This window comes from Novosphingobium sp. (assembly GCF_024642085.1).
In the GTDB taxonomy this organism is placed as follows: Bacteria; Pseudomonadota; Alphaproteobacteria; order Sphingomonadales; family Sphingomonadaceae; genus Novosphingobium.
Genome location: NZ_JAHEBV010000002.1, coordinates 111,132 through 166,329, shown reverse-complemented (window position 1 = coordinate 166,329; position 55,198 = coordinate 111,132). Strand labels below are relative to the sequence as shown.

Sequence of the window (55,198 nt, the reverse complement as noted above, 5' to 3'; positions counted from 1 at the left end):
TCTCCTTAGACGGTTGTCTGGGCGGCTCCTTAATCCGATTCCGCGATTTGGGAAAGGGTTTAGGCGGCTTTCCGCCAGACCGGGAACTGTACCAGCCGGCCCGAAGCAGCCAGCAGCGCATAGACCGACTTCGCCGGTTGCATGGCAGAGATGATCACAGGGTCTGATGCGTCCATCCCCCCGGTCAGTGTACCGAAAGCCGGCAGGATCAGTTTGCGCTCGCTGGATACCCAGCACGGCCGCGCAATCATCCGGCCCCGCGCCTTGACACGGAGACGAGGATGAAAATGGCCCGACATTTCGGCCCGATCCTCGCCTTGCTTCGCATGGTGCCGCAGCACGATTCCCGCAAGTTCCAGTTCGTCAACCGCCGTTCCCCAAGGTACCCGGCCCTGATCATGGTTGCCGGCTATCCACACCCAGTCAGTTGCGCGTGACAGCGCATCGAGCATTCCCGACGCGTGGGCCTCAAGCCGATCCGGGCCAGCGATATCGTGAAAATTATCACCTAGGCAATAGACCCGCCGCGCGCCCGTCCGCTTGATCGCTGCTGCCACCCGTTCCAGCGTTTCGCGGCTGTCATAGGGGGGCAGCATCTGGCCGTGGCGCGCAAAAAAGCTGGCCTTTTCAAGATGAAGGTCAGCTACCAGCAAGGCGCGTTCACGGGGCCAGAACAGCGCCCGTTCGCCGACCAGGGCAAATTCCTCACCTGCGAACGAAAAGAGAACCATGGGCTTTCCCTTGCCGCAGCCTCGTGCTTTTGGCAAGCGCCCGCTGATGACCGACTGGACCCCCGCCACCACCCGCGCCCGCGCCTGGTTCGAATCCTTGCGCGACCGTATCTGCGCTGCATTTGAAGAGATCGAAGCCGAAGCGGGCAGCGCCGCACGCTTCGACTATCTGACCTGGCACCGGGAAGAGGACGGCAACCCCAGCCCCGGTGGCGGCACCCGCGGGTTGATGAAAGGCAAGGTTTTTGAAAAGGTTGGTGTAAATGTCTCCACCGTCCACGGCACCTTCGCCCCCGGTTTTGCCGCCAGCATCAATGGCGCCTCTGACGAAGACCCCGGCTTCACCGCCACCGGGATCAGCCTGGTCGCGCACATGGCCAACCCGCACGCCCCTGCGGTGCACATGAACACGCGTTTCCTTACCACAACCAAGGCCTGGTTCGGCGGCGGCGGCGACCTGAACCCGCCGATCCCCTATGCTCAAGATACCGCCGAATTCCACGCAGCCTTTCAGGCCGCCTGCGACGCGCATGATCCGGCCTATTATCCCAGGTTCAAAGCCTGGGCCGACGACTACTTTTACATTCCCCACCGCCAGGTCCACCGCGGGGTCGGCGGGATTTTCTACGATCATCTGGAATGCTTGGACCAGCCGGCTTTCGAGGCCAACTTCTCATTCACCCGCGATGTGGGCGAGGCATTCCTGCATATCTTCCCCGAACTGGTCCGCCGCCGGATGCACACGGCGTTCACCCCAGACGACAAGCAGACCCAGCTGGAATGGCGCGGACGCTATGCCGAGTTCAACTTGGTCTATGACCGCGGCACGCTGTTCGGCCTCAAGACCGGAGGTAACGTCGACGCGATCTTGATGAGCCTGCCGCCCGAGGCTAGCTGGAACTAAAGTCCGTAGCGCCAGACCAGCAACGTCGACAACGTGGTGATCATTAGCAGGACCAACGGAACGCCGGTGCGGATATAGTCGCGGAACTGGTATTCGCCTTCGGCCATAATCATCATGTTGGTCTGGTAGGCAACAGGGGTGGCATAGCACAAGTTGCAACCGAACAGCACGGCCAACACCATCGGTTCGACCGGCAGACCTAGCTGCTGTGCCAGGGTAAAAGCGATCGGGGTTCCAACTGCCGCTGCCGTGGCGTTAGAGGCAAAGTTGGTCAGGATGGTCACAAAGATCATGATCGCGGCCAGAACGCCAGCGGCGGGCAGAAACTGTAGCCCCAGCGCAAGCAGCTGACCCAGCCAAAGCGCCGCACCACTTACCAGGACCAGCTTGCCCAGTGCCAAGCTGGCGGCAACCAGAACGATGACCTTGGCGGACAACGCACGGCCAACCCGTTCGAACTTGACGCAACCAGTCACGAACATCAGTACAGCCCCGGCTAGCGCCGAAACCGCAATCGGCACCAGACCGATCGAAGCAAGGCCCACCGAGCCGAACATTATTGCAAGCGCGAGCCGCGCCTTGCTGGTGCGCGGCAATTCCCTGCCGCCTTCGAGCATCAACAAACCGTCGCTGCGGGCAAACTCAGCTAGCCTGTCAAGGGTACCGATCACCAGCAGCACGTCGCCTTCCGCCAGGATTGCGGCAGATGGCTTGATCTCGGCCGATGCCCGCGCGCGGATCGGATCGCGCCCGATCACGGCGACATCGCTTAGCCCCGCGGTTGCAATGCTACGCCCGATCAAGCGCGAATCGGGAGCTATGACCAGTTCGGCAGCAGCGAGATCCTTGCTGGCGCGTGCGGCTTCGGTACGCAGCGGCAACAGGATGCTACGCGGCGCGGGGTCGGCATCAAGCGCCCGGGCCGCTTCTTCGATGGTGTCGTGAGCACCAAGAATACCGAGCCGCGACTGTTCGGTAATTGGACCAACCGGCATCGCTGTCACTTTGACCCCGTCCGGCAAACGCTCGCAAAGCTGCGCTGGCGACTTGCCATGTGCGGAACTTCCCGGTGCAAATCGGAGGACCGCCTCGAACCGGCGGGGAGGATGTCCGGCTGCCGGCGAATTGTCCGGCAAGATGCGCGGCATGACCAGCCAGATGTAAGGAAGCGCAACCAGTCCGGCGATCAGGACGGTATCGGTGAAATGAAACAGCCCGATTGGCGGCATGCCTAGATCGTTGGCGATCGAAATAACCAGCAAGTTCGTCGACGTGCCGATCGTCGTTGCCATTCCGCCAATCAGGATCGCGGCGTTTACCGGGATAAGGGTCTTGGATGCGGGCATGCCGCTAGTGGCCGCCAGCTGCGCCAGGATCGGCAAAAGCAGAACTAGCACCGGCGTATCGTTGATCAACATGCTGGTTACAGCGGCCAGCACCAGAGTGACGGCCAGCCCGAACCACCGGTTGAGCCGCCACAGCGCAGTTAACGATCGGGCAGCCGGATCAAGCGCGCCGGTTACGACCAGCCCGCGACCCAGCACCATCAGCGCGCAAATTGTAATCAGAGCATGGTGGCCAAACCCTTCAAATGCCAAGGCCAGCCCGTCCTTTGGCGCATTACCGGGCAAAGGAAAGGCATAAAGACCCAGCGCAATGAAACAGATTGTCAGCAGCGAGATAATTTCAACTGCCATCCGTCCCCGCGCGAATGCAGTGAACATGGCCGCTGCAAGCGCGATGGCGGCAACAGCATGGAGAGAGGGAAAGCCAATCATTGTCAGACAGTGGACATGACTGAAGTCCGAAGCAAGCGCTGTGCAACTCTGCGCTTGCGCTTTGCCACGCTGTCCCCCCATCTAGGGCGCAATGCTGCGCCAGTACGAACTAGTTGAGCGGGTGCTCGCCTATGAGCCGGAGGCCGATGAGGCCATGCTCAACCGCGCCTATGTCTATACCGTGCAGAAGCACGGCAGTCAGAAGCGGGCCAGCGGTGATCCCTATTTTAGCCACCCGGTCGAAGTGGCCGGTTTGATGACGGAGCTGAAGCTCGATCAGGAAACGATAGTCACGGCTCTGCTCCACGATACGGTCGAGGATACGCTGGCAACGCCGGCCGAAATTGAAAAGCTGTTCGGATCCGAAGTTGCCCGGCTGGTCGACGGGGTGACCAAGCTTTCCAAGATCGAGGCGATGGGCGAGACGGAGCGCGCGGCGGAAAACCTGCGCAAGTTCTTCCTGGCGATGAGCGAGGATATCCGCGTCCTGCTGGTCAAGCTGGCCGACCGGCTGCACAACATGCGCACGTTGCATTTCATCAAGAGCGAGGACAAGCGCCGCCGCATCGCCCGTGAAACGATGGATATCTACGCCCCGCTGGCCGAGCGGGTTGGCATGTACGAATATATGCGCGAAATGCAGCTGCTTGCTTTTGAACAGCTGGAACCGGAAGCCTATGCCACGATCACCGGCCGGTTGGCCCAGATCCGTTCCAGCGAAGGTGGGCAAGTTGATGCCATTGCCCTTTCGATCAAGCAGGCTCTGGCCGAAGCGGGCCTGCGGGTTGAAGTGTCGGGCCGCGAAAAGCACCCCTATTCGATCTGGAAAAAGATGGCCGAACGCCATGTCAGTTTTGAACAGATTACCGATATCATGGCCTTTCGTGTGCTGACCGACAACGACGAGGACTGCTACCGCGCGCTGGGCGTGTTGCACCGGACTTGGCAAATGATCCCCGGGCGGTTCAAGGACTATCTCTCGACCCCCAAATCGAACGGCTACCGCAGCCTCCACACCGCGCTGATATTTGAAAACTCGATGCGCATGGAAGTGCAGATCCGCACCCAGGAAATGCACCATACCAACGAGTTTGGGCTAGCCGCACACTGGGCCTACAAAAGCCATGAGCGGCCCGACGGTCAGGTTGGCTGGCTGCGCGACCTGATCGAAATCGTCGATGCCAGCCACGATGCCGAAGAACTGCTCGAACATACCAAGCTGGCAATTTATCAGGATCGCATCTTTGCCTTTACTCCCAAGGGCCAGCTGCACCAGCTGCCCAAGGGTTCGACCCCGGTCGACTTTGCTTATTCGGTCCATTCGGATCTGGGCAGCTTTGCTGTGGGGGCCAAAATCAACGGCCGTCACATGCCGCTGCGCACCGCGCTGGCCAATGGCGACGTGGTTGAAATCATCAAGAGCCGCAGCGCCAGCCCCCAGCTTTCGTGGCTTGGCTTTGTCGTCACTGGCAAGGCCCGCGCCGCAATTCGGCGTGCGGTGCGGCAAAAGGAAAAGCAGGAAGTGGCCGCCATCGGCCGCAAACTGTTCGACGAAATAGTTGAGCGACTGCCCAGCAAGATTGGAAAAAAGGCAATCAAGGACGCAATCGGCCGGCTGGGCTTCGTCTCTGAAGACGAATTGATGCAGGCGATCGGCACGGCCAAGCTCGACGACCGACAAGTCATGGAAGCGCTCGTCCCCGGCAGCGCCGAGGCTCTGCCCGATACCGAAAACTGGCCCAAGCAAGAACGGGCCATTTCGATCAAGGGTCTGACCCCCGGTGTGGCTTTTCAGCTCGGCGCTTGTTGCCACCCGGTACCCGGCGACCGTATCGTCGGTATTCGCCATCCCGGACAAGGGGTGGAAGTCCATGCGATCGATTGCCTCAAATTGGCCAGCGGGGTCGATGCCGATTGGGTCGACCTTTCATGGGGTGAACGCACCACCGGTGCAATCGGACGGGTGCGCGTTGTGCTCTACAATCGCCCCGGCACCTTGGCCGAAGCTACCGGCATCTTCGCCGGCAACCGCGCCAACATCATCCACCTGGAAAACACCAGCCGCGACGAACTGTTCGGGACCTATGACATCGATCTGGAGGTCTCGGACCTAGCCCACCTGACCCGGATCGTCTCGGCACTGCGGGCCAGCGACGCGGTGGCCCAGGCGGACCGCATCTGATGCCGCGCGTGGTCGCCATCGATCATGTCCAGCTTGCCATGCCTGCGGGCGGGGAAGACATTGCGCGCGGGTATTACGGCACCCTGCTCGGCCTTGACGAAGTGCCCAAGCCCTCACCGCTGGCCGCGCGCGGCGGGTGTTGGTTCGAGGCCCAGGGCGTGAAAATCCATCTGGGCGTGGAGGCCGATTTCCGCGCGGCCAGAAAGGCCCATCCGGCACTGCTGGTCGATGACCTCATGGCGCTGGCTGCGCTGATCGAACAGACGGGCGGCGAGCTGCGCTGGGACACCGAATTGCCCGAAGTGCTGCGCTGTCATGTCGCTGACCCGTTCGGCAACCGGATCGAGCTGATCCAAGCCTAAAACTTCAGCACCACCTCGACCACGTCGCCCTCACCCAGCCCCTCGGCCTTGCGCACGGCGGCCTTGACCGGCAGCATCCAACCTTGGTCCTTGCTGGGAAAGACCGACGTAGCGAAGGTGCTGTCGCCGATCTGTGCCATGACCTTCATCGAGCCGAACCCGCGCAGGGTCTTCTCCATCCGCCGCATCAGCGCGGTGCCGGACAGCGCCTCACCCGCCGCGCCATCGACAGTCAGGAAATGCCAGGTTCCGGTGGCGGTCGAGCTGGTCCAGCGCCACAGCGGCCCGGTGTGGGCGATCCGCTCCACCTATCGCGCCCGGCGGACCGGCACCGGCACGTTGCACACGTCGACCCCGCCCGCCGGCCGGATGTAGAACGGATCGCGGCGGTTGGCCCGCGCATCGGCATACTTGGCAAAGCTGGCCTTCTCGGTGTCGAGGTATTCGTAAGCCGGCAGGTCCGGCACCTCCGCCGCCCGCCGCACTGCCATGATCGGCACCCGCTCGTCGCCTTTGGCCAGGTCATAGAACCCCAGATCGCCATGCCCGCGCGGCAGCGAGGACATGTGCTCCATCCCTTCGATAATCCGACCCACGAGTGCGATATTTCGATCGAGCTGGCGCGGGGCATGGCCGATCACGGTATAGAGCTCGGCCCCGCTCCCGGTATTGGGCGGCATGTCGCGCCCGACCCCGACCATGCCGTAGCAGTGAACGGGTGCTAGCGTTTGTTTGACAGGGACGTCTAGAAGCGGACTCCGGATCGTGTACGGCCAACCAAATAGAAAAAGGCTCTTGCCGTAAGGGTCCGAGAATATCCGAGTTAGATCGATCTTCTTCGGTTGCGGCGATTGCTTGACCAACTCCAATTCATACCGATCCAGGCGGGTCTCGTACTCGCTCTGCGGCACCTCGACCAACCCCTTGGGCAACGCCCGCGCCTTCGCATTGTCCTCGCCATCGGGATCGCCCCACTGGGTGACATAGTTGTCCTGCACCCGCACCACCGCCAGCCCGTCCCACCAGTGCGCCGCGGCAAGCTTGCGGATATTGCCGATCCAGCCTTGGCTGAACGGCGGCGGCAGCAGCTGGATCACCACGCGGCGAGGCTTGCCTTTCGCATCTGGCGCGAGGTCCATCACCAGCAGATCGTTCCGGTCAATCGCGTGCCAGTCCGCCTTGGGCGCCGCGGCCACGATCTCGGCAGGCGAGGGTATGTCGCCGGGCTTGGGCGGCGGCAACTGGGCCGCCAGCGGGGTTGCGGCAAGCAGGGCGGCAGCGATCAGCAGGGGTTTGCGCATCGGCGGACTGTGCCAGCCCCGGCGCGCCAGGTCCAGCGATCTGCCGTGTGGCTCCGGCGCTTGCCTATCGCCGCGGGTAAAGCTAGGGCGCGCACTTCCAGTGCATGCGGAGCGGTGGCCGAGTGGTCGAAGGCGCTCGCCTGGAAAGTGAGTATACGTCAAAAGCGTATCGAGGGTTCGAATCCCTCCCGCTCCGCCATCTCCGGGGGGTTTGACCCTTCAAAGCCGCGCAGAAGAACGATACTCCTTGTGTTTAAGCCGTCAAACCTGACCGTCACCAGCCTTGCTCATCCACCTTTTCCCACCTATGCTGGTAATAAAATAATTGGTAAGTCAAAAAAGGGCCTCGATTGCGGGTCAATTCACAACCAACGAAATTAAAAGAAAAACAACGCAGTGCAGTGACGTCGATGATCTCTTAGTCAAAGTGGCCGGCGAAGGCTCAAAAAATTGGAATTTGTGTATTCAGGTTCAAAGCCGTCTGTGCGACATCATACTCGGCTAACCCTAAAAGCTTACCAATACTGAAGCCTGACGCAACCCCAGAGAGTATGTTGGCCAAAATGGTCCATCTCGGTACGCCGAGTGGGGTCTTGGTCAATCAGTGAACAACTGGAGCACGGGTCGGATAATCTCAAGCGAATGCATTAGTCGGCTAATAAGGGCTCGCAGGCGGTAGCCTGCTGCCGGTTTGACGGACACCGAGGTAGGCTCATTCATGCTACACCGGCCTCGCGTTCGAAGTCGAGGGGGCTTTTGTAACCGATCGTCGAGTGGCGCCGCGTGGTGTTGTAGAAGCGCTCGACATTATCGAACACAGCGGCCCTTGCTTCGTCCCTTGATCGGTAGACCTTCCTGCCCACCCGCTCGGTCTTGAGGGAGAAGAAGAAGCTTTCCATGGTGGCGTTGTCCCAGCAGTTGCCCGACCGGCTTATTGCGCAGCTGATCCCGTTGTCGGTCATCAGCCGCTGGAACTGCTCGCTGGTATATTGGCTGCCCTGATCCAAGTGGTGCAGCAAGGCATCGGGCTTGCCGCGCCGCCAGATCGGCATGACCAGCGCGTCGGTGACGAGCTGTGCGATCATCTCGGCCTGCATCGACCACCCCATGACCCTGCGCGAGAACAGATCGATCACGGCCGCAACGTAGAGCCAGTCTTCGGCCGTCCATATGTAGGTGAAGTCGGCCACCCACTTGCGGTTGGGGGCATCCGCCATGAACTGCCGGTCCAGCACATTGCCGGCGATGATCGAACGTTCGCCCTTGTCATTTGGTAGACCCCGGCGGCGTGCCCGCGCCCGCAGGCCCTGCTGGCGCATCAGCCGCTCGATCCGGTGCACGCCGCACGCAATGCCCTCGGCCAGCATGTCGTGCCAAACGCGCCTGGCCCCATAGGTTAGGTAACTCGCGAAGTGGCTCGCCCGGACCCTGACGCTGATCACTTCGTCGCTGCGGGCGCGCCGCGATGGCGCTCGGGTGAGCCAGGCATGGAAGCCACTACGCGAGACACTGAGAGCCCCACACATCCATGATATCGGCCAAATCTCCCGGTGCTTTGCGATATTGCAAACTTAACAGGGAGTCCTTCGGAAAATACGCCGCGGCTTTTTTAGAATTTCGCAATCCACCTTGAGCTTGGCCATATCGCGACGCAATCGCGCGATCTCGAGCTGCTCCGGCTTCATCTGGCCGTGGCCCGGAAAGGCCGTCACCGGATCACTGCCAACATCCTTGACCCAATCACGCAGCACCGTCTAGTGCACTTTAAAATCACGCGATGCCTGCGCAACGCTGAAACCGCGCTCCTTGATGAGCCTGACTGCCTCAAGCTGGACTCGCGGCTGTACTTCCTTCGCTCCATTGTAATCCTTCAGTTCGATAAAACACCTTATCTCGGTGTCCATCAAACCGGCAGCAGGCTACGGTACACCGGCTTCGTTTGGCAAAAAAGGTGCAGTGCCTGCCAACCTAATATTCGTCTCATTCTTTCGCGACTTAATGAAAGTCGTCATGGATGCGCCGTTCCAACGCCTGATTGAAGCCTCTATCGGATTGGCTTGAACATGCGCGGACATCCGCAAGATAATCGGAGGTTAGACTAAGTTTCCGAGCGCAATTTAGCAACTCGGAACAAGCCTGATCGCTGGACCTTAAGCGTGAGCGTAAGGGTTAAACGGGAATAAATAATAAATTATAAATGTCTCGTTTCAGCTATAAGACGACTTAAGCTTTGTTCGACATTGTACTTTTGGACCCACCCAATTTCATTTCGAAGTCGCACATTATTCCCTATGATAGTCGATGTATCATCTGCCGAATTACATCGTTCTGTGAATTTTATGCCTTTAATAGATTTGTTTAAAATGCTGGCGATCGTGTAAACAATTTTACCAATGCTCGTTCCACTTCCGCTACAAACATTGAATACTCTAAATGAATGGTCAGAAGCAGTTAGAATTTTAAAATATGCCCCGACAATATCTTCGACGTCGAGAAAGTCACGAGTGCTATCTAGGCCGGCCATTTCGATAATTGCCCCGTCGTTTGCGTCTCTCAATCGCCTCACAATTGATGGTAACGCGAGATCGGGTCGCATTCCTGGGCCTATATGGTTGAACGGACGAGCCACAAGCCCATCAATGTTAGTCGCGTTCAGCAATATAGATTCGCACATGGCTTTAGCCATACCGTAGTGACCACGCGGAGATAATTGATGGTCTTCAGTAATTATATCTAAGCTGGATCCATATACCAGGCACGAGCTTGCAAATAGAACTCGACCCGATTTCAAATGCCTACAAAGGTTTAATGTCATCTCTACGGAATTAATCAGCGGACCATAATCGACGAACTGCGAAGGTACTGTCTCGCTCGCCAGATGGAGGACAAAAGGCATGTTTGCCGGAAGTCGGCCAACCGACATTCTGTCGAGCAAATCGACTGGACACCATGTAACGTCGGATGGTAGCCAATTTGGCCGCTCTCCCCGACCGGCGGCCACCACGTCGAAACTTAACCTACCCAAAGCTACCGCGCTATGTCCAACAAAACCTGAAGCGCCAGTAATAAGAAGGCCCGGCCTAACGGACAATTTGAGCCTCGAGTTCATCAAAATTGCGATGATGATGCTCCCGTTTGGCTAACTTCAAATCGCTATCGACCATCATTTTCGCCAGCGAGGAGACATCATGGGTAGGTGACCATCCCAAATCGCGGTGAATCTTACTGTAATCTCCAAGTAGATAATCTACCTCTGCCGGACGATAAAACCGCTCGTCAATTTCAACAAAATCCCGCCAATCCAAGTTGATATGCTCAAACGTCAGCGCTAGAAATTCTCGAATCGAGATCGCCTGATTTGTGGCAACGACGAAATCATCAGGGCGATCATGTTGCAGCATCCGCCACATCGCCTCGACATAGTCGCCAGCAAATCCCCAATCACGTTTGGCATCAAGATTGCCTAGGAATAGCTTTTTCTGAAGACCAAGCTTAATTCTCGCAGCTGCTAAAGTAATTTTACGCGTTACGAACGCTTCTCCTCGGCGCGGACTTTCATGGTTGAAAAGGATGCCATTGCTGGCAAACATCCCATAACTCTCGCGGTAATTGACGGTTTGGTAATGCGCGTAAACTTTCGCGCAAGCATAAGGACTACGCGGCTCGAACCTTGTAAATTCACCTTGTGGCGGTTTAGCAGATCCGAACATCTCGCTTGAGCCGGCTTGGTAAAAACGCACCGCTTTTAGTGAATATTGTGTCGAAGCGCGAATTGCTTCAAGCAGGCGCAGCACGCCAGTCCCTGTCGCGTCTGTCGTGTATTCCGGTTGATCGAAGCTAACGCGAACATGGCTTTGCGCAGCTAAGTTGTAAATTTCTTCAGGTTGAGTAAGGTCGATCAAGCGCCGAAGTGAGTTCGCATCTGAAAGATCGCCATAGTGTAACGAAAAACTTTTACTTTGACCTTCCTCCAGCAGGTGGTCAATGCGCCATGTTGTGACCGTACTAGACCGCCTAATCATGCCATGGACTTCGTAACCCTTGCTCAACAGAAGTTCAGCAAGATAGCTGCCATCCTGTCCTGTTACGCCCGTTATAAGGGCAACTTTAGCCATATTTCACTCCAATCGCCTTAATAAAAGCATCACGTAGCATGCATATTTTGCATATGCTTTTCGTATGCATCGTCAAATTTAGTATATAAACTCATATCGCCATTATGCAATACAGCAAATTTATTACAATGATTTCGGACGTATTCTGCATCATGGGATATTATAAGCATTGCGCGATCAGCACGCTTTTGAAAAAGCTCCATAGCGCATCTTTCGTGGAAGCGCGCGTCACCTACGGCGATTACTTCGTCAATCAAATAGCAATCGAACTCGATAATCATTGAAATCGCAAAGGCCAACCGCGCACGCATACCTTGAGAATATGATCGCACGGGTTCGCGAAGGTAAATTCCAAGTTCAGTAAAGTCTTGTACAAAATCAATGTTTTGTGAATAGTCCTGTTGGTAAATACGACTTATGAAGCGAACATTATCGAACCCAGTCAAAGCTCCTTGAAATGCACCGCCAAACGCAATTGGCCATGACACTGACATGCTTCTGGTTATTGTACCTGAGGTTGGCTGCTCTGCGCCGCTAACTAATCTAACTAGCGTCGATTTTCCAGCGCCGTTGCGACCAATAACACCCAGTTTCTCGCCGCGAGCAAGGATAAAAGAGATATCGTTTAGGATGGCCCGATCACCTTGGCGCGTCGGGTAGACCTTGTGGACATGATCAACTACTATCATTCCGGAGTTATTTCCCTGCTCACTGTCGCTACTCGTGCCAATGCCAATAGCGTGAAAAGAATGCAGCAGCCCAAAAGGTAAGAAAGGTCATAGTGTGCCCTAAAAGCCTGGCCGAAATATCCTTCACGTATAAGTTCAACTCCACTCACCATCGGGACATAGAGCGCGAGCTTCTGAACTGAAGTAGGTAACGCATCGACCATGAACGCGGCCCCAGACAGAGGGAATACAATATAAGAGAACGGGTGCCAAAGGCGCTCCACTAGTTCACTTTTTTCCGCCAAGGCGCCCAAGAACATGGCAGCGCTCGCACCGAACCAGGCCATTAGCAACCAGCCTTCAACGACTGTAAGAACATCGTTTGGCGGGTCCAGCCAGCCAATGTTAATGTAGAAGAGAGTTAGCGTCACGAAAGATATCGTCGCCCCGCCTGCTTCCAGCAGAAGCCGCGCCAGAAAAATATCAATGGCCTTTACGTTGCGATGATACATTAGCGCCAAGTTAGGTTCGATGGCACCTATGCAGCGCGCTGGCATGTTTCGCCAGAGCAATACGCTGGAATAACCCGTTAACGCAAACGCGACAATTGGTAATGATGATCCGTGGACCGACTTGGATAGTGTCCATAGAATAGTCACACCAGTTGTGAACAGCATTGGTTCTACGAACAACCATAGAAAACCAATGTTGTGCCGTCCGTATCGAGTAAGGATCTCCCGCATTAGGAGAGCATAAATTACTCGGGCTTGAATCGCCCCGGCTCGACGTACAGCGGTAAATTGCATCAAATGAGACACGTGATTCTCAGTCTTTATGTTCCAACATGCCAGCAATTAGCATGCTTATTATGGCCCACGCAGCCAAGCCCAGAATTAAAGTGGACAAAATGCCACGTAAGCGCCTTGGCTCCAACGGCTCATCGGGGATATTCGGTTGCACAATTCGCTCTACGTAAGCCTGTTTCCGGTTTGCTTCGTTTCTCGCTTCGTCCAGCGATATCATCGCGCTAGCGAGCTGCTTCTCCGCAAATTGATTTTCAAGCAAGACTCGCTGATATTGGGCTGCGCGTGACGAAAGCGACTTACTGCTGCCAGCCACCAAGCCCAATTGATTGTCGATTTCATCGCTGAGACTTTTCGCCCTTGCCCTGAGAACTTCGATCTGCGGATTTTTTGGGGATACAGTTCGTGTTTCGGCTAGCTGCGTGCGCGTGGCTATCAACTGATCTTGAAGCTTGGAAATCATCTGTATCTGAACAGAAGCCTGCTTTTCAGGATCTACGATGCCGATCGAATTGCGATATGCTGATAGAGCTAACGCTGCGGTCTGCGACTTCAACTTGGCATCATCGACTTCTCGCTGTGCAAACCGAACAAGATCCTGCCTTCCGCGCTCGTTTAGCTTATTTACTGTCGCCTCAGCCATTGCCAAGAGCTGTTCGTTGAACTTTCCCGCATCCTGTGGGGTGTACGCGCGCACAGTCAGAGTCACAATAGAAGACGATGACTCGTATCTTAAATCAACCTTCTTCTTATAATATCGATATAACTCTTCGAAAGATTCACTCGAATATATTCCGGCGAAACGGTCAAAAATTGAAATAGAAGATGACGAATATGCGTGGGTAAACGCACTATTTTGATTGAGAGCCTTTAGCGCATCTCGCGAAGTAACATAATCCTGCGCTGCGTACACCTCATCACCAGCGTTAGCAAATCCAGAACTTTTTATCAAAGCGCCCAGTCCTGTTGGCGTCGACTTGGCCGGGCTGCGCACAGTGAAACGCGATTCCGAGACGTAAACGTCTGATGCCACGAAGCCGAAGTATATGGTCGCGAGCAACGTCGGCACTACAACCGTAAAGAAAAAAAGCGGCCTAAAATCTCTAAATCTCTTTCCAATCGTACTGGGTGTAATTGGTGCGTTTTTGGCATGCACGCCCAGGCCACCAGCGGATGCAGGCAGTTTAGGACTTTCGCCTTGATCAGTATCCATAAATCGAAGCAACTCTGAAACAAACAGGTAACGCATTCGCTGCGCATGCGAGCAGGCGTTAGCCGCCACGACTTCAACCGTCCAGACTATGCTGCAAAGAAACAGCGATCGGCTACGCAGGTCCCGCAACGTAGCGGTTTTGGCGCGCTTTTTCCACGCACGTCGAAAAATAGGAGATATAGTCTTCTGCTATGCGTGTTGATCAGCCCTTTCTGTTCAGCCATAAGACAGTTTGGTTCGCCGATGAGCGGCTCTCATTTCTGATAATTGGACTTGGCTGCACCCTAGATGAATAGAAGATTGATTTACGCGCGGATAATCGGGCTTACTGCCTTGGCAACGGCGGTTTCTGGTTGTGCTGTTTTGCCTTCTTCTGGCCCTTCATCGCGGGGTATCACAGCCAAAAGCGACCGATTTCTTGGCGACGCAAGGATAAAGGTTATCGACGTAACCGATTCAGTCGCACGAAGTTTGGTAGCCAAGAGCGTACCGTCATCTTTTTCTGAGAGTTTGGGTGAAGGGACGTCTGTCGGCACGGTTGTCGGAAAGGGCGACGTCCTTGATGTGGCGATTTGGGAAGCGCCGCCGGCGACCTTATTTGGCACTACAGGCACCGACGTGCGGCTCACCTCGGCGAGCTCGACCTCGTTAGCGCGCGGCGCTTCTTTGCCTGATCAAATGGTCGACAACGACGGCCAGATCACGATTCCGTTTATTGGCACTATAAGCGTGGCGGGGCGCACCACACAGGAGATCGCGCGCACTATAACTTCGCGGCTTACCGGAATGGCACATCGACCGCAGGCAATCGTGCGGCTTGCTCGCAATGCTGCGGCAAATGTTACTGTCGTGGGCGAAGTAACGAATAGTTCTAGAGTTCCTCTGACTTCAAGAGGCGAGCGGGTACTTGATATACTGGCTAGCGCTGGCGGCGTGCGACAACCGGTCGGCAAAATGACTGTGCAAATTACGCGTGGCATGCAAACCACGTCGTTACCACTCGAAACAGTTATTCGCGATCCTCGTCAGAACGTCCGGCTCGCTCCAGATGACATCTTGACCATGTTGTATCAACCTTACAGTTTCACTGCGTTAGGCGCGACAGGCAGGAATGATGAATTGCCGTTTGAGGCGACAGGTCTGACACTGGCCCAAGCTCTTGGACGCGTCGCGGGGCTTCAGGATTCTCGTGCCGACGTTAAGGGAGTGTTTGTATTCCGATTTGAAGATCCTGACGCGCTAGGCCCAGCTATTAGCTCAGATACCCCCTTGACGCCAGAAGGCAAGATCCCTGTTATCTACCGTATCAATATGAAAGATCCGTCGGGTTTCTTCGTAGCGCAAAGCTTTCCAATCAAAAATAAGGACGTATTATACGTATCAAATGCGCCGCTTGCAGACATTCAGAAGTTTGTCAGCGTAATTTACTCGACATTCCTCCCCGTAGCGACGACCGCGACAGCATTTTGAATGAGTTCGATAGTTTGATTGGTAAATTAAGTCTATCATGAAGTCTTCCTGGGAAATTTTGCTACAGCGATTAGAAGAAGCCGTAATGTTGCCCGTTTTCCGAAAATTTCGTGTCGGCAACTTGCGCGCAAAGCATGCTCCTGAAGTAACGATAACGACTGGAAGTGCTAGGCGGCTGTTTATAGATTTGGCTGTAGTCAGTCGGCATGATGCCGGGACCGGCATTCAACGTGTAGTGCGCTCACTTGCGCTAGCCTTGGTTGAACAAGGCGGAGTCGAGTGGGATATCCGCTTCGTGTCGGCTGATCGTCGAAGCTCTTATCATACCATAGCTTGGCCTGACGTTGCGAGGATTGTTTCTCGTGAGCAAATGAAAGCCCGCCCAGGCGATGTCTTTCTTGGCTTGGATTTTTCCCTAGATACCATCCGCCGCTATCGGCGACAATTGGCGCAGTTTCGCAAGACCGGTGGACAATTGTGGTTTCTTATCTGTGATGTCCTGCCAATTGACTTTCCTGAGTGGTTCTCACCCAATAATGTGGTGCGTTACAAAAGTTGGCTTAATACCATAGCAGGCTTGGCCGACGGGTTTCTGTGTATTTCCCATCAGACGGAAAATGACCTCGTACGTGTTTTGGAGACGCGTTACGGCATTTCTAAGGGATACCAGACCTGTATCTTAGAGATGGGCCACGATCTTCGTAAATCGTTAGTCGATACTGACGCGACTGATATGCAAGATAACACCACGCGGTTCGATTTGAAGGTTCCATTCTCGCTGATGGTAGGAACATTGGAGCCGCGTAAGGGACACGCCGACATCATTTCAGCATTTAGCGATCTCTGGGGAAGGGGTTCGAACCATCGTTTGGTGCTCGTCGGTAGGTCGGGTTGGAAAGTAGAATGGCTGTGTCAACTGATACGAAGCCATCCTGAGCATTTGGACAAATTGTTATGGTTTGATGACGTTGATGATTCGGAATTGGAGAACATGTACAAGGCATGCAAGGGCGTTATCATAGCGTCGCATGCCGAAGGGTTTGGGTTGCCGCTGATTGAGGCCTTAGGGCATGGCAAGCCAGTGCTGGCACGAGATATTGCGATTTTTCGGATTCATGAGGAGTTAGGCGTCCGCTATTTTCCAGAAAAGGCCGCCCGACAGGAATTAGCAAGTCGCATAGACGCTTGGATACAAGAGGTAGCGTCCAACCAAATACACGTTCGCCGGCCGGGTGGAAGCTGGGCCTCGTCGGCGCGAACCTGCCTTGCGACATTCAGCATCTCCAGCGATTTAAACCCAGTCCTACGGTTTCAAGGTGCTGCAAGTTAGCATCACTTTGACAGCCTTTGAATAATGCTGAGTCTGTCGACCGCCGTTCACTAAGAGAAGAGCAAAACCCAACTTGAAGTCATTTCGCAAATTCACTTATAGAAAATATAAGTGCCTCAAAATACGAGTCTATTGCCAAATGGGAGGCAAAATAGATTCTGTAATTATTATCTACGCTAAAGAATAAATTACTAACGCCTTTCGCAAATAGGTTCGTCGAGCCCGCCTTTGCGAGTCCGAAGTGTTATACGTCTTGATCAAGAAGCGATGCGCACTCAGTGTCTTGGGGTCGCTTTGTCTGGATTTTGCGGCTCTGTTGCTTGTCAAACCACCACGCCACGGCAAACGTGGCGACGACAGGCAACGCGACATCGGCAAGCTGGTCAGTTGTCTGCCAAACCCGAGCATCGAAGACAGCCCAATACGGCATATTCGCTCGTTTGCCGTGAGCAAATTGCTCGATCCAGCGATACTCGGCCTGAGCGAACTCTCGGCCGACGAAGTAAGCGCATGCAATTCCAGCACCGGCCCACCAGCGCCCCGTAGACAAGCCGATCAAGGCTTGTACCGCCACTGCAACCGCGGCATGCTCTAATAAGCCCATGTAAGACATTTTTGGTACAATTCGAAAAGGAGCACCGGCTTGAACGCGGCGGCCCGGAAATTATGCCATCGAAGCCACCGTTTATTCCGGAAGGATCGCCCTGCCTTCAAGCCGAGCGACGGCATGACGAAGCACCTTAGCCAATGCTTCATCAGAGTAGAAGCCACCAGGAATAAGGCAGCGATCAACCATGACCTTGTAAAATGCCTCAAACGTTTGCGCGTCGGGAGGTTGAGGATTTGTCCAGAACCGGTCTAGCCCGCCCTTGTGGGTAATATCCACAATATCATAGACTGCCTGGCCGAGAACAACAACAGGCAGGCCTTCAGCCAACGCAAAAGTACCGCTAGTACTGTTAATCGTCACGATCCCACGAGATCCACGAGTTATTGGGACAATGTCGCCAGTTGCCAAATAATCGACACGGCCTTGCGCTCCAAACAAGTTTGCCATGTCAAAGGTCACTTGACGCCAATCACGCACACCATTGTCAAGCGGATGTTCTTTCACCACCAACCGAATATGCTGCGGCGCATGGCCGGCGAAGGACTCGATCACTAACCGCAAGGCATCAGCGACGCCCGCAAAGGGCGAATGCAGGCGTATCTGGTAATCCGAATCCAACTGAAGTGGGAAAACAAAATATTCGGTCTTACTTTCTGCCAGTTGCGCCATGAGTCTGCTTGAGCTTTCTTCGCGCTCCTTGCTGCGCCACAGCTTGCGCCACCAACCCATCCCCTCGACCACCGGGTGCCATGGGCGGTGGTTACTCCAGTTAGGGAATTGCCAACGAGTCAATAAGTCGGCGGCATTATAAAGCAGACCTTCAATAGCCCTGCGTCGAAAAGACGATGGAACCTGCGCATGCACGGGTACCGGAGGCAATGTTGACGCTGTGCGCCTATACCAGGCTGGATCGCGCGGAAGCGAAGAATTGCCATTCACTCCGCCCAATTCAAGAGTGACCCAGTCAGGGCGGATGTACCCTTCCTCAAACACGTGAATCTTGACGCCACGGTCTCGGCAGATTTGTATAGCAGGTAGATGGTAGTCTCTGCAGTCGCCGAATAACACGACATCGGACACTCCCGTTTCCGTGAGAATAAGGTCAAAAGCTTTCGGCCAGTCAGACAATTTGCCTTGGTAGTTGAACGAATTTGGCAATCGCCAAAACGCCCGATCGCCGCCATTAAAATTAACCTTGAATACGGTATGACCTGCTGCAATTAAGTCTTGTCCCAAGCGCCGAAACAACGGCCCCATAAGTCCTTGGAGTAGTAAGATGCGCATGGGGAGGGACACCGACTGAGCCATCTCGGACGCCATTACCTCATTTAGCGACGACACTGTTGATATTGAGGAATTACCATGCATCTTGAAAGACTTGCTCCGCATTGAAGCGCAGCGAGCAGGCTGCGCCCGAATCCTGCTGCGCTGACAACAAGAGGCCTGAGTTTGGCACCTCGCCCCTATAAGCGTTTGACACCTTAAGCTACAAGCATGACTATTCGCAGCCGCAGCAAAAAATTTGCCCGTACTGGATGACAGGAATAGAGGCGCACGATATAACTGCCGCAATCCGCAATGAGCTGGCGTGCGGGGCTTGCAGGATACTAGTCGACTGGGCGCTCGTTCCACATGTTGCTGATAAGCCTTTACTGGTTGGTGACGATAATGGTTTGCGCCGGGATCGATACTCAGGCGTTCCCACGCGCGCGCAGACTGATAAGGTCCTACTGCGGCTTGACAATTAACGCCGCAATCGCAACCGGAATTTTTGGGGCAGTAATCGTTATATGCGGAAACCCTGTTTTGGCCGTTGTGGTGGTCGTGGCATTGCAGGCTCTTTTCATAGGAGTGTCCAACGCCAAATTTGTGATGCTGGGCGAACCCCTGCTGTTTACTGACCTGGCTCTCATTGGCGCACTATTTAAGCATCCCCAATTTTACATGTCGGCCATCAAGCCTCGGCAAGGATTGCTGGCGATCACGGCTTTCATTGCGGTTGGTGGCATGCTTGTTTGGTTTTCACCAAGCGGTTGGGAAAAGCGCATTCCCGGCCTCGCCTTCGCCGTTCTAGCGACCGCAGTTCTGACGGTGTTCCAGTTAGGCCGGATTGCAAATATTCTCGCGCCGGTACCAGCGGCGCTCTCAGACACCTCTAGACTTGGGCTTTGGCCTGTAATGGCGCTTTATTCGGTTCGGTGGCGGAGTGCTCGTGACGCGATCCCATGCACGACCGCGCCGGTTCGCTGGCGTTTTGGCTGCCCCGATCTCATATTTATTGTTCAATGCGAGAGTTATGCAGATCCCTGCGATTTAGGTCTTAACCAGCCCGAAATACCGGCCACTAGTCTGCCAGGCCTGGCCGCAGCAAAAGCGGCGGCAATCGATCACGGCAAACTACTCGTTAGTGGCTTCGGTGCCTATACAATGCGCACGGAATATGGCGTCTTGTTCGGCCGGGACGAGTCCGCATTAGGATTTCGCTGCTACGACCCTTTCCTCACTGCAATCCGCGATAAATCCTATGCAATGCCACATCGCATAGAAGGGTGGACGACGCATTTCGTTCATCCTCATGATATGAATTTTTATAGCCGAAAACGCATAATGGCCGCGGCCGGTTTTACAGAGCTTTCAGGGGAGGAAATGTTTTCCACAGCCCAAACCAAGGACGAGCGTTATGTATCCGACAAAGCTATCGCAGATTTCTTGATTGAGCGGGCGCGGACACTCAGCGAGCCAGGATTGTTTTACGCGGTTACCATCGCGAACCATGGTCCGTGGACCTCAACCGACAGTTGCTCAAACGAAAAAGTGTATTTAGACAAGCTTGGCCGCAGCGATGCGATGCTTATCCAATTAATGGCGGGCATAGCCGGTTTGAAACGGCCTGCGTTGCTAGTATTCTTCGGTGATCACCGGCCAAGCATACCTGGAATTGTGAAGCCCGGCAAGGATTTGCACACCCCATATGTTATGTTGCGCACAGACAGCAATGGGCGGTTCATTGATTGTATTGCTCCGTCGGTTGATCGCACTCCAGCCGACTTGCACCACCAGATACTAGCTGAAATGGAACGTCGTATTGCGCTTCGCGAAGCCTAAGTTACTCAAGGCATCGGCACGCAACTGTGACAAAATGGAGACACTGGCGATCGTTTGTCTCCGAAATACAATCCGGCGATACCAAAAATATGTTTTAGGCCACCGCGAACAAGGCGAGCGTCTTTTTTTGCAAGGTGATCTCTGCTAAGGATTTAGTGTCATTATGTCCGGTTCAATCCATAATTCACAGCGAGTGCGTCTATTTAAGAGCGATGCCCTTGAACGCACCACATTGCTTTCCCCGCAAACATTTGCGGCGGCTTGGTCAGTATTGGCTGCAACACTGATCTGGACGGCTTGGGGTACCGCGTCAATTGTGCGCGTCCTGGTATTGGTTGCATCCGGGATGTTCGTATGGACATTGTTCGAATATGCTCTGCACCGATTCGTTTTCCATTTCGATAATGGCGGCCCGCGGATAAAACGCACGCTTTACTTGATGCACGGAAACCATCATGATGATCCAAGCGATCCGCTTCGCGGTTTGATGCCTCTCCCGATTAGCGTGTCCGTAACAGCAATTTCTTGGACAACGATCGTCTTGGCTTTTGGCTTAGAAGCAAGTTGGTCAGTCATCGGCGCGTTGTGCGGTTATCTGCTTTATGACACTCTACATTATGCCTGCCATCACGCCCCGATGCGTGGACGGCTGGGCAGTGCGTTGAAGCGTCATCACATGCGTCACCACTATGTTGATCATCGGGGCAACTACGCAATATCCGCTATTGGTTGGGATCGTGTATTAGGCTCACGCATTGGATCAGTGAAGCGACCTTCAGCGAAACCTTAGTCAGTACTTTAGGTCAATTATGGCGCGGTCAATGACCGCCATGTGTTCCTCCCATGTGGGATTATGCCAATCTGACAAACGGACTGATTGGGCACGCGCCATTGGTCCATTACGAGCATGATCGAGCACTGCGGCTTTCCACGCCGCGCCATCTAACGGATCGATATAGTCAGGCACAGCACCGCCTACTTCGTTCAGAGCTGCAAGATTGCTGCAGACCACCGGTGTGCCCATTGACAGCGCTTCAGCGACGGGCATGCCGAAACCTTCCGCAAAGGATGGCATGAGCAACGCGCGTGCGGCTCTCAACAAGCCGGCAAGGCTGCGATCCGGATAACCGCCCAACTCGATCACATGCCCTCGCAGTGCAGAGCACCGGTCCAGTAGGTCGATTACCTGCTCGTTTTCCCAGCCTCGACGTCCGACAATGTAAAGCCGTGGGATCTCATCTGGCGAGAGCGTTTCGGCAAAATGCCTCCACAAATGCAGCAAGAGCAGATGGTTTTTGCGCGGCTCGATGGTCCCGAGACACACGAAATATGGCACCGGACCGCGCTCTTGTTCGTCGAAGCCCGACTTGGCAAGATCTACCGTGCCCAGCAGCGCAACGTGAATTGGAGTGTTTGGCTTCAGCCACCGGCGCAACGATCTGCCGGTGGCAGTTGAATTAACGATGGCTGCGCCGCGCGTTTCAGTAAGGGCCGTGGCGACGGTTTCGATACGTTTGCGATGCTGAGCTGCGCCGTTGGGCCGAGCATATTCCGGAAACTCTATCGGGATTAAATCATGGACCATGCATAGAAACCTAGCGCGTTCTACCGCAAGGATTCTGCGAACCCTTGAGGCATCGGCCAGATGGTGTGGCGATACTTGGATATAGACATCCGCGCTGCCAATACCTCCACTTATCGGAAGCATTGCGATCAGTTGCGGAATGATTGTAGCAAACGAAATTCGCGGCGGTGCATTTTCTTGGCTTTCCCAGTTCCGCTCAAGACGATCAAGATAGGCATACGCCGCATAAGTCGGGATGCGTCCATAAAGTCCGCAAGGGTGAACTGCTGAAAAGGCGAGCCGCGTACCGTGGCGGGCAGCCAATCCACGGGCGTAGGCCATTTCGACCCTATCAACTCCCGACGGGGTCGAATGCCGAATGCGCGAGATCAGCCGGGAGATATCTAAAACTACATCCATCATCGCAAGATAGTCGTCATTTTGCCTTGCCATCGCCGCAAAGGCTCTATCCAGTCCAAACGGTTACCAGCGCTTGAGCCTGCCATGCGGCTCACGAGAACTTCTGGTGGGCAAGGCAACCCGGTCAGCGGATCCAAGTAGCGCGGATACCGGATCAAGGCCCCGGCAACCAGCGCATCAAGGGTCAATTTGCGTGACCGCCGCAGCGGTATCGCAGCAAAGTCTGTGGTCAGGCCCCAACCAGCGAAAAACGGTGTGCCATGACAGGCAACCTCACGCTTGCGTAGCAATGCTTCAAAACCGGTAAGAGATGTAAGTACGTGAACGCAATCTACAGTATCCAGCAAGGCTGCCATACTACCGCCGCGAACAATTCGATCAGCGTAAACCAATAGATCGGAATCACTGACCGATCCTTTACGATGCCCTGAATCCACATCAGGATGCGGTCGGTACCACAACTCACTGTCAGGCTCTAATGCTCGCACGCGCCGCAGAAGTTCGAGATTGGATTGAAGTCCGCCGCCACCAGTCAAAACAGACATGTCGTCTTCGACTTGGCCGGCGACCAGCACCAGTCGCCTCTCCGATCTCGCCAGAGGCGACAACCCTGGGATGTCTGCGGAATATTTGCTTATTCCCGCCCTAACGATCGCCTTGCGCAAGCTGCGTGCGCGTTCAATAAGCCGTCCGGGCACGGCGTCATAGTTAAGGATGGTCTCTAAGTCATTGGGCTGACTTGGATCGTAGTGAATCCCAGTCCGGTCTACGATGATGGACGAAGGCGGGACAAGGTTAACGCCAAGGCCTGTCGACCGTATGAACCCGTCTTCCACCCGAATCAGCGAAACCTTCTGCTGCTTCGCATCACTTAGTAGCTTGGGAGATACACGCGAAGGCCAGATCGCAACCCCCCCTTGCGCCTTGATCGCCTGCGCAAGTGCCGTCTTCGCACGCCGTACAAATTTCAGTGGTCGTCGCGGATGCCAGAGAAGCCGGCGGATTTCATCCCGTTTCCACCAAGCCATGCCGCAAGCTACCGAAATGGTCGCGCTTCCTTCAAGCCAATCCCGCCAATCGGCAAGATAGGAGATGACGTCCTCAATTGTTGCTGGATCGTTAGTGTAGGGATTGCGCCACGCCATTTCTGCAAATGCTTGCACCGCCTTGCGGTCAAGCGCGGCGTCGTTATCGTGGGGCGTGCCGAACCTTCCAACAGACAGCACATGCACGGGAACGCGCGCCGCCCGGGCCAAGGCCACCCATTCATCGTCTCCATGTGCAATCATTTGCGACGCGGTAGGCAACACCGACCAAGGATCCCACACGTCTTGTCGCGGATCGATAAATATTCTTTTTGTTTCTCCCATAGTCAGAACCGCCTTTGCTAAGGCCGGATCGACGGTGGCACGTAACACTGTTGCCTTGGCAACGCTACCTGGCCAAGCCTCCGCCCAGAAGGATCCGCCCACTCGAGCGTTGCGTATACGCTCAAACAAGAGTTCACCTTGGGTAGTTTCGACCCGTCCAGGCGGATGCGAAAACGAAGGTTGTGCATTGCCAAACGGATAAGGAGGCGCGCGAAGCAGAGGCAGCCTATCGGATGCCCAATGCATCATGGCAGTCGGTTCCAACATTCCAAACGCATTGCGGAGTCGGCTTCCTTGTAAAGCTCGCCATAAGCACCGGTGCTCAATTTCAGCTCAGCATTAGCGTCAACTACATTTGCAGCCAGCAAGGCGAAGCGTGCGGCTCCGTTACTCGTCACCACAAGGGTTGGCCGGGTTTCAACTGAGAACAGTTCTGTCCACGCACTAATGCGGCTTTTTGAGTTAACTTGCCAACCAATCGGCTCGACCGCCCGCTGGTCCCAAGCGATCAGAGCATCACGTCCAATCCGAGCGACAACTTCGTGCTCGGTGACGTTTTCATCAGGGCCATGGTCGATCTCAAGCAGGAAATCTGCAGGTTCTGGTATGACCGATCCAGGTAAATGCGCTAAGATCAAGCGGGCTGTTTCGCGAGTGCGCAAAAGCGGCGACACGAACGCTCGGTCGAATTGCAAACCACGTTCAGCAAAATGGCGCCCTAGACGATCGGCTTGGATTTTGCCGCCTTCGGTCAATGACAGGTCGGTACGCGCACCTATCCGGCGAGGTGTTTCCCCTGGAGCGAAAGTATTGCCATGGCGGACGATTACGAACATGAAGCTCGAGCTTATCAGGCCGAGAATGGATCGCCTAGTCGTGCAATAGCTTCTTCAGCCAAGGCAAGATCTTCTGCGGTGTCGATCCCGGACAGTGCGTGAGTCGGTGGGTCGACTTGAACCGTGGAGATGGCCCGCCCGGCTTCTAGAAAGCGCAGCTGCTCAAGGCCCTCCAGCTTCTCGTATTGACTTTGCGGTGTAGTCGCAAACCATGCCAGCGCATCGTATCTATAGCCATACAAACCGATATGTTGCCAGACTGGTGAAAGGTCCGAAGCGGCGCGCAGGTTCTGTTCGTCACGGATAGATGGAATAATGGTCTTAGAAAACCACAAAGCATCGCCATTTTCACCGCGAAGGCACGTCGTCCCGCTGAATGGCGTCGTCTGTTTGTGGGCGCGCAATCGGTCAAGTCGCTTCCAGTCAAGTCGGTACACGGCAGTTGCAACATCAGCCTTGCCTTGGCGCAAATTTTCGATCAACCCGGCGACCGTGGTGGGCTCTACGAAGAGCGCATCTCCTTGTAGATTAACAATGATTTGGGGAATCTTATGTTGCGCCAGCACTGCTGCCCAAGCTCGTGAAGAGCCGGAATCAATATTTAAGCTTGTCATTATTGCGGCATGGCCCAGTTTACGAACATGATCTGCAATACGGTCATCATCTGTAGCCACGACAACTGCGCAGTTGCCAGCCACGTCGGCGGCCATGCGAGCATTTTTAGCCACTCTTTCAAGGAGCGTCCGCCCTGCAATGGGAATGAGGGGTTTGCCTAGTAGTCGGGTTGACCCATAGCGCGCGGGAACAACAATTAGCGCTTCATCAGTCATGGCTCATGGCCCTATTCGTGCACAATAGAAGGTACCTATCTGAATAGGACCATTTTCTAGGCCACGCCATTTCTTAAGATATCGTGCATGTGAACGATACCGGTCAGCTTGCCAAAACTTTCTACGAACAGGACTGATACGGCGTTTTCATTCATTATTTTAAGTGCGTCAGTCGCGAGAGTGTCTGGACCTATGCTGAGCGGATGAGGCGACATATGAAGATTGATTTTGTCAGTCAAATCATGCACCGCGATGCAGCGGCGCAAATCCCCATCAGTAAATGCACCTACCAATCTTTCGTTTTGATCAACAATTGCGGTGCAACCATAACGCTTGCGGCTCATCTCGATTGTCGCCGCCATCAAAGTGGAGTCGGAATAGATTCGCGGGATGCTGTCATCTACGCCCATTATCTCCTCTATGGTCACGAGTTGCGAGCCAAGCTTGCCGCCCGGATGAAAAACATGAAAGTCAGAAGACGTGAATCCCCGTGCTTCGATCAGTGCGACCGCCAATGCATCACCGATTGCCAATTGGACAGTAGTCGACGATGTTGGTGCAAGCTCATTTGGACAAGCTTCTGAAACATGTGGCAGCAAAAGACAAATATCAGCAGCCCGCCCTATCGTACTATTGCAATGTGCTGTCGCTACGATTAACTGCACTTTGTAGCGGCGGCAGAAATAAATGATATCTGTCAGCTCAGCTGTTTCACCCGACCAAGTAATGGCCAAAACGATGTCGTCCTTGGTAATTAACCCCAAATCACCGTGGCTCGCTTCACCAGGATGAAGGTAGAGGGCTGGCGTGCCAGTTGACCGCATAGTCGCAGCGATCTTACGGGCAATATGCCCGCTCTTGCCCATTCCAGTCACAACAACCCGCCCTCTGCTGGCTGCTAACGCCACAATTGCTTTGTCCAAAGCATTGGCAAGGTCGAACTGTTCCATCGCATTTCGAAGCGATTCAAGGGCCTTCATCTCGATTGTTACGGTGCGTATAGCTGAAGCGAGGCTTCTGCTTTGGGTGAGCGAGTTCGCCATAAGTAGGTCAATCTACGCAAAAGTTCGTTGCAGGCAACAAGTTTGCCTCACGTCATTACCGATTGTAAATAACTGACTTTATAAATCAATCGCGAACGATTAGGTTCCCGCATGGAAAATGCCCGGGATACAATGCAATTTCCGAAGACAGACAGACCTACTGAGAGAATCGCGTCATGAGGCTGTGTGGCCAAGATATCACTGCGAAAAGCCGATTGTTTGCAATAGCTGGCCCTTGCGTAATTGAAAGTGAGCAGCTGACTTTAGCGGTAGCCGAAGCACTTGCCGGTATAGCCGATCGGCTTGGGCTATTTCTCATCTTCAAAAGCTCATTTGACAAAGCCAATCGCACTTCCGACAAATCGTTTCGTGGGCCTGGTTTAGACAGCGGCTTACGGATACTCGAAAAGGTGCGCGCCGAAACGGGCTTACCCGTCCTTACTGATGTCCACGAATCTGAGCAGATCACGGCTGTAGCCGGGGTAGCGGACGTGTTGCAAACGCCTGCCTTTCTTGCCCGACAAACTGATTTCATCACAAAAGTTGCTAAAAGTGGGCGCCCCGTGAACATTAAGAAAGCCCAGTTCATGGCGCCTGCAGACATGCATCAGGTCGTGGTCAAAGCTCGCAATGCAGCCGTGGCAGATGGCCTTGACCCCGACTCGTTCTTGGTTTGCGAACGCGGCACGTCGTTTGGTTACAATACGTTGGTGTCAGATATGCGCGGTTTGCAAATTATGGCGCAGACAGGCTGCCCGGTGGTCTTTGATGCAACGCATTCGGTCCAGCAGCCCGGCAGCCTCGGCGAACGATCAGGAGGTCAGAGCGAGTTTGTTCCCTTACTTGCACGAGCGGCCGCTGCCGCCGGTGTGGCAGGTATTTTCATGGAAACGCACCCCGAACCTGAGACCGCTTTGTCAGACGGACCCAATGCCCTCCCATTGGGTCTTTTTGAAGAGACCTGGGCCCGGTTACTGGCAATCGATTCTATCACAAAAGCAATTTGACTGAGCGACCAACTCACGCCGCGTTGGTCGCCGCCGACCAAGCCCGCTCCGCTAAGTTAACAAGCGGCTAAGGCATGCCGGGAAAAAAGCTAAAAGGGTTTTGTTCAGTTTTTCACGACTCCAAAGTTTGCAGATTTTGTGTTAATTCATTCGCAAAACGGTGTTCTCAAGCCGACCAATGAAACTAATCAAGGCGTTGCAGAGAAGCTGGTGCACCCGACAGGATTCGAACCTGTGGCCTCTGCCTTCGGAGGGCAGCGCTCTATCCAGCTGAGCTACGGGTGCTTTGCTGGCGCCGGTTAGCAGCGGCACAGACCTTGCGCCAGTCCTTTTGCTTTGCTTACGACAAATGTGCAAACCTCGGATGAGTGGTTAGCGATTTGGCAAGAGTGCCCGGCTACTAATCGTGTCATGAACGCCTACTCAAACTTTGCGCCCTCCGTCACTCCTCCGCCGGGCATCTTGCCGAGTGCCGGCCGAGCAGAGTTTGGCCAGGCTTCGGCCAGCGCATTCAGCATGAAATGGTCGGCGCTTCACGATGCCGCCAGTCTCGTGGCTACACTTGCCGGCCTAGCGCCGGAACCCATGCGCCCCGACGTCCGTAATTTTCCTGCCGTCATGCGCGACGCCGGAGGCTGGCGTCGCGATTTGAGCGAGCAGGGGATCGACGATCTTGCCGCAATCATGGAGCCAGGACTGGCTGCATTGTTATCTATCCACGCCCGCGGCGTGGATACAGCTGCTGCCGCATTGGCGCTGTGGCAAGAGTTTCATTCCTCGCGCGCTGCATTGTTGGCGCTAGTGCCACCTGAAGGTAAGCCCTCGGTTCGCCGCTTTACCTGAACCAACGCTTGTCTTGTTCCTGATATGTTCATAGAATGTAGGTCATGGCTTCAACCGCTTCTGCTTACGGACTTGCGAGTGACAGCGCCGGCGATCTGAAGACCGCACGCGCGGTCGCGCGCGGTATTTGCCGGCTGTTTGCGCGAAATGACGTTTGGTGCATGACAGAAATGCCGCTGCGATCGAACCGTCGTGCCGATCTGATGGGTATCGATACCAAAGGTCGGCTGATCATTGTCGAGATAAAAGTGAGCAAGTCCGATCTGCTTGGCGATACAAAGTGGACCGACTACCTGGACCATTGTGACCGGTTCTATTGGGGGCTGGCCCCACATCTTGACCGGTCCTGCATGGAAACCGACGCGTTCCTGCCTGACCGCTGCGGCCTGATCGTGGCGGACGGATATGATGCCGAGATAGTGCGGCCCGCGGCCACATTTCCGCTTACCTCCGCACGCCGGAAAGCGGAGGTGGAGCGACTTGCCCGCGCAGCCCTGCGCCGCCAGCTCGGATTGGTCGATCCGCATCTCTCCACCTGGGAAGGCTGACTGCCTAAACCTGTCGCCATGGCTAGACTTGCTTCACGCAACTTAACGGTAAGTTTACCACGTTGCGTCAGAACGGCGGAATAAGGGACTTGGTGGGGAATCCACATGGATACGTATCGCGGTACTTTCATCGATCGCACAGACAGCAGCGGTGACTGGCCGGACCATGAATATGGCGAAGATGAGGCTGTGCACGAAGTTCCGCCCAGCCCGGTCGGGCAGGACGAACGGCGTATGCAGGTTCGCGCCTACAACCATTGGGCGAGCTTGCTAGACAACCGAAATTTCCCGTCAATAGAAGATCTTGAGCCGGAAAATCTGCCCGACTTTGGTCCATACAGCGTACTTCTTGATTTTACCCAAGGTATTGATGATCCCTCGATCCGCTATTTAGGTGACAAGCTGGCGGCCGAATGTGGCAGCGGCGATGGAATTGAGACGCTCGGCGATGTACCCAGCCGGTCGCTGCTTTCACGAATCACCGATCATTACATGCAGATCCTGGCTAACCAGGCTCCGATCGGATTTGAGGCTGAGTTCGTCAACCAACGCGAACAATCAATTTTATACCGCGGTATCCTGCTGCCGTTTTCCAGCGACGATGACACCATCGATTTTATCTATGGCGTGATCAACTGGAAGGAACTTGCCGACCAGAGGACCACCGACGCCCTGCTGAGCGAGATCGACGAGGCGCTTGAAGTCCCGACCGCGACCGGCGCGCGTCGCGTAGAAAACATGGTCGACTGGGCCGATGGTCCAGTCGAAAGTCTAGACGAAAATGGCGCGGCCAGCCTATCGGATCATGGCGGGGGCGCAGAACACCTAAGCAATTTAATTTCCGGCGCGCTTGATGGTGACACCGAAAGTGACGATATTCTCGACCTCAGTAATTTTGCTGAACCGGGCGAAGTCGACGACGACGGTCTGCCCAAACCGGCATTCACCGTTGGCGGCTGGGCAAGCATCGTCGCCGCTGAGAACCCAGACGATGACAGCAATGAGGATTTCGTCACCGATCCCCGCCCGATCGATTTCGGCGACGGTGCGTCTGATGCCTTTGCACCGCCGTCTGTTTTCGATTCTGAACACGACGAAACTGACATGGGACTGGCTGATTGGCTTGCCTCTGCCCGCGAACTGGCCGAACTGGCCAATGGATCGGAAGACCGCACCCGCAGCGCGCTTTATGCCGCGATTGGGCGGGCCTACGATTTCTCGCTCGCCGCCGTCGAAGCACCCGACGAATTTGCCGAACTGGTCGCTGATTCGGGCCTGACTGTGCAGGATCGCGCGCAGATGACCCCGGTGGTCAAACTGGTCTTCGGTGCCGATTACGACAAGACCCGCCTCGCCGAATATGCCTCGGCGCTGAGCCACGGGCATCGTCTCAACGTTGCCAGGGGCGCGCTGGGTCAATTCCTGGCCGATGCACAGGGCGGCCTTAAGGGCGTGGTTGGCGAAGAGCGCCGTTTGAAACGCGAAGAAAGTGGCAAGGGCGAAGTGCGGCGAGAAAGCCCGGGCGACACGCTTGCCAAAAAGCTGCGCGACATCAATTATGTCCCGCTTGACGCGGTATCGGCCGAGGGCACCGAATTCGCTCTGCTAGTCGCACGCCGATTGCCGACGGGTGAAGTAGTCCTGCTGGGGGAAGTCGTCAACGATGTACGGCTGCTGGAACGCGCTGCACGCAAATTGCTGGACTAACCAGCACCGACAATAGAACAGCGAGGGGAGTCGGGCGTTGCTTCGCAAGGGGCAACGCCCTTTGTCATTACTACCAAGTCGGGCTAGAAATCCTCAATGAGCGAAATAGTGGGGCGCAGAACAATGAGCAAACTTGGCTGGCTTATGCTGACCACGGTTCTGGTGTTTGTGGGACTATTCGCAGCCTATCGTTATGCTTTGGCGACAAACGGCGTGGCCCTGCTTGATCGGGTCGATCGGTTGATCGGCGGCACCGCTGGAACACGGCTAGTGCTTCAGGATGGGCGCTTCGGGCCTCTCCCGGCGCAGCGGGTCGATGTGGTAGTGCCGGACGGCGTCGTGGCTGGTTTGCGACCGGTCGTGATCTTTATCCATGGCGGCGGCTGGCGCAGCGGTTCGCCGGCTGACTATCATTTTATGGGTCGAACGCTGGCCCGCGCGGGATATGTTGCGGTGCTTCCGGGTTACCGGCTGACCCCGAAAGGCGTGTTTCCTCACATGTTGGAAGACAGTGCCAAGGCGGTTGCCTGGACCCGCAAAAATGCTGCTCGATTCGGAGGCGATGCCGATCGGATAGTTCTGATGGGCCAGTCAGCGGGTGCATACAACGTGGCAATGCTAGGGCTGGAACGGCAATGGCTAGGCCGCGAAGGCATTCCCGAAACCGCGATCAAGGGTGTGGTCGGCCTTTCGGGCCCTTATGATTTTCTGCCCTTTGACAGCGAATCGGCAATGCTGGCCTTCGGTCACGTCAAACCAGCCGAAATCACCCAACCGATCCGCTATGTTCGCAGCGATGCCCCGCCGATGTTGCTGCTGACCGGCGATGCAGACACAACAGTCAAACCCCGCAACACCCGCATCATGGCAGCCGCGTTGACCAAGGCGGGATCATTGGTCCAGTCGGTAATCGTACCGGGTGCAAGCCACGAGGATACGGTAATGAAGCTGGCCGTGCCGTTTTCGCGCGATCGCCGGGTGATCGATCCAGTATTGGCCTTTTTGGCAACCCGCACCAGGCCTTCAGCGCCGGTTCAGACGGCGCGTCGCTAAAGGCAGGGCGATGCGCGCCCTCATATCCCGCTGCACTGCCGCACTTGCTGCGCTGGCATTTGTCGCACAGCCTGCGTTCGCCCAGTCGATTCTGCGCGATGCCGAAACCGAAGCCCTGCTGAAAGACATTTCACGCCCATTGATTGTGGCTGCCGGTCTCGATCCCAGGAATGTTGATATCGTCTTGGTCAACGATTCGTCGGTCAACGCCTTCGTTGCTGGCGGGCAGGCGGTTTACATTCACTCCGGGCTTATCAACGAGGCGAGCAGCGCCGAGGAGGTACAGGGCGTGATCGCGCACGAATTGGGTCACATCACCGGCGGTCATGTCATTTCAGATGGCGGCAGCAAGGCCGCTACCGGGGTCTCGATCCTCTCGCTGCTGCTGGGTGCGGCGGCGGCGGCGGCCGGTGCCGGCGAAGCGGCGATGGGCGTGGTAATGGCCGGACAGCAGGTCGCGCTGGGCAAGTACCTGTCGTTTACCCGCGGACAGGAAGAGGCTGCCGATGCAGCGGGCGCCCAATACCTGTCGAAGGCCGGCCTTTCAGGACGCGGGTCGATCGCCTTCTTTCAGAAATTGCGCGGCATGGAAACGCGTCACGGCTTCACGCGTACGGCGGAAAGCGAGTTCTATTCGACCCATCCTATGACCGGCGATCGCATCGCTACACTGACTGACACGTATCAGCGCGATCCGGCTTGGTCGAAGCCCTCCGATCCTGAGATTGAGGCGCGGTTCCTGCGTACCAAGGCGAAGCTCTTCGGCTATCTGGCCGAACCCAAATCGGCGCTGCAAGTCTATCCTGAAAGCGACAACAGTGTAGCAGCCCATTATGCGCGCGCTTACGCGTTTCACAAGCAAGCTTTCCTCGACAAGGCCATGGCCGAAACCGATGCGTTGCTCTCTAAAGCGCCGTCTGATCCCTATTTTTTGGAACTCAAAGGCCAGATCCTGCTCGAAGCTGGCAAGCCAGCTGATGCCTTGGCTCCACTGCGCCGCGCCACTGAACTATCGGGCAACCAGCCGCTCATCGCGACGACATTCGGCCACGCCCTGGTCGCCAGCGAAATGCCTGCCAACCTGCCGGAGGCTGAGACGGTACTGAAAAATGCTGTTAGCCGCGATCGGGAAAATCCCTTCGCCTGGTATCAACTGGGCGTGGTCTATGGGCAACGAGGCGACATGGCCCGGGCGCGGTTGGCCAGCGCTGAACAGCAGGTCATGCAATTGCAATATGCTGCGGCTGAGCAAAGCGCTGTTTCGGCTGAGGCTGCGTTGCCTGCCGGATCGCCTGACTGGCTCCGCGCGCAGGATATTGCGATGCAGGCACGCGCCGCGATTGAACGCCAGCGCAAACGCCGGTAAGCCTCGCCGAATGACCGATCCCCGACCATCTTCGCATCAAAAGCTGCTGTTTACCCTTGGCGCCGTCGGTTTAACCCTGCTGGGCGGTGTGGGTGGTTGGGCGTTTGAGCGTCAGCGTAGCGACCTGGGGCCGGGCGAAAAGAAGGCGGTTGAAAAAATCGTCCGCACTTACCTGCTCGAAAATCCCGAAATTCTTCCCGAAGTGGTGGAGAAGCTGCGCCTAAAAGACAGTCAAAAGCAGCTTGCCGGAATCGCAGCCAAGCTCGCAACGCCGTTTCCCGGTGCAGTCCTAGGCAACCCTCAGGGAACTGTCACCGTGGTCGAGTTTTCCGATTTCGCGTGTGGCTATTGCCGGCAAAGTGAGCCGGTACTTAAAGAACTGATTGCGCAAAACCCCGACCTCAAGGTTGTTATCCGCCACTTGCCGGTAATTGCGCCGACCAGTCCGGCGGCAGCCGCGATGGGCCTAGCCGCCGCTGAGCAGGGCAAATACACCGTCTTCCATGACGCATTGTTTGCCACCGGCCGCACCGATCCTGTCTCGGTCGATGCCGCCGCGCGTGCCGCCGGACTTGATATAGATCGGGCGCAGACGGCATCGCGCCAGCCTCAAGTACAGGCCGAGCTCGAAGCCAACATGGCCTATGCACGGCAGCTGGGCTTTGACGGCACGCCAGGCTGGGTAATCGGCGATCAGGTGCTGGTCGGTGCGGTGGGCAAGGAAGCCTTGGCCAAGGCCATCGCGGCAGCGCGCAAATCGTAAGGCGTTCGCCAATCGCGGCACATCTGCTAGGATGGCGGGGTATGGCCGTCCTGCCCTTTCGCCCAATCCCTTTTTTCGCGAATAAGAACCGCGCGTTCTGGCGCTTGCAGGCGGCAGGATGGGGCGGGGCCATGCTCGTCCGCGCGATGTCAGGCCTGGCTAACGGCTTAGCCTTGTCATTCCTGGTGCTGGTCCTGATTTCGACAATCACTGGGTTTTCGATCACGTTGATTCTGTCGGTTGTCTATCGCCAACTTATCAATCGGCGACCGATTGTAACTTGGGGTGTTACCGCCATCAGCCTGGCGGCGGCGGTTTTCCTATATGCCTTCGTTGATGCTTGGGTGAACGGGCTCTATTACGGAGATACCGGATCGGGCTTTGCCCAGCGCTTCATCGGCCTGTTCTATATTGACATGACCCTGCTGGGAGCGTGGACCGCGCTCTACTACATGGTCAATTTCTTCCTTCAGATTGAGGAACAGAACGACCAACTTCTGCGACTGGAAAACCAGGCGACCCAAGCTCAGCTTGCAATGTTGCGGTATCAGCTTAACCCGCACTTCCTGTTCAACACGCTTAATTCGATTTCCACCTTGGTACTGCTCAAGCAGACCGAGCCTGCTAATGCCATGCTCAGCCGTCTGTCATCGTTTCTGCGCTACACCTTGGTGAACGAGCCGACCGGGCGCGTCACCGTGGCACAGGAAGTCGACACGCTTAAACTCTACCTTGAAATTGAGCGGATGCGGTTCGAAGAGCGGCTGCGGACTAATTTCCGAATCGATCCGGTGACCGAGGACGCGCTGCTGCCGTCTCTGCTGCTTCAACCACTGGTCGAAAACGCGATAAAGTATGCAGTCGGTCCGCAGGAATCGGGGGCAGAGATTACCATCGCAGCGCAACTCGTCGGCCAGAACCTTCGTATCACCGTCTCCGACACCGGCCCGGGATTGCAATCGAGCGCTGCCAGCAACAGGTTCGCCGGAGTGACTTTCGACGGAGGCGAACCCGTTTCCACCGGTGTCGGCTTGGCCAATATTCGTGACCGGCTGGCCCAAGCCTATGGCGAAGACCATCGCTTTGAAACGATGGAGCCCGCTGAAGGTGGTTTTGCCGTCCTGATAGAGATCCCGTTTGAACGCCGCGAAGTCGTCGCCGCCCCGGCGATACCGAAACGTCCGGCCCTTGCCAATTAGACGCGAGGCCGGCTGAACCAGGATAGTCCCATGTCGATCCGCACGATCCTCGTCGATGACGAAAAGCTTGCCATCCAGGGTCTGACCCTTCGTCTCGAGAAGTTTCCCGATGTCGAGATCATCGACACTTGCTCCAACGGACGCGAGGCGATCCGCAAAATAAAGACGGAAAAACCGGACTTGGTTTTCTTAGACATACAGATGCCCGGCTTTGACGGATTCTCGGTCGTCAAGGGAGTGATGGAGCTTGAGCCGCCGCTCATAGTCTTTGTAACCGCATACCAGGAACACGCTGTCCGGGCGTTCGAGGCAAATGCCGTCAACTATCTCATGAAGCCGGTAGATGAAGACCGCTTGGCCGATACGATGGAGCGTGTGCGCACACGACTGCAGGAGAAGCACGCCGCTGAAGAGGCGGAAAAGCTCAAGCATGTGTTGGCTGAGGTCGCTCCTGACGCGATGGAAGCGATGCCGGAAGAAAGTGAAGCTGCGGGCCGTTATGAAAAGCTAATCAACATCAAGGACCGAGGTCAGATCTTCCGGGTCGACGTTGATTCGATCGAACATATCGAAGCTGCCGGCGATTATATGTGTATCTACACGGGCGACAATTCGCTCATCTTGCGCGAAACGATGAAGGACTTGGAACGCCGGCTTGACCCACGTGTGTTTCAACGTGTCCACCGCTCGACCATCGTCAATCTCAACCAGGTTCGCCAGGTTAAGCCGCACACCAATGGCGAATGCTTCCTGGTGCTCGATTCGGGTGCGCAGGTGAAAGTCAGCCGTTCCTATCGTGACGTGGTAGCGCGCTTCGTCCATTGATGTCGTCCCGCGCTTGACCACCGCTCGCTGTCCGTTAGTCCAATGCAATGAGCAGCTTCACCCTTCCTGGCTTTGATCTTGCCAACTTTGTAAAATCTACGCTGGACGAAGACCTTGGCCTTGGCTTGCCCGGCGGGGGGCATGACGTGACCAGCGAGAGCGTAATTCCGGCAAATGCACGCTTCACCGGTGTCATGGATACTCGCGACGCGATCACCGTGGCAGGTTTGCCGATAGCCGAGGCGTTCTTCCGAGCGCTTGATCCAGCAATGGATATCACAGTGCTTGCGGACGAGGGCGCCCACGTTGCAGCGGGAACCGATCTTATGGTCCTTTCGGGCAATGCCCGGGCGATGCTGACAGCAGAGCGAAGTGCGCTCAATACCGTCCAACACCTGTCCGGCATCGCCACAATGACCCACTATTATGTCGATGGGATGGCGGGCAAGGCGATCTTGCTCGATACGCGCAAGACTATCCCCGGCCTGCGCCATCTGGAAAAGTACGCAACTCGCATGGGGGGGGCTCAAAACCATCGAATGGGTCTTTGGGACGCCGCGATGATCAAGGACAACCACGTGCTTGTGGCCGGCGGTGTCGGCGAAGCCGTCCGTCGCGCTCGCGCAGCTGGCGTAACCAGCATCATTTGCGAGGTTGATGAAGTTCGCCAAATAGAGTCGGCAATAGTCGCCGGCGCCAGCCACATCCTGCTCGACAACATGAGCCTTGAGGAATTGCGCGAGTCGGTTGCCCTAATTGCTGGGCGGGTTCCCTGCGAAGCATCTGGCGGGGTTCGGTTGGATACCATCGGCGCCATCGCTGCTACGGGAGTGAACTTTATCTCGGTAGGCCGTCTGACTCAGAGTTCGCCAGCTGCCGACATCGGGCTGGATTTCACACCCCTATGATGCGTACACTTCTTGGCAGCGCGCTGATCCTGGTTCCGGTTCCTGCCTCCGCGCAAGCCTATCAGTGCCGTTTGCCGCCGACGGTAGTTCAACCCCGCCCGGCACTACCCGATGGCCCTAGACTGCGAACATCGATTGGCGGGTATACTCTAGCTATCAGCTGGTCTCCCGAGTTCTGCCGGGGAAAAAGCGCCAGCGATCCCGGCAATTATCAATGCAACGGTAAGATTGGCCGCTTTGGCTTCATATTGCATGGTTTGTGGCCCGAAGCGCAAGGCGGAGGCAAGCCGCCCCAGTGGTGCGCGATCACACCGCGTCCCTCGACCGATGACTTTCGCCGCAATCTGTGCATGACTCCGGTGCCTTGGCTAATCGAGCACGAATGGGCCAAGCATGGCAGCTGCATGGCGCGAGAGCCCCAAGACTATTTCAAGGTATCGGCGATCCTGTGGAACTCGCTCCGTCTGCCCGAAGCTGATCGATTATCTAGGAAAGAAGGGTTAACTGCTGGCGATCTACGCAGCGCCTTCGTTTCCGCCAACGGCGCATTCCCCAAATCGTCGGTTGGCATCGTGGTCAGCAACGGCGGCTGGCTTCGCGAATTGTACCTTTGCTACGGCAAGGACTTCCTTCCCCGGACGTGCAGCGCGCGAAGCTTTGGCCCAAAGGATACTTTGCCGCTGAAAATCTGGCGCGGTCTTTAACGCCGAGCTTTGAAAAAGTCGCGTAGCAAATCGCCCGCTTCCTGTTCGCCCATTCCCGAATAAACTTCGGGCGCATGCAAACATTGCTGATGCTCGAACACCCGCGCACCATGATCGATTGCCCCGCCCTTCGGATCGGCAGCTGCATAATACAGCCGCGCGATCCGCGCATGGCTGATCGCCCCGGCACACATCGCACATGGTTCAAGCGTCACCCACATTTCGCACCCGTCGAGGCGCTCGCGGCCCAGCGCCTTGGCAGCCGCGCGAATCGCCAGAACTTCAGCATGCGCGGTCGGATCCGATTGACCGCGCGGGGCGTTGTGCGCTGCGGCAATCACTGCGCCGTCCTTGACCAACACCGCTCCGATCGGCACTTCGCCTACGGATTCAGCAATGCGCGCCTGTTCCAGCGCTATCTTCATCGGTTTAGGTAGCGGCCAACGGCTCATTTCTGCGGGATTGGCCGCAATACCTTGACCGGGCAAGAGTGAATCGGTATGGGCGCGCCTTCCCCATCTTGGGTGCAACAGTTTTCAAGCGAGTTTTGCCATGTCCCGTATCTGCGAACTGACCGGCAAGGGCCGCCAGGTCGGCCACAACGTCAGCCACGCCAATAACAAGACCAAGCGCGTTTTCCTGCCCAACTTGCAGAACGTAACGCTGATGTCTGAAGGGCTTGATCGCAGCTTCAAGTTCCGCGTGTCGACCAATGGATTGCGTTCGGTCGAGCACGTCGGAGGCCTGGACAACTGGCTGCTGAAAACTTCGGATGACAAGCTGTCAACCACAGCGCTTAAGGTGAAGCGCGAATTGGTTAAAAAGCAGGCAGCCTGATACCTGCTGACCGTTCTGGTCTCCAATATTGATATTCCCCTTAGGCGTACGGAGCAATCCGTGCGCCTTTTTGCTGATGAGCTTACGGCCACGGCAGGCGCGCCGGATCGATCCGCAGGCGAAGTAGTAGCGTACGCTGGAATGCGGCGCCGTTGTCGTCCGAGATGAGCCAGCCGGTTACCGTGCCATTTGTTTCGGGTACCAGCGCCAACCCTTCGAAATTATCGATCGGCACCGGCGCCTTGATCTCCCCTAGATCGAGCGCATGCCAATCTTCTCCCGGACGTATCTGGCGTGGGTCGGCGATCATAAGGCGGACGCCCAGACGGATTGGAAAGGGCCAGCGCAATTGCCTCATGACAATCAAAACGCGGCCATCGGGCAAAGCCGCCATGTCGGTCGGACGGTAACCTGAATGACCAGCAAACAAGAACGACTCAGCTTGGGATCCTGCGGTTGGATCGCCCTGAAATAACAATGCCGGATGGCGCCGCCACTCCAGTCTGCCAGCAAATCCTTCGCCCAGCACGATGAAGCGGCCATCGGCCAGGCGGGCCATTGCTTCGGGTCCCTTATTGCTAGGCCAGTCTCGGATCGCCGGATTGATAATCTTACGCTCTGCTGTGAGCCGATCGGACAGCCTGACTATTACGCCCTGTCCTTCGATTCCAATCCAGATGCGGCCGGTCAGCGGGTCGCGCGTTGCGCTTTCGACATCGCGCTTATGCTTCTCGACGGAAGCGCCCAAAGGCATCTGCCCAATGCGTACAGCAGATGCGGGTTGGTCTGGTGATGCGAAGTCCATGAACTGCCCGGCATCGCTCAGCGCCAGTAATCGTCCGGCTGCTGGCGAAATCAAGGCGGAGTAGCCATAGGCGTAGCTATTACGGCTCGTGATCCGCCATGCCCCGGTTACGGCTATGTTGCCAACTGAACAGCAGTTTTTAGGGAAGGGCAACGCCGAAAAAGTTGCGCTTTGGTCGTGCCTGATGGCGGCCGTAGGAGAGCGCCACCAAAGTCCGGGAACGGCGGCAAACGTCAGCAAGAGGGCGGCGAGGCGGCGGCGCATTGGATCTTCTTTGTGGGGCGTAGCGGATCAAATCAAGTGGATGGACCGCACAAACGAAAAGGGCGGGTCCGTGGACCCGCCCTTCCGTTAAGTCATCAAGTTTGACCTAGTAGGTCATCTTGAAGCCGGCCTTCAGATAGCGGCCAAGGATGCCGTTACCACCCTGGACCGGGTTGTAGAGGTGAGCGCCGTAGGTGACCACGTCGATCGGGGGCATCTTGTCAGCTACGTTCAGCATCGTCAGGCTGAACGTGAACTGGTCGTTGACCTTGACGGCTGCCTGCAGATCGAAAGTGATGTACCGCGGAATACCGCAACCAGTCGGGCTGGTGCCATCGTCCAGACCGCAATCCTTGTACCCGGTACCCTGATCCTGCGCTGACAGGTCGTAACCACCATAGTAGTTGACGGTGCCGTTGAGCGTGAACTTGTCACCGAAGGTGAGCGAGTTCAGCCAGTAGCCCTTCCACTTGGGTGTACCAGATCCGGCAGTCAGGTTGAAGTTGCCCAAGGTGCCATCGTAACGCTCGATGGTACCATCCGGAAACTCGGTTTCCAGCTTCAGGATGTATCCAGCTTCAAGATGGCTGGCCCAGGTGATGTTTTCGCTCAGGCGGACCTTCCCGTCGATAGCGAAATCAAGACCCGACACCTTCTGCGTGTTGGCGTTGACCAGCTGAGACTGGACGAAAGCAACGCGCGGACGTGCATTCGGGAAGCTGACATCGGGCGCATCCGGAACAACGGTGTAACCAGCCGGGATGGCGTTATTGCCATAATAAGCGGCCAATGCCGGAGCGTTTGAAGGCTGGGTGATCACCCCTGTCTTCTTGATGTTGTAGTAGTCAACCGAGAACGACAGGTTGCGGATCGGCTCGAAGAAGATGCCAGCGGTGAAGCTGCGCGACTTTTCGGGCTGCAGGTTCGGCGACGCGAGCGTCGTCTGACCGTAAGATCCTGAACGGATGTAAACAGGGCACGTCGAGAACGTAGCCTTGGTGCAACCATACTGCGACAGGAAGGCGTCAGTGAAGACTGCCGAAGTGTTGCTTACGAACCCGGTGGTCGGAAGAGCGTTTGCTTCCCCGAACGACGGGATACGGAAACCACGCGAATACGTTCCGCGGATCAGCAGGCTGTCGATCGGACGAAGCTTGACACCGGCCTTCGGCGAAAATGCGCTCTGACCACTCGAGTAGTGGTCATAACGGCCCGAGAGGTTGATATCGACCTGAGGCAGGATCGGCGCATCAAGTTCGGCAAAGGCTGACTGGATCCAGCGGCTGCCCGAAGTACCGAACGCGTTAAGCGTGAAGTACCGCTGGGTCGGGCCGTTGATGTCCGAGTTGGCGCTTGGGGCATCGACCGCTTCGTAACGGATAGATCCACCAACACCGATCTGCAGCGGTCCACCTGGCAGTTCGGCCAGCTTGCTGCCCAGAACTGCCTGGAACTGCACCTGGTCCGACGTAGCCGGGGTGATATTGTCAGGACGGACATAGTCGTTCTGTGCTTCGGTGTTTGCCAGCGGGTTGACCAGGTTAAAGGTTCCCCGCGCAATCGCAGTCAGGATGTTGTTGATGTAGAAGTAGCCGCTCTGCGTACGCTGCAGATCAACATGCATTGCCGTTGCGCCGACATCGAACGTGATGTCGTCGTTAATGTTACCCTTGACGCCCAGAGCGCCGCGATAAGCACGCGTGCGGGTCTGGTTGAATGTTGGCTGATCCTGAATACGACCGATGAGGCGGGCAACCTGGCCCTGTGCCGCAAACGGGTTGTTCGGGTTTAGCGTTCCATTCGCTGCAGTACAGCCGGTGTTCAAACCGCTGGGATCAGGCTGACCATTCGGGCAGACGTAGATCGGCAGGGTAAGAACAAAGGAACCGGGAGCAACTGCACCGGCGCTGGTCGAGGTCGAAAACTGCGGGAAATAGATGCCGGTATTGGCGGTACCGCGAATTGTCGCGGGGAAGCCATTGTACGACACCTTGCTCTGCAAGAAATTGACTTCGGCGTAGGCTTCGATCGCATCGCCAAGCTTGGCAGTTACACGGCCCGACAGGCCGTAACGTTCAATTGCAGGTGAAATCGTACCGTAGCGGTTGGTGAAGTCCGTTACGCAGACTTGGGCCGGCGCAGCCGTATTGGCTGCCAGGTTAGCCGCAGTCAGGTTATAAGCCTCAAGACCAAGCTGGCTGCAATTACCGCCAAGATTCTGGTAGCGACCTTGTGCAGCGGTATTCGTTGCGTTGTAGGGGCGAACCAGCAGGTTGGCTGCAGTCGACGGGAAAATGCCTCCCGAAGGGGCGTTGAGACGGTTGTCGCCGGCGCAGGTCCCATCCGGGCCACAAACCTGGCGCAGATCGTCCGTGTTGAACGGATAAGGACGATCGCGGTTCATCAACTTGTTCGACTTGTAGTAGAACCCCGACAGATAGGCGTTATAGCCGTCATCATCGAGGTCGCCCTTGCCGACGGTGGCCGACAAGCGATACTGCCCAGCATCGCCGCGCGACGAAATGCCCGCATCGCCGCGAACGAAAAGTCCCTTTACTTCACGCTTGGTGATGATGTTGACAACGCCGGCAATGGCGTCGGCACCATAGGACGACGACGCGCCATCACGCAGAACTTCGATGCGGTCAACGATATCGTCGGGTACGGTGTTCAGATCGACGAAGTTACGCGAACCGTCGTCGGCCAGCGGGTAGTAAGCGGCACGCATGCCGTCGAACAGAACCAGTGTCGAGTTGGTCGAAAGACCGCGCAGCGAAACCGCCGATGCGCCAGCTGCAAACGCGCCGTTGGCGGAGAAGCTGTTGGTCAGCGCAGGGCCGTTGTTGGCGGCGAGCTGCTGCAGGCCGTCCTGAACGGTGCTGAGGCCGCGCTGATCAAGATTTTCTGCCGTCACGTTGGTAACCGGCGAAACGGTCTGGTTGTTGACCTGACGAAGGATTGAGCCGGTGACTACGATTGCCGGTTCATCGGCGCACGCGACGTCATTTGGGTTGGCAGCGCAATCAACTTTCGCGTCCTGTGCGGATGCGGCGCTGCTGAGGAAGGCCATGCCCAGCACGAGCGGAGCCGCGCTAACCTTCAAAGCAGTAAGAGTGGTTTTCTTCACGTTCCAGTCCCTTTGTTCACGGGAACGCCCTTGGATAAGGACGGCCCTAGGGCTTCTTGCATGCAGCCGCGCACGATATCATGGTGCCCCTCGACCCCAAGTGGAGCACACGTCAGCCGCAAAAAGCGATGCTTCCAATGGCCGAACGACGCTTATGCGGCAAAGCCAATTGCGCGAGTTTCGTGTCAATAATGCCCACCTGTAGCAAAATTGCCACATAAATTGGTCACGCAAATCAGCCGCGCTGTGTGCAATCCCACGCAATTCGGCAACATAATTTCAAAGGAGAGCGAATTCGTTGAAGATTACATCCACCGATACGTTTTCACACGCACAAAACCGGCATTGGTGTATTAGTGTCACATGTCGGCATAGCAGCCAGCTGCACTTTGCAGCGATTAAGGCATCGGTCCGGTAAATAGCAGCGGGTCGAGACGCGCGTCGCGCCATTTAATCGACCAATGCAGGTGCGGGCCAGTGGCCCGTCCGGTCATGCCGATGTTGCCAATGTACTGGCCTTGGCGCACCACATCGCCAACTTTCACCACCAGCCTGGACGCATGGAGAAATGCGGAATTGAGTCCCATCCCGTGATCGATCATTAGCAGCCGACCCTCCAGCGTGAAAGGACTGTCCGCCGCCAGGATCACCACCCCGTCTGCCGGTGCAACGAACGGCGTGCCGCTGGCTCCGGTAGCAATATCCATCCCCGAATGATAACTGCCCGGCGTGCCGTTATAGATCCGCTGAGATCCAAACCGGCCCGATAAGCGGCCATAGACTGGCCAGATAAACTTTTGCCGCCAGCCTTGCATATCATGGTCTACCGCGCGAGCTGCATTGATCTGCGCTAATTCACCACTGCGGCGAATGGCAAAAGCCTCATTTGGCGCAGCTCCCGGGCGTGGGCCGATAGGAATATATTCCAGCTTCCAGGCGCGGGGCTTAACGGTTAACGGGCGGACACTGGAACGGCCATCGTTCAGTCGCAAGGCTAGCTGTGCCACAGAACTGGCATCGCGGTCGAAGGCGATCAGAAAGTTGCCGTCCGGAGCAATCTGAACGGCCTTCCCATTGAGGCTGAGCGCCGCGGTCCCGCGCGGAGCGACCCCGCGAGCCCAGCCGCCTTGGGTCATTTCTCCCGAAAGGGAAAGGTCCGGAATGCCGGACAGTCCAAGTGCTTCACTGGCGCTGGCAGCAAGGCCGCTCGATATGGAAAAACCGCAAGCAATGAAGCTGGTTACGGCGATAAGCAGCGTGCGGCGCATCAGCGTTGCTCCAGCAGCCGCCCCGTAGCCAATTCCGCGCTGGCATAGGCCTCCTGCCGATCGACGCTCCAGTATCGGAGAGATTCGAGTTGGACCGCTTCGCCGCTGATAGCGCAGACAACGTGATTACCGGGATTGATTACGCGGAAGCCGTTGGGCTGGTAGAACAGGGTCGCGGGGCGATCAGTAGCAGACATTAACATTTCTGCAGCATAGCCCAATCAACCTTTCAGAGCAATTTCCCCTGAAGCGAAGAAGAGTTATGCGGTAAGGCTTTGGTGCGGGGCGTGGATCGGGCGGCGGTTGTGGCGGGCGAAGCGTTTCCAGTCATCACCGCCAGCACCCCATCGCGAAAATGAAGGCTGAGGGCCTCTTCAACCGCTGCTACGTCCCGGGTCATCAGCGTGCGCCCATCTTGCGCTGTGACCCGGACATAGCCGCGTTGCAGCACCCGATCGGGATCGAGCGAATAGAGAAAACGCGTAGCCGCATCCAGCCGGTCTCGTGCGCGGTCAAGCCGCGCGGCGAGTAATGGCAAAGACAGGTGCGCACCAACGCGATGCAGGTCGCTACGCGAAAGCTGCGTGCGATCGGCCAAGCTGCGACGCAACCGCTCACTTAGATCGTCAATCTTTTGGGCTTGCGGGCTGAGCAGGCTTGCCAGCCGGGGTAGCCGATCGGCCCGCGCCGCCAGCCGTTCGCGGCCAAGCTGCAGGGGACGGATCACCGCGCGGCGTTTTCTGAGGGCCAGCTCGGCTAATTGCTCAATCAGATCCTCGCGCACCGGCACAGCCATTTCGGCGGCAGCAGTCGGTGTCGGCGCCCGCCGATCAGCAACGAAATCGGCCAACGTGGTGTCGGTTTCGTGGCCAACGGCGCTGATTACCGGGATTTGCGATTCGGCAATCGCGCGCACCACCGCTTCCTCGTTGAAGGCCCACAAATCCTCGATCGACCCGCCGCCGCGCGCAATGATCACCAGATCGGGGCGCGGGATCACCCCTTGATGGGGCAGAGCCGAAAAACCACGGACCGCTGCAGCCACCTGCGCTGCTGCACCCTGGCCCTGGACCAACACCGGCCAAACCAGAACATGGCTTGCAAAGCGGTCAGCCAGGCGGTGCAGAATATCGCGGATCACAGCGCCCGTGGGCGATGTCACTACGCCAATAACGTTGGGCAGATATGGCAGCGCCTGTTTGCGAGCCGCCGCAAACAGGCCTTCCGCGTCAAGCCGGTCCTTGGTCTTGGCCAGCAGGGCCAGCAGCGCACCCTCGCCAGCTACTTCCATTTGGTCGATCACCATCTGGTAGTTTGAACGACCAGGATAGGTGGTGAGCTTGCCGGTTGCGACGACTTCCAGGCCGTCCTCCGGTTGGAAGCCCAGGCGCTGCGCGGTGCCGCGCCACATCACTCCATCAAGTCGTGCATTCTCATCCTTTAACGCCAGGTAGACATGGCCCGAAGCGGCGCGCTTGACGCCGGAAAGCTCGCCCCGCACCCGGACAAAGCCGAACCGGTCTTCCACTGTGCGCTTCAGCATCGCGGAAATCTCGCTGACAGATTGCGCGGCGGCGTTGTCCCCGGCCACGTCCTTCGCTACCAGCCTGCCGGGTTCTTCTGCTTCGGGAAATGGCTGCGTCATGAATATCCTGCTGATCGGTTCGGGCGGCCGTGAACATGCGCTTGCGTGGAAGCTGGCGCAATCCCGCAGGACGACGAAACTGTTCGCGGCGCCCGGCAATCCGGGAATTGCTCAGCATGCCGAACTGGTCGGGCTTGACGCCGCGGACCACGGCGCTGTTTTGACCTTTTGCGATGCGCAGCGCATCGGCTTGGTGGTGATCGGGCCCGAAGCGCCGCTTGTTGACGGGCTTGCCGACACCTTGCGCGGCGCGGGTGTGCCGGTGTTTGGCCCGTCCAAAGCCGCAGCGCAGCTTGAGGGTAGCAAGGGTTTCACCAAGGACCTGTGCGCACGCGCAGGTATACCCACCGGCGGTTACGAGCGGGTGACCAACGCGGGCGATGCGCTTGCCGCGTTGGCCCGGTTCGGCACGCCCGTAGTGATTAAGGCTGATGGCCTTGCAGCCGGGAAGGGTGTGACCGTCGCCATGACCTTGGCCGAGGCCGAGCAGGCGGTCCGCGACATATTTGACGGACGCTTTGGCGCGGCCGGAGCCGAAGCGGTCATCGAGGAGTTTCTGGAAGGCGAGGAAGCCAGCTTCTTTGCCCTGACCGATGGCCATACAGTGGTACCTTTTGCTTCGGCCCAGGATCACAAGCGCGTCGGCGATGGCGATAACGGACCCAATACCGGAGGCATGGGCGCCTACAGCCCGGCACGCGTCCTCACTCCGGCATTGCAGGCCGAGGCGCTGAGCCGGATCATAGTGCCAACCGTTCAGACTCTCGCCAGCGAAGGAATGCCCTATTCAGGCGTGCTGTTCCTGGGACTGATGCTCACCGCGACCGGGCCGCAGCTGATCGAATACAATTGCCGGTTCGGCGACCCCGAATGCCAGGTCATCCTGATGCGACTGGAATCCGACCTGGTCGAATTGCTGCTGGCGTGTGCCGAGAACCGTCTTGGTGCAATTGCGCCGCCACGCTTTTCCGACGAGGTCGCCTTGACTGTGGTAATGGCCGCCGTCGGCTATCCTGATACGCCAGCCAAGGGCGGCGCAATCGGCGACTTGGCTCAAGCCGAAGCGAACGGGATCAAGGTATTTCACGCTGGTACCGCGCTAGTTGGTGGGCAGCTGGTCGCCAACGGTGGGCGGGTCCTGAACGTCACCGCGACTGGCATGACTGTCGCCCAGGCACAGACCCGCGCCTATGCCGCGGTAGCGAAGATCGATTTTGCCGAAGGGTTCTGCCGCAAGGATATTGGCTGGCGCGAAGTGGCGCGCGAGCAGGCCTAATCGATGACCCGGATGATGCGCTTCCACGGGAAGCTGGCGTTCAAAGCGCAGCCGGGTGCGGTGACAACCACATCGACTACGCCCCCATCGATCCGTTCGCCCGCTTGGCCCCAGCGGAATGGCAGGTAATAGCGGACCGCCCGTCCGTCGTTAGTGACGCGCACATTCCAGTCGATTGGTCTCATATCACCGCTGGCGATCTGATAGCGGCCGGTTTGCTCTGGCTTCAGGCCGGTTGCGGCAATCAGGAAAATCTTGCCGTTGCCGGTGATCTGCAGCGCGCAATCGCCATCGCGCACTGACGCGATAACGGGCCAGTCGGATCCAATCGGTGCAGCCTGAGCGGCAGATGCAACGGTAATTGGCAGGATCATGCAGGCTGCCTGGAGCTTGTTCATCTAAACTTATCCTACCAGCCACACCGATAGCCATGATCATAGCAGCGCGTAAGGCGCCGTGCACGCTGCCATCCTATGCCGCACCAAAGCGGCACACGCCTGCATTGCTCACTGTTGTGCGCCGCTGGAGCACAACTTTGTATTACCCGGCCGGCGTCAAGCGACAGGCGCGGTCAATTCCTTGAGATTTGCTTCAGGCCGCGCGCCATAGTGGGAAATGATTTCTGCTGCGCAGATCGCCCCGAGTTTCAGGCAATCGTGCAAACCGCGACCACGTACATGACCAAACAGGAACCCGGCGGCGAAAAGATCGCCAGCACCGGTCGTGTCCACCACCCGCTCGATCGGCTCGGCGGGTACTTCGACCCATTCCCCGCCTGAGACCGCAACCGCACCGTCAGCACTGCGGGTTACCACCAACAAGGGGACGGAGTCGCGCAATGCGGCGATTCCATCGTGGAAATCGTCATATCCCGTCAGTGCCGCCAACTCGATGTGATTGGCAAACAGAATGTCGATCTCCCCAGCCGCGATCATCTGGCGAAAATCGTCCCCGTGGCGCGCTATTACGAATGCGTCTGATAGGGTGAAAGCCACCTTGCGCCCGGCATTGCGGGATGCCGCAATGGCGCGACGCATTGCGGCGCGAGGTTCCTCGGGATCCCAAAGATAGCCCTCAAGATAGAGCACCTTTGCCGCAGCAATCGTTGCTTCGTCGAGCGCATCGGCGGGCAGGAACTGCGACGCACCAAGAAATGTGTTCATGGTGCGCTGGCCATCAGGGGTAACGAAGATCAAACAGCGTGCAGTGGGCGGATTGCCTGTGCGGGCCGCAGTGGCAAAAGCAATGCCGCTGGCGCGGATGTCGTGGGCGAAAACCTCACCCAGCTGGTCATCGGCGACCTGCCCGATAAACGCGCAGTTTGCGCCCAGCGCTGCAAGGCCAGCGAGCGTGTTTGCTGCCGACCCGCCCGAAATCTCGCGCGCCGGGCCCATCACTTCATACAGTTCATGCGCCCGGTCGGTATCGACAAGGGTCATGCCGCCGCGCACCAGTCCCATGCGTTCGATCAGCGCGTCTTCGCAAGGGGCCATGACATCGACGATAGCGTTGCCAATGGCTATGACATCAAGATCGGGATGTGACATCTAAGGGTTCCTGAAAGTCCAAGGGAAATCGCGCCGCGCCTAGCCTTCCCCTGGCCGCAGGGCAAGCGCCGCAACGTTGACAGCAGGACAGCGGCGCGCGAAATGCGGCCCTGATGCTCAGCGCCTTTGCTCTTGCCCTTGGACAAATGACGGAGCCTCGAGTGCTGAGGATCTGGCTGAAAAGCCTGGTTGCAGCTTTGGCGGCGTTTGTGATGCTGGGCGCAGCGGGCTGGTGGCTGCTTGATCAAGCGCTGGCCTGGGCGGGATTGACTGAGGCAAATCTGGCCGCACCCGAAGGTGTTCGCGGACTGCTCGCGGCTTTGGGCGTGTTACTGGGCGGAGTCGTGCTGTGGCGGATTGTTGCCCTAGCAGTGCTCCAGCTATTTGCCGATGAAGTGGTCGCTGCTGTAGAGGCGCAACATTATCCTTCCGCTGCAGCCAGCGCCCGTGCGCTGGGCTGGCACGAAGAATTGGGCGCAAGCCTGCGCGGGGCGGGGCGGGCACTTGTGTTCAACGCGCTGGCCGCCCCGCTTGTGCTGGTGCTGCTGTTCACGGGTGTAGGTCCAGCGGTAGTATTCACGCTCGTCAACGCCCTTTTATTGGGACGTGAACTTCAAGACATGGTTTGGCTGCGTCACCGCCCTACCCCGCAATCCATTGAGCCCCTTTCCAAGCTTGAGCGCTTTGGCCTGGGTTTGATCGTGGCATTGTTGCTGCTGGTCCCTGTCATCAATTTTATCGCCCCATTCCTAGGTGCAGCGGCCGCCGCGCATCTGATACACCGCAAGGAAGCAAACCCCCATGTCCTCTAGAATAGCCGCTGCGCTGACGCTGATCCTCTTGCTAGCCGCTTGTGGGAGTGGCGGGGGCGCTAATTCCGTCAAGTCCGCCGGATCATTAGCTGCGCCTGCCAAAACCGTAGTCCGCACGCCGTTACGCCACCCGGTTGGCACGCCGCGACTACAGGTCATCCCTGGGCTCGAAGGGTTAATCGGAGCGACTTCCGCCCAGCTGGTACGGCAGTTCGGTGCCGCTAGGCTTGATGTGATTGAGGGCGATGCGCGTAAGCTGCAGTTCACTGGAAGCGCCTGTGTTCTTGATGTGTATCTTTATCCTGCCGCGCCGGGCGCAGAACCGACTGCTACCTATGTCGACGCGCGGCGCGCCAGTGACGGCCAAGACGTGGACCGCGCCGCCTGTGTCGGAGCCATGTTGCACTCTCGCGCAGGTCCGCCGCCGCCGGTCAAACAGGGGTAACGGGGCCTTAAGGATAATCCGGCATAAGCCTGACCAACAGAAATTGGGGGCTTGTCTTTGCCATGACCATGCAATTCCGTGATCTTGCCGCACAAGCGGCAGCTGACGGCACGATCGATGCAAACGAAATCCTGGCGCTGCGCGGCGCTGGCTGGGCCGATGGCAAGCTTGATCCTGAAGAAGCTGAGAGCCTTTTTCTTGCCAATGAGCAGTTGCGCGACGCCAATGGCGAATGGGTCCGCTTCTTTGTCGAAGCTCTCAGCGCCTTCGTGGTCAACACCGTTGAACCTTATGGCTATGTTGATCAGACCATGGGCGACGAACTGATTAGCCGGATCGATCGCGATGGCAAGGTCGACACTTTTGCCGAGCTCGAGCTATTGGTTCGCGTGATTGAAATCGCCGCCAATGTGCCCGACAATCTTAAAGCATATACCTTGCGTCAGATTGAGGATGCCGTGCTTACCGGCGAAGGCCCGACCCGTTCTGGAATGCTCGATCCCAAGGCAATCAACGAAACCGAGTGCGACCTGCTGCGCCGGGTGATTTTTGCGTCGGGCGGTGATCGTCCAGCTGCGGTCAGCCGGACCGAGGCAGAAATGCTATTCCGCATCAAGGATGCTGCGTTACATGAGGTCAACGCTCCAGAGTGGCAGACGCTGTTCGTGCAAGGTGTTGCCAATTACTTGCTGGGTTTTGGCGGGCACGAGGCGCTGAGCCTCGATCGCGCCAGCGAACTTGACCGGTTCATGAAGAAGGAAGGCGCAGGCGTCGGCGGTTTTCTGGCCCGCATGCTGACCAGTAAGCCCGACTTTACCGGTTTTGGAAGTTTGCTTGGCAGCGAAGACGATGCCGAATACCTCGCAGACTTCAGCGATGAAGCCGAAGTGGCTGCGGTGTTTTCAGCCGACGAAAAATCCTGGCTACGCGACCGTCTCGACGCCGATGAAGAACTGGACGACCTTGAAAAGTCACTGATCGCCTTTATCGACGCCGAAACCGGGGAAAGCTTCGTTCCGCGGCCCGCGAAGGCCTAGATTGTAAAGCTTTCGCCGCAGCCGCAGCTGCCTTTGGCATTGGGGTTTTTGAAAACGAACCCCGCAGTGAAGTCGTCTTCGGCCCAGTCCATCGTACTGCCGATCAGGTAAAGCACTGATGCGCCGTCTATAAAGAACGTCCCGCCCGGTGTCTCGATCCGTTCATCCATGCTGGCTGCTTGGGTGATGTAGTCGACCGAATAGGCAAGGCCCGAACAACCCCGGCGCGGGGTAGACAACTTGACGCCGATCGCGCCTTCCGGCGCCTGCGCCATCAACGCAGCGATCCGCGCTTCGGCAGCGGGCGTCAGGATGACGGCGGCAGGGCGTTGGCGAAGTTTGCTTGTCGTCATCACAGCATTCCCAGTTCAAGGCGGGCTTCATCGCTCATCTTGGCAGGATCCCACGGCGGATCCCACACCAGATTGACTTCGCAGTCTCTCACGCCGGACACCGCGCCGACCCGCAGCTCGACCTCGCCTGGCATCGATTCGGCAACCGGGCAGTGCGGCGTGGTCAGCGTCATCGCTACCGCCACCGCGCCGTCAGCGTCGACGTCGACCCCGTAAATTAGTCCCAAATCATAGATGTTGACCGGAATTTCCGGGTCGAAAATGTCTTTTAGCGCGGCAATCACGGCTTCGTATAAGTCGCCGCCAGGTTCGCCGTCGGACACATTGTTAGGCTTTTCAGCAAGGAAGCCTTCCAGATAGTCGCGCTTGCGCTCCAGCTTGTCGGCCGGGCTTTCGGCATCGTCGACCCGCGCGCGCGGCGGCGGCGCAACGCTTTCAACGCTTTCGATGCTGAACTTGCTTTCCTCGTTCACCCGAAAATCCTCCTGGTGCGGTCGATCCCGCGCAGCAGCGCGGTCACATCGCCTTCATCATTGTACAGGCCGAAGCTGGCCCGCGCTGTCGCCGGCACACCAAGGTGTTCCATCAGCGGCTGCGCGCAGTGGTGTCCGGCCCGGATCGCCACACCTTCTTCGTCCAATATGGTGCCGAGGTCGTGCGGATGCACCCCCTGCAGCGCAAAACTGACAATTCCCGCGCTATCATCGGGCCCGAACAGGGTCACATCGTTCATCCGTCGCAGCGCGTCCCGGAGCGTGCGGACCAGGGCCAGTTCGTGGGCGTGGATCGCCTCGAGGCCAATTTCTGCCACATAATCGATCGCCGCACCCAGCGCGATCGCCTCGACAATCGCGGGGGTTCCGGCTTCGAACCGCTGCGGCGGCGGGGCAAAGGTTGTGCCGGCAAAACTGACCCGGTCGATCATCGCGCCGCCGCCCTGCCACGGCGGCATGGCGGCAAGAATGTCGGCCTTGGTCCACAGCGCGCCGATGCCGGTCGGGCCATAGAGCTTGTGGGCCGAAAAGACGTAGAAGTCGCAATCGAGCGCCGCGACATCGACCGCCAGGCGCGGCACGGCCTGGCAGCCGTCGAGCAGCAGCTTGGCGCCGACCCCATGCGCCAGCCGCGCGGCTCCAGCCACATCCAGGACTGAGCCCAGCACATTCGACACATGGGCCAGGGCGACCAGGCGGTGGGCCGGGGTCAACACGCGCTGTGCCGCATCCAGGTCGATCAGGCCGTCTGCGGTCAGCGGGCAGACGTCGATTTCCACCCCGGTACGCGCCGCCAGCAATTGCCAGGGCACGATGTTGGAATGGTGTTCAAGAACCGACAGCAGGATCCGGTCGCCTGCCTTAAGGTTCGCCTGCCCCCAGGTCTGTGCGACCAGATTGATCGCCTCGGTCGCGCCGCGGGTAAAGACCACTTCGTCCTCGTGCCCGCCGATAAAGGCGGCAACCTTGCGCCGCGCCGCTTCGTAAGCCAGCGTCATGTCGGCCGACCGGGCATAGACCCCGCGGTGGACCGTCGCATAGTCGCGCCCCATGGCGTGGGCCATGGCATCGATCACGGCCTGGGGCTTTTGGGCAGTGGCAGCGGTATCAAGGTAATGCCAATCGTCCGCCAACCCCGGAAACTGGGCCTTGCGGTTCACCTCAAGCAGCGCAGCTTGGCTCACAGCAAGGCCTCCAGCGCGGCGCGCGCCTGATCTTGCAGCACCGCTTCGTTCTGCGCCCCGGCGAGCGCTTCGGCAACGAAGGCCTGCAGCATGAGCCGCTTGGCAATCTCGGGCGGAAGCCCGCGCTGGGCCATATAGAACAGCGCGCCGGCATCAAGTTCCCCGACCGCGCAGCCATGTGCGCATTTTACATCATCGGCATGGATTTCAAGTTCCGGCCGGGCATTGGCGGTGGCTGTCCGGTCGAGCAGCATGGCCCGGACCGACTGTGCGCCGTCGGTGCCGTCAGCGCCCTTTTCGACCAGAACCTTGCCCAGATAATTGACCGTGCCCCGACCCGCCGCAACAGAACGGACCACCTGGCGGCTGACCGCCCCGGGCGCCGCGTGGACGACGCGGGTGACGATTTCGGCAGTCGCATCGCCCCCGGCAAGCTGCGCTGCGCCCAGATGGAACTGCGCCCCGGCCTGAAGGATGACACGCACCGCTATCCGCCCGGATGCTTCACCGGCGCTCAGCACATAAAGCGAAAACTGCGCGCCTGCGCCCAGGTCGATCGCGATGTCGCGAACCAGTGCATCGCTGCCGCTGTGGATCACCGTCACACTGCCCGTTTCGCCCGCAGGCACGACAATCCGCTGTTCTGTTACTGGCCACAGCGGTGCCAGCGCCGCCAGATCGGCGTAGCGAAAATCTTCTTCGCTGCGGGTCGGCAGGACGGCCAGATTCCCCGTCATTGCGCCACCTCTTGCCCGCGCAAGTTTTTCAGCTTGCGGGCAATGACAACAATCTGATCGTCGGACACATGGGCGGCAAGCGGCGAGGTTGACGCCATCATCAAGGCAAGGGTTGCGCTCATGCCGCCACGTCCTCGTACCCACGCTCTTCCAGTTCCAGCGCCAGTTCCGGACCGCCAGTACGCACGATCCGCCCCCCTGCCAGTACATGGACGAAATCGGGCTTCACGTAGTCGAGCAGCCGCTGGTAATGGGTGATCAGCAGCACCGCCTTGTCCGCGCGGCGCATGACCGCGTTGATCCCGTCGCCAACGATCCGCAGCGCATCGATATCAAGGCCCGAATCGGTTTCATCCAGGATCGCCAGCGTGGGATCCAGAATTCCCATCTGGACCATTTCGGCGCGTTTTTTCTCGCCGCCGGAAAAGCCGACATTCACCGGGCGTTTGAGCATATCCATATCGAGCTTGAGAAGCGCCGCCTTTTCGCGCGCCAGCTTTAGGAACTCTCCGCCCGACAGCGGCTCTTCGCCCCGGCTGCGGCGCTGGGCGTTGAGACTTTCGCGCAGGAACTGGACGAAGGACACGCCGGGAATCTCGACCGGATACTGAAAGCCCAGGAACAATCCCATTGCCGCGCGTTCATGCGGCTCATGCGCAAGCAGGTCTTGCCCCTGAAAGGTCACCGTTCCGCCGGTCACTTCATATCCGGGCCGTCCGCCCAGCACATAGCCCAGCGTCGATTTGCCCGCGCCATTCGGGCCCATGATGGCGTGAATCTCGCCCGCGTTGATCGTCAGAGAAAGACCCTTGAGGATCGGCTTATCGGCAACGGCGGCGTGAAGGTTATCGATAATCAGCATTACGGTTGGAAACCTGCATTCTTGGCAACAAGGATGGTAAGATCATGGTCAATGCCGCGCCGCGCCTGTTGGCGCAGCCGGACCAGAAGATCACGATCGGCGCGCGGGTTCGCCGCATCGACGCGGGCGTCTGAAGCGGTGTAGGCGGTGTTGAGCTGCGGCCGGCACAGCGATCCGATCGCCACCAGTGCCGCCTGCAAGGTGTCGCGCGGCGCGCCTGTTGCTCCGGCGGTCACGCATCCGCGCAAGCGGCTGATCGCCAGATCATAAGACGGCCCATCGTCGGCCGCAGCGGGCGCGGCGACGAGCACCGAAACAAGCATGAGAAGGAAAATGCGCATCGTCATGCTCCCAGTGCAAAGCGCTTGTGCACGCGGTCGACCAGCGTCCCGTCATCCAGGGCCGCCGATCGTGTCACGCCGTGATCAACAAAGCCTTGCTTGGCGTAAAACGTCAGTCCGCCTGTATTATCGGCGCGGATCGTCGCGTTGATCGCGCTGTGGCCTAACGCGCGAGCGCGCGCGACGGTTGCTGGGAACAGTGCCGAGCCGACCCCGCGCTGCTTGCCGTCCACTCGCGCAAAAGTGCCAATATCGCCGATGTCCGCGGGCAAGCCTGGATAGCGGCCCAGGGTCTGGAAGCCAGCCAGCGCGCCGTCATCGCCCACTGCCACATGGCAGCACAGCACCTGCGGACCGGTCAGGTAGGCCTCGTCCAGGGCTTCGGGCGTAAACTCGCGCTGCAAGGCCGTTGTGCCGCCAGCGCGAATCACCGCGTTGAGCATTTCCGCCAGCGCCGGCGCATCGGCGCTGGTTACGGGGCGGATGGCAAAGCTCACCGGGAATAGTCCCGGCCGGCGCGCGGCTGGCTGCGCCGGGCGCGGCCGCGTTCATCATAGCGCGCCTTCATCGCCGCGACGACCGCTGCAACAACCGCGTCGGGATCGG

The 55,198-nt window shown here is 57.5% G+C and carries 57 protein-coding genes, 2 tRNA genes and 1 pseudogene (1 of these 60 running past the window's edge); 25 read left to right on the top strand and 35 right to left on the bottom strand.

The genetic code is table 11. The annotated features are described in order from the left end of the window. Nucleotides 1-59: 59 nt before the first annotated feature. Nucleotides 60-731, bottom strand: coding sequence for a ligase-associated DNA damage response endonuclease PdeM (gene pdeM, locus Q0L62_RS01770; RefSeq protein ID WP_296675525.1), 672 nt, complete (start codon nt 729-731; stop codon nt 60-62). A 46-nt stretch (nt 732-777) separates the two neighbouring features. On the opposite strand from pdeM, the gene hemF reads away from it, so the two are divergent. Then, entirely contained in the window at nt 778-1,635 is an 858-nt protein-coding gene (gene hemF, locus Q0L62_RS01765) for an oxygen-dependent coproporphyrinogen oxidase (RefSeq protein WP_296675522.1), read from the top strand. Here hemF and Q0L62_RS01760 read toward each other — a convergent pair. Next, nucleotides 1,632-3,413: an SLC13 family permease gene (locus Q0L62_RS01760; RefSeq protein WP_296675519.1), complete on the bottom strand. Its 1,782-nt coding sequence runs from the start codon at nt 3,411-3,413 to the stop codon at nt 1,632-1,634. The two genes, hemF and Q0L62_RS01760, sit on opposite strands and share 4 nt — an antisense overlap. Nucleotides 3,414-3,504: 91 nt before the next feature. Here Q0L62_RS01760 and Q0L62_RS01755 point away from each other — a divergent pair, with 91 nt between their 5' ends. Further along, nucleotides 3,505-5,595, top strand: a complete 2,091-nt coding sequence (locus Q0L62_RS01755) for a bifunctional (p)ppGpp synthetase/guanosine-3',5'-bis(diphosphate) 3'-pyrophosphohydrolase (RefSeq protein ID WP_296675514.1) — start codon at nt 3,505-3,507, stop codon at nt 5,593-5,595. Continuing rightward, nucleotides 5,595-5,957, top strand: a complete 363-nt coding sequence (locus Q0L62_RS01750) for a glyoxalase (RefSeq protein ID WP_296675510.1) — start codon at nt 5,595-5,597, stop codon at nt 5,955-5,957. The genes Q0L62_RS01755 and Q0L62_RS01750 overlap by 1 nt, the downstream gene beginning before the upstream one ends. Here the strand turns inward: Q0L62_RS01750 and Q0L62_RS01745 are convergent. Beyond that, nucleotides 5,954-6,265 carry a DUF1905 domain-containing protein gene (locus tag Q0L62_RS01745; protein WP_296675507.1) on the bottom strand — a complete coding sequence of 104 codons (312 nt, stop codon included), beginning with the start codon at nt 6,263-6,265 and terminating at the stop codon, nt 5,954-5,956. The two genes, Q0L62_RS01750 and Q0L62_RS01745, sit on opposite strands and share 4 nt — an antisense overlap. Continuing rightward, nucleotides 6,266-7,258 (bottom strand): peptidylprolyl isomerase, encoded by a 993-nt coding sequence (locus tag Q0L62_RS01740; protein ID WP_296675504.1) that lies wholly within the window; start codon nt 7,256-7,258, stop codon nt 6,266-6,268. It abuts the gene before it with no gap. Between the two features lie 108 nt (nt 7,259-7,366). Between Q0L62_RS01740 and Q0L62_RS01735 the strand changes: the two genes are divergently transcribed. Continuing rightward, nucleotides 7,367-7,457 (top strand) — tRNA-Ser (locus Q0L62_RS01735). 517 nt (nt 7,458-7,974) lie between these two features. Here Q0L62_RS01735 and Q0L62_RS01730 read toward each other — a convergent pair. Beyond that, nucleotides 7,975-9,119 (bottom strand): annotated as a pseudogene (locus Q0L62_RS01730) (IS3 family transposase). A gap of 35 nt (nt 9,120-9,154) precedes the next feature. Between Q0L62_RS01730 and Q0L62_RS01725 the strand changes: the two are divergent. Next, a complete protein-coding gene (locus Q0L62_RS01725) occupies nt 9,155-9,319 on the top strand; it encodes a hypothetical protein (RefSeq protein WP_296675501.1) in 165 nt (54 codons plus the stop codon). Between the two features lie 130 nt (nt 9,320-9,449). Here the strand turns inward: Q0L62_RS01725 and Q0L62_RS14420 are convergent, their stop codons facing one another. The 5 genes from Q0L62_RS14420 to Q0L62_RS01705 are packed head-to-tail and all read right to left on the bottom strand — an operon-like array spanning nt 9,450 to nt 14,093. Next, entirely contained in the window at nt 9,450-10,367 is a 918-nt protein-coding gene (locus Q0L62_RS14420; RefSeq protein ID WP_367183242.1) for an NAD-dependent epimerase/dehydratase family protein, read from the bottom strand. Continuing rightward, nucleotides 10,339-11,373, bottom strand: a complete 1,035-nt coding sequence (gene gmd / locus Q0L62_RS01720) for a GDP-mannose 4,6-dehydratase (RefSeq protein ID WP_296675498.1) — start codon at nt 11,371-11,373, stop codon at nt 10,339-10,341. Before gmd ends, Q0L62_RS14420 begins: the two co-directional genes overlap by 29 nt. 29 nt (nt 11,374-11,402) lie before the next feature. After that, complete coding sequence (locus tag Q0L62_RS01715) at nt 11,403-12,062, bottom strand: ABC transporter ATP-binding protein (protein WP_296675494.1); 660 nt, start codon at nt 12,060-12,062, stop codon at nt 11,403-11,405. Then, nucleotides 12,059-12,847, bottom strand: a complete 789-nt coding sequence (locus Q0L62_RS01710) for an ABC transporter permease (protein WP_296675492.1) — start codon at nt 12,845-12,847, stop codon at nt 12,059-12,061. The genes Q0L62_RS01715 and Q0L62_RS01710 overlap by 4 nt, the downstream gene beginning before the upstream one ends. Nucleotides 12,848-12,866: 19 nt before the next feature. Continuing rightward, nucleotides 12,867-14,093, bottom strand: coding sequence for a hypothetical protein (locus Q0L62_RS01705; RefSeq protein ID WP_296675490.1), 1,227 nt, complete (start codon nt 14,091-14,093; stop codon nt 12,867-12,869). A gap of 252 nt (nt 14,094-14,345) precedes the next feature. Between Q0L62_RS01705 and Q0L62_RS01700 the strand changes: the two genes are divergently transcribed. Then, nucleotides 14,346-15,527, top strand: coding sequence for a polysaccharide biosynthesis/export family protein (locus Q0L62_RS01700; protein WP_296675488.1), 1,182 nt, complete (start codon nt 14,346-14,348; stop codon nt 15,525-15,527). A 37-nt stretch (nt 15,528-15,564) separates the two neighbouring features. Continuing rightward, nucleotides 15,565-16,857 (top strand): glycosyltransferase family 1 protein, encoded by a 1,293-nt coding sequence (locus tag Q0L62_RS01695; protein ID WP_296675485.1) that lies wholly within the window; start codon nt 15,565-15,567, stop codon nt 16,855-16,857. A 244-nt stretch (nt 16,858-17,101) separates the two neighbouring features. Here the strand turns inward: Q0L62_RS01695 and Q0L62_RS01690 are convergent, their stop codons facing one another. Next, on the bottom strand, nt 17,102-17,470 hold the full coding sequence (locus Q0L62_RS01690; RefSeq protein WP_296675482.1) for a hypothetical protein: 369 nt from the start codon (nt 17,468-17,470) through the stop codon (nt 17,102-17,104). Nucleotides 17,471-17,542: 72 nt separating this feature from the next. Continuing rightward, entirely contained in the window at nt 17,543-18,775 is a 1,233-nt protein-coding gene (locus Q0L62_RS01685; RefSeq protein WP_296675480.1) for a capsular biosynthesis protein, read from the bottom strand. A gap of 324 nt (nt 18,776-19,099) precedes the next feature. On the opposite strand from Q0L62_RS01685, the gene Q0L62_RS01680 reads away from it, so the two are divergent. Both Q0L62_RS01680 and Q0L62_RS01675 read left to right on the top strand, forming a co-directional pair. Beyond that, nucleotides 19,100-20,572 (top strand): LTA synthase family protein, encoded by a 1,473-nt coding sequence (locus Q0L62_RS01680; protein ID WP_296675478.1) that lies wholly within the window; start codon nt 19,100-19,102, stop codon nt 20,570-20,572. 163 nt (nt 20,573-20,735) lie between these two features. Beyond that, entirely contained in the window at nt 20,736-21,362 is a 627-nt protein-coding gene (locus tag Q0L62_RS01675; protein ID WP_296675475.1) for a sterol desaturase family protein, read from the top strand. On the opposite strand, the gene Q0L62_RS01670 is transcribed toward Q0L62_RS01675, so the two are convergent. From Q0L62_RS01670 to Q0L62_RS01650, 5 genes are all read right to left on the bottom strand, one after another. Beyond that, the gene (locus Q0L62_RS01670; protein ID WP_296675473.1) at nt 21,363-22,559 is read right to left on the bottom strand and encodes a glycosyltransferase family 1 protein; all 1,197 of its coding nucleotides are present in this window, start codon (nt 22,557-22,559) and stop codon (nt 21,363-21,365) included. After that, nucleotides 22,556-23,974, bottom strand: coding sequence for a beta-3-deoxy-D-manno-oct-2-ulosonic acid transferase (locus Q0L62_RS01665; protein WP_296675471.1), 1,419 nt, complete (start codon nt 23,972-23,974; stop codon nt 22,556-22,558). The genes Q0L62_RS01670 and Q0L62_RS01665 overlap by 4 nt, the downstream gene beginning before the upstream one ends. A gap of 197 nt (nt 23,975-24,171) precedes the next feature. Beyond that, on the bottom strand, nt 24,172-24,762 hold the full coding sequence (locus Q0L62_RS01660; RefSeq protein WP_296675468.1) for a histidine phosphatase family protein: 591 nt from the start codon (nt 24,760-24,762) through the stop codon (nt 24,172-24,174). Nucleotides 24,763-24,776: 14 nt separating this feature from the next. Beyond that, nucleotides 24,777-25,592, bottom strand: coding sequence for a 3-deoxy-manno-octulosonate cytidylyltransferase (locus tag Q0L62_RS01655; RefSeq protein WP_296675466.1), 816 nt, complete (start codon nt 25,590-25,592; stop codon nt 24,777-24,779). A gap of 56 nt (nt 25,593-25,648) precedes the next feature. Beyond that, the gene (locus tag Q0L62_RS01650) at nt 25,649-26,542 is read right to left on the bottom strand and encodes an SIS domain-containing protein (protein ID WP_367183241.1); all 894 of its coding nucleotides are present in this window, start codon (nt 26,540-26,542) and stop codon (nt 25,649-25,651) included. Nucleotides 26,543-26,811: 269 nt separating this feature from the next. On the opposite strand from Q0L62_RS01650, the gene kdsA reads away from it, so the two are divergent. After that, complete coding sequence (kdsA, locus tag Q0L62_RS01645) at nt 26,812-27,642, top strand: 3-deoxy-8-phosphooctulonate synthase (protein WP_296675462.1); 831 nt, start codon at nt 26,812-26,814, stop codon at nt 27,640-27,642. 208 nt (nt 27,643-27,850) lie between these two features. Here kdsA and Q0L62_RS01640 read toward each other — a convergent pair. Continuing rightward, nucleotides 27,851-27,927: transfer RNA gene (locus Q0L62_RS01640), tRNA-Arg, on the bottom strand. A gap of 126 nt (nt 27,928-28,053) precedes the next feature. Here Q0L62_RS01640 and Q0L62_RS01635 point away from each other — a divergent pair. From Q0L62_RS01635 to Q0L62_RS01590, 10 genes are all read left to right on the top strand, one after another. Beyond that, a complete protein-coding gene (locus Q0L62_RS01635) occupies nt 28,054-28,485 on the top strand; it encodes a hypothetical protein (protein WP_296675461.1) in 432 nt (143 codons plus the stop codon). Between the two features lie 44 nt (nt 28,486-28,529). Then, nucleotides 28,530-29,033 (top strand): MmcB family DNA repair protein, encoded by a 504-nt coding sequence (locus Q0L62_RS01630; protein WP_296675458.1) that lies wholly within the window; start codon nt 28,530-28,532, stop codon nt 29,031-29,033. Nucleotides 29,034-29,138: 105 nt separating this feature from the next. Beyond that, the gene (locus Q0L62_RS01625; protein WP_296675457.1) at nt 29,139-30,740 is read left to right on the top strand and encodes a hypothetical protein; all 1,602 of its coding nucleotides are present in this window, start codon (nt 29,139-29,141) and stop codon (nt 30,738-30,740) included. Between the two features lie 96 nt (nt 30,741-30,836). After that, nucleotides 30,837-31,793: an alpha/beta hydrolase gene (locus Q0L62_RS01620; protein WP_296675454.1), complete on the top strand. Its 957-nt coding sequence runs from the start codon at nt 30,837-30,839 to the stop codon at nt 31,791-31,793. Nucleotides 31,794-31,803: 10 nt separating this feature from the next. Continuing rightward, a complete protein-coding gene (locus Q0L62_RS01615) occupies nt 31,804-33,159 on the top strand; it encodes a M48 family metalloprotease (protein ID WP_296675451.1) in 1,356 nt (451 codons plus the stop codon). A gap of 10 nt (nt 33,160-33,169) precedes the next feature. Then, nucleotides 33,170-33,922 carry a DsbA family protein gene (locus tag Q0L62_RS01610; protein WP_296675450.1) on the top strand — a complete coding sequence of 251 codons (753 nt, stop codon included), beginning with the start codon at nt 33,170-33,172 and terminating at the stop codon, nt 33,920-33,922. A 41-nt stretch (nt 33,923-33,963) separates the two neighbouring features. Continuing rightward, nucleotides 33,964-35,121: a sensor histidine kinase gene (locus tag Q0L62_RS01605; RefSeq protein ID WP_296675447.1), complete on the top strand. Its 1,158-nt coding sequence runs from the start codon at nt 33,964-33,966 to the stop codon at nt 35,119-35,121. A 30-nt stretch (nt 35,122-35,151) separates the two neighbouring features. Continuing rightward, a complete protein-coding gene (locus Q0L62_RS01600) occupies nt 35,152-35,946 on the top strand; it encodes a LytTR family transcriptional regulator DNA-binding domain-containing protein (RefSeq protein ID WP_296675443.1) in 795 nt (264 codons plus the stop codon). A gap of 47 nt (nt 35,947-35,993) precedes the next feature. After that, complete coding sequence (gene nadC, locus Q0L62_RS01595; RefSeq protein ID WP_296675442.1) at nt 35,994-36,854, top strand: carboxylating nicotinate-nucleotide diphosphorylase; 861 nt, start codon at nt 35,994-35,996, stop codon at nt 36,852-36,854. Next, nucleotides 36,851-37,558, top strand: coding sequence for a ribonuclease T (locus tag Q0L62_RS01590; RefSeq protein ID WP_367183240.1), 708 nt, complete (start codon nt 36,851-36,853; stop codon nt 37,556-37,558). The genes nadC and Q0L62_RS01590 overlap by 4 nt, the downstream gene beginning before the upstream one ends. Here the strand turns inward: Q0L62_RS01590 and Q0L62_RS01585 are convergent. Further along, complete coding sequence (locus tag Q0L62_RS01585; RefSeq protein ID WP_296675440.1) at nt 37,555-38,010, bottom strand: nucleoside deaminase; 456 nt, start codon at nt 38,008-38,010, stop codon at nt 37,555-37,557. The genes Q0L62_RS01590 and Q0L62_RS01585 overlap by 4 nt on opposite strands. 100 nt (nt 38,011-38,110) lie before the next feature. On the opposite strand from Q0L62_RS01585, the gene rpmB reads away from it, so the two are divergent. Beyond that, nucleotides 38,111-38,395 carry a 50S ribosomal protein L28 gene (rpmB, locus tag Q0L62_RS01580; protein WP_296675437.1) on the top strand — a complete coding sequence of 95 codons (285 nt, stop codon included), beginning with the start codon at nt 38,111-38,113 and terminating at the stop codon, nt 38,393-38,395. An 82-nt stretch (nt 38,396-38,477) separates the two neighbouring features. On the opposite strand, the gene Q0L62_RS01575 is transcribed toward rpmB, so the two are convergent. The 5 genes from Q0L62_RS01575 to xseA all read right to left on the bottom strand — a co-directional run bounded on the left by Q0L62_RS01575 (nt 38,478) and on the right by xseA (nt 45,504). Next, nucleotides 38,478-39,464 carry an esterase-like activity of phytase family protein gene (locus Q0L62_RS01575; RefSeq protein ID WP_296675435.1) on the bottom strand — a complete coding sequence of 329 codons (987 nt, stop codon included), beginning with the start codon at nt 39,462-39,464 and terminating at the stop codon, nt 38,478-38,480. A 106-nt stretch (nt 39,465-39,570) separates the two neighbouring features. Continuing rightward, nucleotides 39,571-42,591, bottom strand: a complete 3,021-nt coding sequence (locus Q0L62_RS01570) for a TonB-dependent receptor (RefSeq protein WP_367183239.1) — start codon at nt 42,589-42,591, stop codon at nt 39,571-39,573. 398 nt (nt 42,592-42,989) lie between these two features. After that, nucleotides 42,990-43,859, bottom strand: coding sequence for a M23 family metallopeptidase (locus tag Q0L62_RS01565; protein ID WP_296675433.1), 870 nt, complete (start codon nt 43,857-43,859; stop codon nt 42,990-42,992). After that, nucleotides 43,859-44,062 (bottom strand): DUF2093 domain-containing protein, encoded by a 204-nt coding sequence (locus tag Q0L62_RS01560; RefSeq protein WP_296675430.1) that lies wholly within the window; start codon nt 44,060-44,062, stop codon nt 43,859-43,861. The genes Q0L62_RS01565 and Q0L62_RS01560 overlap by 1 nt, the downstream gene beginning before the upstream one ends. Nucleotides 44,063-44,088: 26 nt before the next feature. Beyond that, nucleotides 44,089-45,504, bottom strand: a complete 1,416-nt coding sequence (xseA, locus tag Q0L62_RS01555) for an exodeoxyribonuclease VII large subunit (protein WP_296675425.1) — start codon at nt 45,502-45,504, stop codon at nt 44,089-44,091. On the opposite strand from xseA, the gene purD reads away from it, so the two are divergent. Continuing rightward, a complete protein-coding gene (gene purD, locus Q0L62_RS01550; protein WP_296675423.1) occupies nt 45,503-46,780 on the top strand; it encodes a phosphoribosylamine--glycine ligase in 1,278 nt (425 codons plus the stop codon). The genes xseA and purD overlap by 2 nt on opposite strands. Here purD and Q0L62_RS01545 read toward each other — a convergent pair. Then, nucleotides 46,777-47,178, bottom strand: coding sequence for a hypothetical protein (locus Q0L62_RS01545; protein ID WP_296675419.1), 402 nt, complete (start codon nt 47,176-47,178; stop codon nt 46,777-46,779). The two genes, purD and Q0L62_RS01545, sit on opposite strands and share 4 nt — an antisense overlap. A 156-nt stretch (nt 47,179-47,334) precedes the next feature. After that, nucleotides 47,335-48,327, bottom strand: coding sequence for an adenosine kinase (locus Q0L62_RS01540; protein WP_296675417.1), 993 nt, complete (start codon nt 48,325-48,327; stop codon nt 47,335-47,337). A 113-nt stretch (nt 48,328-48,440) separates the two neighbouring features. On the opposite strand from Q0L62_RS01540, the gene Q0L62_RS01535 reads away from it, so the two are divergent. The 3 genes from Q0L62_RS01535 to Q0L62_RS01525 all read left to right on the top strand — a co-directional run bounded on the left by Q0L62_RS01535 (nt 48,441) and on the right by Q0L62_RS01525 (nt 50,621). Then, nucleotides 48,441-49,139 carry an EI24 domain-containing protein gene (locus Q0L62_RS01535; protein ID WP_296675414.1) on the top strand — a complete coding sequence of 233 codons (699 nt, stop codon included), beginning with the start codon at nt 48,441-48,443 and terminating at the stop codon, nt 49,137-49,139. Then, entirely contained in the window at nt 49,129-49,584 is a 456-nt protein-coding gene (locus Q0L62_RS01530; RefSeq protein ID WP_296675412.1) for a hypothetical protein, read from the top strand. The genes Q0L62_RS01535 and Q0L62_RS01530 overlap by 11 nt, the downstream gene beginning before the upstream one ends. 62 nt (nt 49,585-49,646) lie before the next feature. After that, nucleotides 49,647-50,621: a hypothetical protein gene (locus Q0L62_RS01525; RefSeq protein WP_296675410.1), complete on the top strand. Its 975-nt coding sequence runs from the start codon at nt 49,647-49,649 to the stop codon at nt 50,619-50,621. Here Q0L62_RS01525 and Q0L62_RS01520 read toward each other — a convergent pair. The 9 genes in view from Q0L62_RS01520 to Q0L62_RS01480 are tightly spaced (at most 11 nt apart) and all read right to left on the bottom strand, a layout consistent with a single transcriptional unit that may run on beyond the window. Continuing rightward, nucleotides 50,618-50,974: an iron-sulfur cluster assembly accessory protein gene (locus tag Q0L62_RS01520; protein ID WP_296675408.1), complete on the bottom strand. Its 357-nt coding sequence runs from the start codon at nt 50,972-50,974 to the stop codon at nt 50,618-50,620. The two genes, Q0L62_RS01525 and Q0L62_RS01520, sit on opposite strands and share 4 nt — an antisense overlap. Beyond that, complete coding sequence (locus tag Q0L62_RS01515) at nt 50,974-51,447, bottom strand: SUF system Fe-S cluster assembly protein (protein WP_296675406.1); 474 nt, start codon at nt 51,445-51,447, stop codon at nt 50,974-50,976. Before Q0L62_RS01515 ends, Q0L62_RS01520 begins: the two co-directional genes overlap by 1 nt. Next, nucleotides 51,444-52,637, bottom strand: a complete 1,194-nt coding sequence (locus Q0L62_RS01510) for a cysteine desulfurase (RefSeq protein WP_296675552.1) — start codon at nt 52,635-52,637, stop codon at nt 51,444-51,446. Before Q0L62_RS01510 ends, Q0L62_RS01515 begins: the two co-directional genes overlap by 4 nt. A gap of 11 nt (nt 52,638-52,648) precedes the next feature. Continuing rightward, the gene (locus tag Q0L62_RS01505; protein ID WP_296675403.1) at nt 52,649-53,389 is read right to left on the bottom strand and encodes a SufD family Fe-S cluster assembly protein; all 741 of its coding nucleotides are present in this window, start codon (nt 53,387-53,389) and stop codon (nt 52,649-52,651) included. Next, on the bottom strand, nt 53,386-53,511 hold the full coding sequence (locus Q0L62_RS01500; protein WP_296675400.1) for a hypothetical protein: 126 nt from the start codon (nt 53,509-53,511) through the stop codon (nt 53,386-53,388). The genes Q0L62_RS01505 and Q0L62_RS01500 overlap by 4 nt, the downstream gene beginning before the upstream one ends. Beyond that, nucleotides 53,508-54,251, bottom strand: coding sequence for a Fe-S cluster assembly ATPase SufC (gene sufC, locus Q0L62_RS01495; RefSeq protein WP_296675398.1), 744 nt, complete (start codon nt 54,249-54,251; stop codon nt 53,508-53,510). The genes Q0L62_RS01500 and sufC overlap by 4 nt, the downstream gene beginning before the upstream one ends. Next, nucleotides 54,251-54,592 (bottom strand): hypothetical protein, encoded by a 342-nt coding sequence (locus tag Q0L62_RS01490; protein WP_296675395.1) that lies wholly within the window; start codon nt 54,590-54,592, stop codon nt 54,251-54,253. The genes sufC and Q0L62_RS01490 overlap by 1 nt, the downstream gene beginning before the upstream one ends. A gap of 2 nt (nt 54,593-54,594) precedes the next feature. Further along, a complete protein-coding gene (locus Q0L62_RS01485) occupies nt 54,595-55,089 on the bottom strand; it encodes a GNAT family N-acetyltransferase (protein WP_296675392.1) in 495 nt (164 codons plus the stop codon). Beyond that, nucleotides 55,086-55,198, bottom strand: the 3' end of a protein-coding gene (locus Q0L62_RS01480; protein WP_296675388.1) for an endonuclease domain-containing protein. Its footprint extends 373 nt past the window's final position; the window shows 113 of its 486 coding nt (coding positions 374-486); its start codon lies beyond the right edge, outside the window — the gene reads right to left on this strand; the stop codon is at nt 55,086-55,088. The genes Q0L62_RS01485 and Q0L62_RS01480 overlap by 4 nt, the downstream gene beginning before the upstream one ends.

Bases quoted from the DNA above. Each gene is read 5' to 3' on its own strand.
- pdeM (WP_296675525.1), bottom strand. From the start codon at position 731: ATGGTTCTCTTTTCGTTCGCAGGTGAGGAATTTGCCCTGGTCGGCGAA.
- hemF (WP_296675522.1), top strand. From the start codon at position 778: ATGACCGACTGGACCCCCGCCACCACCCGCGCCCGCGCCTGGTTCGAA.
- Q0L62_RS01760 (WP_296675519.1), bottom strand. From the start codon at position 3,413: ATGATTGGCTTTCCCTCTCTCCATGCTGTTGCCGCCATCGCGCTTGCA.
- Q0L62_RS01755 (WP_296675514.1), top strand. From the start codon at position 3,505: ATGCTGCGCCAGTACGAACTAGTTGAGCGGGTGCTCGCCTATGAGCCG.
- Q0L62_RS01750 (WP_296675510.1), top strand. From the start codon at position 5,595: ATGCCGCGCGTGGTCGCCATCGATCATGTCCAGCTTGCCATGCCTGCG.
- Q0L62_RS01740 (WP_296675504.1), bottom strand. From the start codon at position 7,258: ATGCGCAAACCCCTGCTGATCGCTGCCGCCCTGCTTGCCGCAACCCCG.
- Q0L62_RS14420 (WP_367183242.1), bottom strand. From the start codon at position 10,367: ATGAACTCGAGGCTCAAATTGTCCGTTAGGCCGGGCCTTCTTATTACT.
- gmd (WP_296675498.1), bottom strand. From the start codon at position 11,373: ATGGCTAAAGTTGCCCTTATAACGGGCGTAACAGGACAGGATGGCAGC.
- Q0L62_RS01715 (WP_296675494.1), bottom strand. From the start codon at position 12,062: ATGATAGTAGTTGATCATGTCCACAAGGTCTACCCGACGCGCCAAGGT.
- Q0L62_RS01710 (WP_296675492.1), bottom strand. From the start codon at position 12,847: ATGCAATTTACCGCTGTACGTCGAGCCGGGGCGATTCAAGCCCGAGTA.
- Q0L62_RS01705 (WP_296675490.1), bottom strand. From the start codon at position 14,093: ATGCGTTACCTGTTTGTTTCAGAGTTGCTTCGATTTATGGATACTGAT.
- Q0L62_RS01700 (WP_296675488.1), top strand. From the start codon at position 14,346: ATGAATAGAAGATTGATTTACGCGCGGATAATCGGGCTTACTGCCTTG.
- Q0L62_RS01695 (WP_296675485.1), top strand. From the start codon at position 15,565: ATGAAGTCTTCCTGGGAAATTTTGCTACAGCGATTAGAAGAAGCCGTA.
- Q0L62_RS01690 (WP_296675482.1), bottom strand. From the start codon at position 17,470: ATGTCTTACATGGGCTTATTAGAGCATGCCGCGGTTGCAGTGGCGGTA.
- Q0L62_RS01685 (WP_296675480.1), bottom strand. From the start codon at position 18,775: ATGGCTCAGTCGGTGTCCCTCCCCATGCGCATCTTACTACTCCAAGGA.
- Q0L62_RS01680 (WP_296675478.1), top strand. From the start codon at position 19,100: ATGTTGCTGATAAGCCTTTACTGGTTGGTGACGATAATGGTTTGCGCC.
- Q0L62_RS01675 (WP_296675475.1), top strand. From the start codon at position 20,736: ATGTCCGGTTCAATCCATAATTCACAGCGAGTGCGTCTATTTAAGAGC.
- Q0L62_RS01670 (WP_296675473.1), bottom strand. From the start codon at position 22,559: ATGATGGATGTAGTTTTAGATATCTCCCGGCTGATCTCGCGCATTCGG.
- Q0L62_RS01660 (WP_296675468.1), bottom strand. From the start codon at position 24,762: ATGTTCGTAATCGTCCGCCATGGCAATACTTTCGCTCCAGGGGAAACA.
- Q0L62_RS01655 (WP_296675466.1), bottom strand. From the start codon at position 25,592: ATGACTGATGAAGCGCTAATTGTTGTTCCCGCGCGCTATGGGTCAACC.
- Q0L62_RS01650 (WP_367183241.1), bottom strand. From the start codon at position 26,542: ATGGAACAGTTCGACCTTGCCAATGCTTTGGACAAAGCAATTGTGGCG.
- kdsA (WP_296675462.1), top strand. From the start codon at position 26,812: ATGAGGCTGTGTGGCCAAGATATCACTGCGAAAAGCCGATTGTTTGCA.
- Q0L62_RS01635 (WP_296675461.1), top strand. From the start codon at position 28,054: ATGAACGCCTACTCAAACTTTGCGCCCTCCGTCACTCCTCCGCCGGGC.
- Q0L62_RS01630 (WP_296675458.1), top strand. From the start codon at position 28,530: ATGGCTTCAACCGCTTCTGCTTACGGACTTGCGAGTGACAGCGCCGGC.
- Q0L62_RS01625 (WP_296675457.1), top strand. From the start codon at position 29,139: ATGGATACGTATCGCGGTACTTTCATCGATCGCACAGACAGCAGCGGT.
- Q0L62_RS01620 (WP_296675454.1), top strand. From the start codon at position 30,837: ATGAGCGAAATAGTGGGGCGCAGAACAATGAGCAAACTTGGCTGGCTT.
- Q0L62_RS01615 (WP_296675451.1), top strand. From the start codon at position 31,804: ATGCGCGCCCTCATATCCCGCTGCACTGCCGCACTTGCTGCGCTGGCA.
- Q0L62_RS01610 (WP_296675450.1), top strand. From the start codon at position 33,170: ATGACCGATCCCCGACCATCTTCGCATCAAAAGCTGCTGTTTACCCTT.
- Q0L62_RS01605 (WP_296675447.1), top strand. From the start codon at position 33,964: ATGGCCGTCCTGCCCTTTCGCCCAATCCCTTTTTTCGCGAATAAGAAC.
- Q0L62_RS01600 (WP_296675443.1), top strand. From the start codon at position 35,152: ATGTCGATCCGCACGATCCTCGTCGATGACGAAAAGCTTGCCATCCAG.
- nadC (WP_296675442.1), top strand. From the start codon at position 35,994: ATGAGCAGCTTCACCCTTCCTGGCTTTGATCTTGCCAACTTTGTAAAA.
- Q0L62_RS01590 (WP_367183240.1), top strand. From the start codon at position 36,851: ATGATGCGTACACTTCTTGGCAGCGCGCTGATCCTGGTTCCGGTTCCT.
- Q0L62_RS01585 (WP_296675440.1), bottom strand. From the start codon at position 38,010: ATGAGCCGTTGGCCGCTACCTAAACCGATGAAGATAGCGCTGGAACAG.
- rpmB (WP_296675437.1), top strand. From the start codon at position 38,111: ATGTCCCGTATCTGCGAACTGACCGGCAAGGGCCGCCAGGTCGGCCAC.
- Q0L62_RS01575 (WP_296675435.1), bottom strand. From the start codon at position 39,464: ATGCGCCGCCGCCTCGCCGCCCTCTTGCTGACGTTTGCCGCCGTTCCC.
- Q0L62_RS01565 (WP_296675433.1), bottom strand. From the start codon at position 43,859: ATGCGCCGCACGCTGCTTATCGCCGTAACCAGCTTCATTGCTTGCGGT.
- Q0L62_RS01560 (WP_296675430.1), bottom strand. From the start codon at position 44,062: ATGTTAATGTCTGCTACTGATCGCCCCGCGACCCTGTTCTACCAGCCC.
- purD (WP_296675423.1), top strand. From the start codon at position 45,503: ATGAATATCCTGCTGATCGGTTCGGGCGGCCGTGAACATGCGCTTGCG.
- xseA (WP_296675425.1), bottom strand. From the start codon at position 45,504: ATGACGCAGCCATTTCCCGAAGCAGAAGAACCCGGCAGGCTGGTAGCG.
- Q0L62_RS01545 (WP_296675419.1), bottom strand. From the start codon at position 47,178: ATGAACAAGCTCCAGGCAGCCTGCATGATCCTGCCAATTACCGTTGCA.
- Q0L62_RS01540 (WP_296675417.1), bottom strand. From the start codon at position 48,327: ATGTCACATCCCGATCTTGATGTCATAGCCATTGGCAACGCTATCGTC.
- Q0L62_RS01535 (WP_296675414.1), top strand. From the start codon at position 48,441: ATGCTCAGCGCCTTTGCTCTTGCCCTTGGACAAATGACGGAGCCTCGA.
- Q0L62_RS01530 (WP_296675412.1), top strand. From the start codon at position 49,129: ATGTCCTCTAGAATAGCCGCTGCGCTGACGCTGATCCTCTTGCTAGCC.
- Q0L62_RS01525 (WP_296675410.1), top strand. From the start codon at position 49,647: ATGACCATGCAATTCCGTGATCTTGCCGCACAAGCGGCAGCTGACGGC.
- Q0L62_RS01520 (WP_296675408.1), bottom strand. From the start codon at position 50,974: ATGACGACAAGCAAACTTCGCCAACGCCCTGCCGCCGTCATCCTGACG.
- Q0L62_RS01505 (WP_296675403.1), bottom strand. From the start codon at position 53,389: ATGACGGGGAATCTGGCCGTCCTGCCGACCCGCAGCGAAGAAGATTTT.
- Q0L62_RS01500 (WP_296675400.1), bottom strand. From the start codon at position 53,511: ATGAGCGCAACCCTTGCCTTGATGATGGCGTCAACCTCGCCGCTTGCC.
- sufC (WP_296675398.1), bottom strand. From the start codon at position 54,251: ATGCTGATTATCGATAACCTTCACGCCGCCGTTGCCGATAAGCCGATC.
- Q0L62_RS01490 (WP_296675395.1), bottom strand. From the start codon at position 54,592: ATGCGCATTTTCCTTCTCATGCTTGTTTCGGTGCTCGTCGCCGCGCCC.